Source organism: Burkholderia sp. Tr-20355, assembly GCF_017104685.1.
GTDB classification, from domain to species: domain Bacteria; phylum Pseudomonadota; class Gammaproteobacteria; order Burkholderiales; family Burkholderiaceae; genus Burkholderia; species Burkholderia seminalis.
On the sequence record NZ_JAAGPK010000037.1, the window covers coordinates 1 to 57,671 of the forward strand.

The 57,671-nt window shown below is 68.3% G+C and carries 48 protein-coding genes (1 of these 48 running past the window's edge); 22 read left to right on the forward strand and 26 right to left on the reverse strand.

The genetic code is table 11. The features are described from left to right. Positions 1–173: 173 nt before the first annotated feature. Both G3N62_RS12500 and G3N62_RS12505 read left to right on the forward strand, forming a co-directional pair. The gene (locus tag G3N62_RS12500) at positions 174–3,014 is read left to right on the forward strand and encodes an AAA family ATPase (RefSeq protein WP_124669558.1); all 2,841 of its coding nucleotides are present in this window, start codon (positions 174–176) and stop codon (positions 3,012–3,014) included. 122 nt (positions 3,015–3,136) lie between these two features. Next, the gene (locus G3N62_RS12505; RefSeq protein WP_034190493.1) at positions 3,137–5,416 is read left to right on the forward strand and encodes an FdhF/YdeP family oxidoreductase; all 2,280 of its coding nucleotides are present in this window, start codon (positions 3,137–3,139) and stop codon (positions 5,414–5,416) included. A 100-nt stretch (positions 5,417–5,516) separates the two neighbouring features. Here the strand turns inward: G3N62_RS12505 and G3N62_RS12510 are convergent, their stop codons facing one another. Continuing rightward, positions 5,517–6,938, reverse strand: coding sequence for a cytosine permease (locus tag G3N62_RS12510; protein ID WP_069705795.1), 1,422 nt, complete (start codon positions 6,936–6,938; stop codon positions 5,517–5,519). A gap of 403 nt (positions 6,939–7,341) precedes the next feature. Here G3N62_RS12510 and G3N62_RS12515 point away from each other — a divergent pair, with 403 nt between their 5' ends. Then, complete coding sequence (locus G3N62_RS12515) at positions 7,342–8,274, forward strand: LysR substrate-binding domain-containing protein (protein ID WP_034190495.1); 933 nt, start codon at positions 7,342–7,344, stop codon at positions 8,272–8,274. A 45-nt stretch (positions 8,275–8,319) separates the two neighbouring features. Here the strand turns inward: G3N62_RS12515 and argE are convergent, their stop codons facing one another. The 4 genes from argE to G3N62_RS12535 all read right to left on the reverse strand — a co-directional run bounded on the left by argE (position 8,320) and on the right by G3N62_RS12535 (position 12,006). After that, a complete protein-coding gene (gene argE, locus G3N62_RS12520; protein ID WP_124669559.1) occupies positions 8,320–9,483 on the reverse strand; it encodes an acetylornithine deacetylase in 1,164 nt (387 codons plus the stop codon). After that, entirely contained in the window at positions 9,476–10,153 is a 678-nt protein-coding gene (locus tag G3N62_RS12525; protein ID WP_124669560.1) for a DUF1028 domain-containing protein, read from the reverse strand. Before G3N62_RS12525 ends, argE begins: the two co-directional genes overlap by 8 nt. 8 nt (positions 10,154–10,161) lie before the next feature. Next, positions 10,162–10,599: a RidA family protein gene (locus G3N62_RS12530; protein ID WP_034190498.1), complete on the reverse strand. Its 438-nt coding sequence runs from the start codon at positions 10,597–10,599 to the stop codon at positions 10,162–10,164. An 84-nt stretch (positions 10,600–10,683) separates the two neighbouring features. Next, the gene (locus tag G3N62_RS12535) at positions 10,684–12,006 is read right to left on the reverse strand and encodes an NAD(P)/FAD-dependent oxidoreductase (RefSeq protein WP_124669561.1); all 1,323 of its coding nucleotides are present in this window, start codon (positions 12,004–12,006) and stop codon (positions 10,684–10,686) included. Between the two features lie 703 nt (positions 12,007–12,709). Between G3N62_RS12535 and G3N62_RS12545 the strand changes: the two genes are divergently transcribed. Together G3N62_RS12545 and trpS are read left to right on the forward strand one after the other, a co-directional pair. Further along, the gene (locus tag G3N62_RS12545) at positions 12,710–12,871 is read left to right on the forward strand and encodes a hypothetical protein (RefSeq protein WP_185733055.1); all 162 of its coding nucleotides are present in this window, start codon (positions 12,710–12,712) and stop codon (positions 12,869–12,871) included. A 214-nt stretch (positions 12,872–13,085) separates the two neighbouring features. Beyond that, positions 13,086–14,099 carry a tryptophan--tRNA ligase gene (trpS, locus tag G3N62_RS12550; protein WP_124669562.1) on the forward strand — a complete coding sequence of 338 codons (1,014 nt, stop codon included), beginning with the start codon at positions 13,086–13,088 and terminating at the stop codon, positions 14,097–14,099. A 9-nt stretch (positions 14,100–14,108) separates the two neighbouring features. Here trpS and G3N62_RS12555 read toward each other — a convergent pair whose 3' ends face one another. The 4 genes from G3N62_RS12555 to G3N62_RS12570 form a co-directional block, all read right to left on the reverse strand. Beyond that, complete coding sequence (locus G3N62_RS12555; protein WP_124608193.1) at positions 14,109–14,522, reverse strand: VOC family protein; 414 nt, start codon at positions 14,520–14,522, stop codon at positions 14,109–14,111. 93 nt (positions 14,523–14,615) lie between these two features. Next, positions 14,616–15,536 (reverse strand): bestrophin family ion channel, encoded by a 921-nt coding sequence (locus G3N62_RS12560; protein WP_124608192.1) that lies wholly within the window; start codon positions 15,534–15,536, stop codon positions 14,616–14,618. A 160-nt stretch (positions 15,537–15,696) separates the two neighbouring features. Then, positions 15,697–16,704 (reverse strand): cytochrome d ubiquinol oxidase subunit II, encoded by a 1,008-nt coding sequence (gene cydB, locus G3N62_RS12565; protein WP_059561279.1) that lies wholly within the window; start codon positions 16,702–16,704, stop codon positions 15,697–15,699. A gap of 3 nt (positions 16,705–16,707) precedes the next feature. Further along, positions 16,708–18,108, reverse strand: coding sequence for a cytochrome ubiquinol oxidase subunit I (locus G3N62_RS12570; RefSeq protein WP_034190503.1), 1,401 nt, complete (start codon positions 18,106–18,108; stop codon positions 16,708–16,710). Between the two features lie 406 nt (positions 18,109–18,514). Between G3N62_RS12570 and fdhD the strand changes: the two genes are divergently transcribed. The 5 genes from fdhD (at position 18,515) to moaD (ending at position 22,852) form a co-directional block, all read left to right on the forward strand. Further along, positions 18,515–19,387 carry a formate dehydrogenase accessory sulfurtransferase FdhD gene (gene fdhD, locus G3N62_RS12575; protein WP_124669563.1) on the forward strand — a complete coding sequence of 291 codons (873 nt, stop codon included), beginning with the start codon at positions 18,515–18,517 and terminating at the stop codon, positions 19,385–19,387. After that, a complete protein-coding gene (gene glp, locus G3N62_RS12580) occupies positions 19,384–20,598 on the forward strand; it encodes a gephyrin-like molybdotransferase Glp (RefSeq protein WP_124669564.1) in 1,215 nt (404 codons plus the stop codon). The genes fdhD and glp overlap by 4 nt, the downstream gene beginning before the upstream one ends. 199 nt (positions 20,599–20,797) lie before the next feature. Beyond that, the gene (moaA, locus tag G3N62_RS12585; protein ID WP_034190506.1) at positions 20,798–21,922 is read left to right on the forward strand and encodes a GTP 3',8-cyclase MoaA; all 1,125 of its coding nucleotides are present in this window, start codon (positions 20,798–20,800) and stop codon (positions 21,920–21,922) included. A gap of 47 nt (positions 21,923–21,969) precedes the next feature. Beyond that, the gene (locus G3N62_RS12590; RefSeq protein ID WP_034190507.1) at positions 21,970–22,542 is read left to right on the forward strand and encodes a molybdenum cofactor biosynthesis protein MoaE; all 573 of its coding nucleotides are present in this window, start codon (positions 21,970–21,972) and stop codon (positions 22,540–22,542) included. A 52-nt stretch (positions 22,543–22,594) separates the two neighbouring features. Further along, positions 22,595–22,852: a molybdopterin converting factor subunit 1 gene (moaD, locus tag G3N62_RS12595; RefSeq protein ID WP_124669565.1), complete on the forward strand. Its 258-nt coding sequence runs from the start codon at positions 22,595–22,597 to the stop codon at positions 22,850–22,852. Between the two features lie 134 nt (positions 22,853–22,986). Here moaD and G3N62_RS12600 read toward each other — a convergent pair whose 3' ends face one another. Then, positions 22,987–24,333, reverse strand: a complete 1,347-nt coding sequence (locus tag G3N62_RS12600) for an aminotransferase class III-fold pyridoxal phosphate-dependent enzyme (RefSeq protein WP_049035925.1) — start codon at positions 24,331–24,333, stop codon at positions 22,987–22,989. A gap of 125 nt (positions 24,334–24,458) precedes the next feature. On the opposite strand from G3N62_RS12600, the gene gcvA reads away from it, so the two are divergent. Beyond that, the gene (gene gcvA / locus G3N62_RS12605; protein ID WP_034190509.1) at positions 24,459–25,379 is read left to right on the forward strand and encodes a transcriptional regulator GcvA; all 921 of its coding nucleotides are present in this window, start codon (positions 24,459–24,461) and stop codon (positions 25,377–25,379) included. 58 nt (positions 25,380–25,437) lie between these two features. On the opposite strand, the gene G3N62_RS12610 is transcribed toward gcvA, so the two are convergent. Beyond that, positions 25,438–26,862: a PLP-dependent aminotransferase family protein gene (locus tag G3N62_RS12610; RefSeq protein ID WP_059561294.1), complete on the reverse strand. Its 1,425-nt coding sequence runs from the start codon at positions 26,860–26,862 to the stop codon at positions 25,438–25,440. Positions 26,863–27,441: 579 nt separating this feature from the next. On the opposite strand from G3N62_RS12610, the gene G3N62_RS12615 reads away from it, so the two are divergent. Beyond that, positions 27,442–29,616: a DUF4132 domain-containing protein gene (locus G3N62_RS12615; RefSeq protein ID WP_124671261.1), complete on the forward strand. Its 2,175-nt coding sequence runs from the start codon at positions 27,442–27,444 to the stop codon at positions 29,614–29,616. 25 nt (positions 29,617–29,641) lie between these two features. Here the strand turns inward: G3N62_RS12615 and G3N62_RS12620 are convergent, their stop codons facing one another. Further along, positions 29,642–31,054, reverse strand: a complete 1,413-nt coding sequence (locus tag G3N62_RS12620; protein ID WP_049032151.1) for a PLP-dependent aminotransferase family protein — start codon at positions 31,052–31,054, stop codon at positions 29,642–29,644. 231 nt (positions 31,055–31,285) lie between these two features. Between G3N62_RS12620 and G3N62_RS12625 the strand changes: the two genes are divergently transcribed. Then, a complete protein-coding gene (locus G3N62_RS12625; protein ID WP_124610154.1) occupies positions 31,286–32,515 on the forward strand; it encodes an FAD-dependent oxidoreductase in 1,230 nt (409 codons plus the stop codon). 41 nt (positions 32,516–32,556) lie between these two features. Beyond that, positions 32,557–33,708, forward strand: coding sequence for a branched-chain amino acid ABC transporter substrate-binding protein (locus G3N62_RS12630; protein WP_124671262.1), 1,152 nt, complete (start codon positions 32,557–32,559; stop codon positions 33,706–33,708). Between the two features lie 30 nt (positions 33,709–33,738). Here G3N62_RS12630 and G3N62_RS12635 read toward each other — a convergent pair whose 3' ends face one another. Together G3N62_RS12635 and G3N62_RS12640 are read right to left on the reverse strand one after the other, a co-directional pair. After that, on the reverse strand, positions 33,739–34,656 hold the full coding sequence (locus G3N62_RS12635) for a hypothetical protein (RefSeq protein ID WP_124671263.1): 918 nt from the start codon (positions 34,654–34,656) through the stop codon (positions 33,739–33,741). A 71-nt stretch (positions 34,657–34,727) separates the two neighbouring features. Then, entirely contained in the window at positions 34,728–35,051 is a 324-nt protein-coding gene (locus G3N62_RS12640; RefSeq protein WP_034189565.1) for a TfoX/Sxy family protein, read from the reverse strand. A gap of 284 nt (positions 35,052–35,335) precedes the next feature. On the opposite strand from G3N62_RS12640, the gene G3N62_RS12645 reads away from it, so the two are divergent. Further along, positions 35,336–37,366 carry an SMI1/KNR4 family protein gene (locus G3N62_RS12645; protein WP_124671264.1) on the forward strand — a complete coding sequence of 677 codons (2,031 nt, stop codon included), beginning with the start codon at positions 35,336–35,338 and terminating at the stop codon, positions 37,364–37,366. Positions 37,367–37,418: 52 nt separating this feature from the next. Here the strand turns inward: G3N62_RS12645 and G3N62_RS12650 are convergent, their stop codons facing one another. From G3N62_RS12650 to G3N62_RS12660, 3 genes are read right to left on the reverse strand one after another with little or no spacing between them, the layout of a single operon-like run. Continuing rightward, the gene (locus G3N62_RS12650; RefSeq protein WP_124671265.1) at positions 37,419–39,155 is read right to left on the reverse strand and encodes a site-specific integrase; all 1,737 of its coding nucleotides are present in this window, start codon (positions 39,153–39,155) and stop codon (positions 37,419–37,421) included. A 58-nt stretch (positions 39,156–39,213) separates the two neighbouring features. Next, positions 39,214–39,405, reverse strand: coding sequence for a DUF2964 family protein (locus G3N62_RS12655; RefSeq protein ID WP_034189563.1), 192 nt, complete (start codon positions 39,403–39,405; stop codon positions 39,214–39,216). Positions 39,406–39,420: 15 nt separating this feature from the next. Continuing rightward, on the reverse strand, positions 39,421–39,900 hold the full coding sequence (locus tag G3N62_RS12660) for a universal stress protein (protein WP_034189562.1): 480 nt from the start codon (positions 39,898–39,900) through the stop codon (positions 39,421–39,423). Positions 39,901–40,196: 296 nt separating this feature from the next. Between G3N62_RS12660 and G3N62_RS12665 the strand changes: the two genes are divergently transcribed. Both G3N62_RS12665 and G3N62_RS12670 read left to right on the forward strand, forming a co-directional pair. Further along, complete coding sequence (locus tag G3N62_RS12665; RefSeq protein ID WP_124671266.1) at positions 40,197–40,958, forward strand: fumarylacetoacetate hydrolase family protein; 762 nt, start codon at positions 40,197–40,199, stop codon at positions 40,956–40,958. 128 nt (positions 40,959–41,086) lie between these two features. Next, positions 41,087–42,502 carry a 3-deoxy-D-arabino-heptulosonate 7-phosphate synthase gene (locus G3N62_RS12670; protein WP_124671267.1) on the forward strand — a complete coding sequence of 472 codons (1,416 nt, stop codon included), beginning with the start codon at positions 41,087–41,089 and terminating at the stop codon, positions 42,500–42,502. A gap of 21 nt (positions 42,503–42,523) precedes the next feature. On the opposite strand, the gene G3N62_RS12675 is transcribed toward G3N62_RS12670, so the two are convergent. The 3 genes from G3N62_RS12675 to G3N62_RS12685 form a co-directional block, all read right to left on the reverse strand. Further along, positions 42,524–43,576 carry an AraC family transcriptional regulator gene (locus G3N62_RS12675; RefSeq protein ID WP_069705807.1) on the reverse strand — a complete coding sequence of 351 codons (1,053 nt, stop codon included), beginning with the start codon at positions 43,574–43,576 and terminating at the stop codon, positions 42,524–42,526. Positions 43,577–43,723: 147 nt separating this feature from the next. Next, positions 43,724–44,050, reverse strand: a complete 327-nt coding sequence (locus tag G3N62_RS12680; protein ID WP_049029016.1) for a hypothetical protein — start codon at positions 44,048–44,050, stop codon at positions 43,724–43,726. A gap of 32 nt (positions 44,051–44,082) precedes the next feature. After that, on the reverse strand, positions 44,083–45,603 hold the full coding sequence (locus tag G3N62_RS12685; protein WP_124671268.1) for a hypothetical protein: 1,521 nt from the start codon (positions 45,601–45,603) through the stop codon (positions 44,083–44,085). Positions 45,604–46,054: 451 nt separating this feature from the next. Here G3N62_RS12685 and G3N62_RS12690 point away from each other — a divergent pair, with 451 nt between their 5' ends. Both G3N62_RS12690 and G3N62_RS12695 read left to right on the forward strand, forming a co-directional pair. Further along, entirely contained in the window at positions 46,055–48,226 is a 2,172-nt protein-coding gene (locus tag G3N62_RS12690) for a hypothetical protein (RefSeq protein WP_124671269.1), read from the forward strand. A gap of 7 nt (positions 48,227–48,233) precedes the next feature. After that, positions 48,234–48,941, forward strand: coding sequence for a DUF3142 domain-containing protein (locus G3N62_RS12695; protein WP_049029037.1), 708 nt, complete (start codon positions 48,234–48,236; stop codon positions 48,939–48,941). An 84-nt stretch (positions 48,942–49,025) separates the two neighbouring features. Here G3N62_RS12695 and G3N62_RS12700 read toward each other — a convergent pair whose 3' ends face one another. Beyond that, entirely contained in the window at positions 49,026–49,676 is a 651-nt protein-coding gene (locus G3N62_RS12700) for a LysE family translocator (protein WP_124671270.1), read from the reverse strand. Positions 49,677–49,840: 164 nt separating this feature from the next. On the opposite strand from G3N62_RS12700, the gene G3N62_RS12705 reads away from it, so the two are divergent. Beyond that, positions 49,841–50,761, forward strand: coding sequence for a LysR substrate-binding domain-containing protein (locus tag G3N62_RS12705; protein ID WP_059561327.1), 921 nt, complete (start codon positions 49,841–49,843; stop codon positions 50,759–50,761). A 103-nt stretch (positions 50,762–50,864) separates the two neighbouring features. Here G3N62_RS12705 and G3N62_RS12710 read toward each other — a convergent pair whose 3' ends face one another. Both G3N62_RS12710 and G3N62_RS12715 read right to left on the reverse strand, forming a co-directional pair. Next, a complete protein-coding gene (locus tag G3N62_RS12710) occupies positions 50,865–51,701 on the reverse strand; it encodes an alpha/beta hydrolase (RefSeq protein WP_034189573.1) in 837 nt (278 codons plus the stop codon). A 153-nt stretch (positions 51,702–51,854) separates the two neighbouring features. Beyond that, a complete protein-coding gene (locus tag G3N62_RS12715; RefSeq protein ID WP_124671271.1) occupies positions 51,855–52,688 on the reverse strand; it encodes an oxidoreductase in 834 nt (277 codons plus the stop codon). A 94-nt stretch (positions 52,689–52,782) separates the two neighbouring features. On the opposite strand from G3N62_RS12715, the gene G3N62_RS12720 reads away from it, so the two are divergent. Beyond that, on the forward strand, positions 52,783–53,754 hold the full coding sequence (locus G3N62_RS12720; RefSeq protein WP_124671272.1) for an AraC family transcriptional regulator: 972 nt from the start codon (positions 52,783–52,785) through the stop codon (positions 53,752–53,754). 31 nt (positions 53,755–53,785) lie between these two features. Here the strand turns inward: G3N62_RS12720 and G3N62_RS12725 are convergent, their stop codons facing one another. Further along, positions 53,786–54,562, reverse strand: coding sequence for a CoA pyrophosphatase (locus G3N62_RS12725; protein WP_343727789.1), 777 nt, complete (start codon positions 54,560–54,562; stop codon positions 53,786–53,788). Positions 54,563–54,828: 266 nt separating this feature from the next. Between G3N62_RS12725 and G3N62_RS12730 the strand changes: the two genes are divergently transcribed. Continuing rightward, positions 54,829–55,689: a PhzF family phenazine biosynthesis protein gene (locus G3N62_RS12730; RefSeq protein ID WP_124671273.1), complete on the forward strand. Its 861-nt coding sequence runs from the start codon at positions 54,829–54,831 to the stop codon at positions 55,687–55,689. A gap of 27 nt (positions 55,690–55,716) precedes the next feature. On the opposite strand, the gene G3N62_RS12735 is transcribed toward G3N62_RS12730, so the two are convergent. Together G3N62_RS12735 and G3N62_RS12740 are read right to left on the reverse strand one after the other, a co-directional pair. After that, a complete protein-coding gene (locus tag G3N62_RS12735; protein ID WP_124671274.1) occupies positions 55,717–56,871 on the reverse strand; it encodes an aldose epimerase family protein in 1,155 nt (384 codons plus the stop codon). Positions 56,872–57,126: 255 nt separating this feature from the next. Then, on the reverse strand, positions 57,127–57,671 hold the 3' portion of the coding sequence (locus G3N62_RS12740; RefSeq protein WP_034189549.1) for an amino acid ABC transporter ATP-binding protein. It continues 205 nt past the right edge of the window; 545 of the gene's 750 nt are visible here — the last part of the coding sequence; the start codon falls outside the window, past its right edge — the gene reads right to left on this strand; its stop codon occupies positions 57,127–57,129.

The window sequence follows — 57,671 nt, forward strand, 5'->3', positions numbered from 1 at the left end:
TCCGTTTATCCGCGATCGATCGAATATCGACCGGGGCCCGCTGCGCACAGTGCAAGCAAGCCGCCCGCGATCGCGATGTTCTTGTAGAAATGAATCATGTTGTTGATCTGCTCGCCGCCCGTCATCGGGACTTCACCCTTCGACCCACCTTCACAGACAGGAGCCAGACCACCATGCCCGCACTTTGCGATATCTGTCACGCCCGGCCGGCCGTCGCGCGCGCAACCGTGATGCAGGACGGCGAGCGCAAGACGATTTCGATCTGCGATTACCACTTCCGTCAGCTGATGCGGCATCAGAGCATGCTGAACCCGTTCGATTCGCTGCTGGGCGGTGGCGGCCCGTCTTCGCTGTTCGGCGGGCTCGGCGACGAATCGCCGCTCGCCGCCGAGATTCCGCGCGAATCGGTCGACCCGACCGACGCGTTCAGCGAACAGACGCTCGAACTGCTGCAGCGCGCGGCCGAGAAGGCACACGAGCTGCGCCGCAGCGAACTCGACTCCGAACACCTGCTGTACGCACTCGCGGACACCGACGTGTGCGCCGCGCTGCTGAAGGAACTGAAGCTGTCGCCGCAGGACATCCGGTCGTATATCGACGAGCATGCGCACACCGGCACGGCCGACCCCGATGCGCCGCTCGACAAGCTGTCGATCTCGCCGCGCGTCAAGAAAGCCGTGCAGTACGCGTTCCAGGCGTCGCGCGATCTCGGCCACTCGTACATCGGCCCCGAGCACCTGTTGATCGGGCTCGCATCGGTGCCGGACAGCGTCGCCGGCACGCTGCTGAAGAAATACGGCGTGACGCCCGAGGCGCTGCGCCAGAAAGTCGTGAAGGTGGTCGGCAAGGGCGCCGAGGACGGCCGCGTCGACGCGCCGACCGGCACGCCGAACCTCGACAAGTTCGGCCGCGACCTCACCGCGATCGCGCGCCAGGGCAAGCTCGACCCGGTGCTCGGTCGCGCGCAGGAAATCGAGAGCACGATCGAGGTACTCGCGCGCCGCAAGAAGAACAACCCGGTGCTGATCGGCGAGCCGGGCGTCGGCAAGACGGCGATCGTCGAAGGGCTCGCGCAGCGGATCGTCAATGGCGACGTGCCCGAAGTGCTGCGCGACAAGCGGCTCGTCGAAGTCAACATCAACTCGATGGTGGCCGGCGCGAAGTACCGCGGCGAATTCGAGGAGCGCGCGAAGCAGCTGATCGACGAAGTGACTGCGAAGCAGGACGAACTGATCCTGTTCATCGACGAGCTGCACACGATCGTCGGCGCGGGCCAGGGCGGCGGCGAAGGCGGCCTCGACATCGCGAACGTGCTGAAGCCCGCGCTCGCGCGCGGCGAGCTGAGCCTGATCGGCGCGACGACGCTCAACGAGTACCAGAAGTACATCGAGAAGGACGCCGCGCTGGAGCGACGCTTCCAGCCCGTGTTCGTGCCGGAGCCGAGCGTCGAGCAGACGATCGTGATCCTGCGCGGGCTGCGCGACAGCCTCGAGGCGCACCACCAGGTGACGTTCGCCGACGACGCGTTCGTCGCGGCCGCCGAATTCGCCGACCGCTACATCACGTCGCGTTTCCTGCCCGACAAGGCGATCGACCTGATCGACCAGGCCGCCGCGCGCGTGCGGATCGGCGCGACGTCGCGCCCGGTCGACATCCAGGAAGGCGAGGCGCAGATCGCGCAACTGAAGCGCGAGCAGGACTACGCGACGTCGCGCAAGCGCTTCGACGAAGCGAAGCAGTTCGAGGAGCAGATCAACGCGAAGCAGAAATCCGTCGACGAGAAGATGGAGGCGTGGCAGCGCAAGACCGGCTCCGAGACGCTCGAAGTGACCGTCGAATCGGTGGCCGAGGTCGTGTCGCGGCTGACCGGCATCCCCGTGTCCGAGCTGACGCAGGAAGAGCGCCAGAAGCTGCTGAAGATGGAAGAACAGCTGCGCGAACGCGTGGTCGGCCAGAGCGATGCGGTCGTCGCCGTCAGCGACGCCGTGCGGCTGTCGCGCGCGGGGCTCGGCCAGACGCACCGGCCGATCGCGGCGTTCCTGTTCCTCGGGCCGACGGGCGTCGGCAAGACCGAACTCGCGAAAGCGCTGGCCGAGACCGTGTTCGGCGACGAGCAGGCGATCATCCGCATCGACATGTCCGAGTACATGGAGCGGCACGCGGTTGCCCGGCTGATCGGCGCGCCGCCCGGCTACGTCGGCTACGACGAAGGCGGCCAGCTCACCGAGCGCGTGCGGCGGCGCCCGTACAGCGTGATCCTGCTCGACGAGATCGAGAAGGCGCATCCCGACGTCTACAACGTGCTGCTGCAGGTGTTCGACGACGGCCGGCTGACCGACGGCAAGGGCCGCGTGGTCGATTTCAGCAACACGATCATCATCGCGACCAGCAATCTCGGCGCGGCGATCATCATGGACAACCTCACGCAGCCGGAAGCCGCGCGCAAGACCGACAAGGCGATCCGCGAGGAACTGATGCAGGTGCTGAAGGGCCATTTCCGGCCCGAGTTCCTGAACCGGATCGACGAGGTGATCGTCTTCCACGCGCTGTCGAAGGACAACATCCGCGCGATCGTGCAGATCCAGCTCGACCGCGTGGTGCGTACGGCCGCCGCGCAGGACATCACGCTCGTGATGGGTGGCTCGCTCGTCGACCACCTGACCGAAGTCGGCTACCAGCCGGAATTCGGCGCGCGCGAGCTGAAGCGCCAGATCCGCCAGACCATCGAGACGCGGCTCGCGAAGGAGATCCTCGCCGACCGGCTGAAATCGGGCGACACCTGCGAGGTCGACTACGACAAGGACAGCGACGAAGTGAAGTTCAACAAGCTCGCCGCGCCGGAAGCGAAGGACAAGAAGGACGCCGGGAAGGACGCGGACGGCAAGGCCAGGCCGAACGGCAAGGCCGCCCAGGCATCCGGTGACGCGAAGGCGGACGACACGCCCGCCGACGCGCCGCCGCCCGCGGCGAAGTCGGGCAAGAAGTCGTCCGGCGCGAAGAAGGACGCACATTAAAAAAACGCGTACCCGGCAGACCGGGCACGCATGACCGGCTCCGTCCGCGGGACGGAGCCGCCCCACGCCGCGACACGGCGCAACCGAGCCACCCGTAGCGGGCCCGGCTCTTGGAGATTCACATGACAAATCGACGCGAAGTGCCAGGCATCAGGAAATACGATGGGCCCGCCGGCGGTTGGGGCGCGCTTCGCGCGACAGCCGATGCGGTGCGTACGCAGATGGAAACCATCGAGGCGCCGATCGTGCTGATGCGGACCAACCAGCCCGACGGCTTCGACTGCCCCGGGTGTGCGTGGCCCGACAAGGAACACAAGTCGACGTTCCAGTTCTGCGAGAACGGCGCGAAGGCCGTCACGTGGGAAGCGACGACCAAGCGCGTGACGCCCGAGTTCTTCGCGGCGAACACCGTATCGTCGCTGCTGCGCATGTCGGACTACGAACTGGAGGACATGGGGCGGCTCACGCATCCGCTCGTCTACGACCGCGCGAGCGACACGTTCCGCGCGATCGAATGGGACGACGCGTTCGCGCGCATCGGCGAAGTGCTGCGCGCGCTGCCGCCCGAGCAGGTCGAGTTCTACACGTCGGGCCGCGCGTCGAACGAAGCCGCGTACCTGTACCAGCTGTTCGCGCGCGAGCTCGGCACCAACAACTTCCCCGACTGCTCGAACATGTGCCACGAGCCGACCAGCGTCGGCCTGCCGCAGTCGATCGGCATCGGCAAGGGCACGGTGTCGCTGGAGGATTTCGACCACTGCGAGCTGATCATCTCGATCGGCCACAACCCCGGCACGAACCACCCGCGGATGATGGGCACGCTGCACGAGTGCGCGCGCCGCAACGTGCCGATCATCGTGTTCAACCCGCTGCGCGAACGCGCGCTCGAACGCTTCGCCGATCCGCAGGACATGATCGAGATGGCGTCGTTCGGCTCGACGCGTATCGCGTCGACGTACTACCAGGTCGACGCGGGCGGCGACGCGGCCGCGCTGAAGGGCATCATGAAGGCGCTGCTGAAGCTCGAAGCCGAGCAAGGCAACGTGCTCGACCGCGATTTCATCGCGCAGCACACCAACGGCTTCGACGCGTTCTCGGCCGACCTCGAGGCCACGTCGTGGGACGACATCGAACGCGCGAGCGGCCTCAGCCAGGCACAGCTCGAACAGGTCGCGCTCGCGTACGCGAAGTCGAACGCGACGATCGTCACGTACGGCATGGGCGTCACGCAGCACAACAAGGGCACCGCGACCGTCCGCCTGATCGCCGACCTGCTGCTGATGCGCGGCAACATCGGCAAGCCCGGCGCCGGCGTGTGCCCGCTGCGCGGCCATTCGAACGTGCAGGGCAACCGCACGGTCGGCATCACCGAGAAGCCGTCGGCCGAGTTCCTGAAGAAGATCGAGGACGTGTGCGGCTTCACGCCGCCCGCGCATCACGGGCACGACGCCGTGCAGGCGATGCAGGCGATGATCGACGGCACCGCGAAGGCGCTGCTGTGCCTCGGCGGCAATTTCGCGGTCGCGCTGCCCGATCCCGAGCTGTCGTTCCCGGCGATGGCGAAGCTCGACCTGAGCGTGCATCTCGGGACGAAACTGAACCGTTCGCACCTGCTGGTCGGCAAGGAAACCTTCATCCTGCCGGTGCTCGGCCGCACCGAGCTCGACATGCAGGCGACCGGCCGCCAGTCGATCACCGTCGAGGATTCGATGTCGATGGTCCACGCGTCGGCCGGCAAGCTCAAGCCGGCATCCGACCAGTTGCGCTCGGAGCCCGCGATCGTCGCGGGAATCGCGCATGCGACGCTGCCGAACAGCAAGGTCGCATGGCTCGACCTGATCGCCGACTACGACCGCATCCGCGACCTGATCGACCGCACGGTGCCCGGCTTCGAGGCGTTCAACGAGCGCATCCGCACGCCGGGCGGCTTCCGCCTGCCGCTGCCGCCCACCGAGCGCGTGTGGCCGACGCCGACCGGCAAGGCGATGTTCTCGGTCTACAAGGGAGTGAAGGAGGACGCGGACGTGCTCGGCGCCGAGCAGGTGCTGCGGCTGATCACGCTGCGCAGCCACGACCAGTACAACACGACGATCTACGGGCTCGACGACCGCTATCGCGGCGTGTTCGGGCGACGCGACGTGCTGTTCATGAACGTGGCCGACCTCGCGAAGTACGGGCTCGAGCACGGCGACCTCGTCGACATCGAGACGATCACCGCGTCGGGCCGCACGCTGCGCCTCGAGAAGATCACCGCGATCGAGTACGACATCGCGCCGGGCTCGGTCGGCGCGTACTATCCGGAAGCGAACGTGCTCGTGCCGCTCGACTACATCGACAAGGAAAGCGGCACGCCGTCGTACAAGTCGGTGCCGGTGCGCGTCGTGCGCTCGGCCGTCGTTTGACGGACCGGCAGGCGGGCGGTGCATCGTTCATCGCGCGCCTGCCCGATCCCTGCCACCGGCCGCCGCGCGCCGCAACCCGGGCGGCGGCCCTCCCCGCCTTTCAGCGCGCTGCCGTCGGCGGCAGGTGCGCCGCACCCTGCCGGCGCCGATACGCGCTGTCGCGCGTCGCGAGCCAGTAGTACAGCGGCGAGGTCAGCAGCAGCCCCACGAGCCACGACAGGTCCGCACCGCCCAGGTGTGCGGGAATCGGGCCCGCGTACATCGGCGTGTTCATGAACGGAATCTGCACGAGGATGCCGATCGCGTACGCGAGCAGCGCCTGCGGATTGAAACGGCCGTAGATCCCGCCGTCCACCCTGAAGATCGACTGGATGTCGTACTTGCCCTTGTGGATCACGTAGAAGTCGATCAGGTTGATCGCCGTCCACGGCACCAGCACGACCAGCAGCGCGAGCACGAGATCGACGAGGTTGCCGACGAAGTTCGTCGACGCGCCGATCGCCGCGTAGCAGCATGCGACGAAGATCACGACCGACACCACCGCGCGCGCCTTCGCGGTCGGAATCCACTTGTACGCGAACGTCTGCACCGACGTGATCACCGCGAGCACCGCGCCGTACAGGTTCAGCGCGTTGTGGCTGATCACGCTCAGCAGGAACAGCACGAGCATCAGCGGGCCGAGCGGGCCCGTCGCCTGCTTGACGGCGTCCATCGTGTCCGCGCCGGCCGGCACCGCGAGCACCGCGACCGCGCCGAAGATGAACGCGAGCGTCGAGCCGATCGTGCAGCCGAGATAGGTCGCCCAGAACGTCGACGCGACGCCGACGTTCTCCGGCAGATAACGCGAATAGTCCGACACGTACGGCGCGAACGCGATCTGCCACAACGCCGACAGCGACACCGTCGCGAGCCAGCCCGCGAAGTCGAAGCCGCCGCGCGTCAGGAAATCGTCGGTCGTCACGTGCGAGAGGATCATCCAGAAGCCGACGAAGATGCCGATGCCGAGCACCCACGTGCCGATGCGGTTCAGGATGTGGATGAACCGGTAGCCGACGATCCCGATCAGCCCGGAGCCCACCGCGCCGATCACGATGCCGACGGGCACCGGCACCGACGCCGCGATGCCGTGTACCGACTTGCCGGCCAGCACGATGTTCGACGCGAAGAAGCCGACGTACATCACGGCCGCGATCACCGTGACGAGCAGCGCGCCCCACGAGCCGAACTGCGCGCGGCTCTGGATCATCTGCGGGATGCCCATCTGCGGCCCCTGCGCCGAGTGCAGCGCCATCAGCACGCCGCCGACGGCCTGGCCGACGACGATCGCGACGATGCCCCACATCAGGTTCAGGTGGAACATCTGCACGCCGAGCGCACCCGTCACGATCGGCAGCGGCGCGATGTTGCCGCCGAACCAGAGCGTGAACAGGTCGCGCACCTTGCCGTGGCGCTCTGCGGGCGGCACATAGCCGATCGTGTGCTTCTCTATCATCGGGGACGCATTGCGTTCCGCGTTCGTCATGGTCAAGTCTCCTGTCCTGCGCGCCGATGCGCGCGTGCCGTTTCCGCCGGCGCGCGTCGGGGTGCGCGCCTGCAATCGGGTCCGGATACGCGAGCGAGGACGCGCCGCGTGCATGCGCGGCGGCGTCGAACGAAGCGGACGAGGCACGCTGGCGGGGACGGATGACATGTCCCGCCGGCGTGGGCGCGGCCGCTTCGCGAGCGTCGTGATCCAGGTTGGAGACGATGGTGCGCCACGACCGTCGCGGCCGGAAAATACTAAAAATATTTCCGCGACATACGAAAAAGCTCTGCAGCGGAAATTCCGGCGCCGAACGACTTCGGGTAAGGTGCCAGGGTCTGTTTCCCCATGGAACGCGCATGCGCCCGCGGCGGCACGCCGGGGCCGGGCATCAGAGGTGCTTGTGGCTCACTACACTTTGCGGCAACTGAAATACTTCATCACGACGGTCGAATCCGGCAGCGTCGCCGAAGCCTCGCGTCAGCTCTTCATCGCGCAGCCGTCGATTTCCAGCGCGATCAAGGGGCTGGAGGAGAGCTTCGGCGTGAAGCTGTTCATCCGCCATCACGCGCAAGGCGTGTCGCTGACGCCGTCCGGCACGCGCTTCTACCGAAAAGCGCAGGAGCTGCTGCGCATCGCGCACGAATTCGAACAGAACGCACTCGCCGACAACGACGTGATTACCGGGCAGATCGACATCGGCTGCTTCGAGACGGTCGCGCCGCTCTACCTGCCGCAATTGATCGCGGGCTTTCGCGAGCGCTACCCGGGCGTGAACATCCGGCTGCGCGACGGCGACCAGCAGGAACTCGTGCAGGGCCTGACGTCCGGCACGTTCGATCTCGCCCTCATGTACGACCACGATCTCGACGGCACGATCGAGACCGAACCGTTGATGCCGCCGCAACAGCCGTACGTGCTGCTGCCGGAGAACCATCGGTTCGCCGGCCAGGCGCACGTGTCGCTGCGCGACCTGTGCGTCGAGCCGATGATCCTGCTCGACGTGCAGCCCAGCCGCACGTATTTCGTCAGCCTGTTCCATGAACTCGGCCTCACGCCGAACATCGTGTTCGGCTCGCCGTCGATCGAGATGGTGCGCGGCATGGTCGGCCAGGGATTCGGCTTCTCGCTGCTCGTCACGCGCCCGCATTCCGAATACACGTACGACGGCCAGCGCGTCGTGACGATCGGCCTCAGCGAAACGGTGAGCCCGTCGGGGCTCGTGAGCGCACGGCTGAAGCGGGGACAGCTCACGAAGCAGGCGCAGTCGTTCGTCGATTTCTGCCGTGAACGGCTCGCGCGAATCGTCGCGGAATCGGCGCGACAAGGAACGTGAAGCGCACGCGCCGCGGGACGCGGCGCATGCATCCAGGCTGCAGGCTCAGGCCGCCGAGGAAAGATGCGCGGCCAGGCGATCCAGCATCGCGTCGCAGCCGTGCAGTTGCTCGAGCGTGACGAACTCGTCGGGCTTGTGCCCCTGGTCCATGCTGCCGGGCCCGCACACCACGGTCGGAATGCCGGCCTGCCCGAACAGTCCGCCCTCGGTGCCGAACGCGACCGTGCCGAATGCGTCGGAACCGCTCAACATCGCGAGCAGGCGCGCAGCTTCACTGTCCGGCGCGGTGGCCAGCCCAGGATACGCGCCCAGCGGCTGCAATCGAATGTCGGTATCGGGCTGCACCGCACGCATCTTCGGCAACAGCTCGGATTCCGCGTAGTCCTGCAGCGTCCTCGGCACGTCGTGCGCGTCGAAATCCGGCAGCGCACGCACCTCGAAATCGAACTCGCATTCGGCCGGCACGATGTTCAATGCGCGGCCGCCCTTGATCAGTCCCGTCTGCACGGTCGAGAACGGCGGATCGAAACGGCCGTCGTGCCGCTCGGGTCGCGCGAGCGCCGCGCCGATCTCGCCGAGCCGGCCGATCAGCTTCGCCGCATAGTCGATCGCGTTGACGCCCGACGGGGCGTACGCCGAGTGACACGCGGCGCCCTTCACGTGACAACGCATCGCGAGCTTGCCCTTGTGACCGAGCACCGGCTTCAGTTCGGTCGGCTCGCCGATCAGGCACAGCCGCGGCCGATGCTCGCGCGCGGCCAGCACGTCGAGCATCGGCCGCACGCCGAGGCAACCGACTTCCTCGTCATAGGAGAACGCGAAATGCACCGGCATGCTCAAAGGCCGCGACACGAACGCCGGAACGGCCGCGAGTGCCGACGCGATGAAGCCCTTCATGTCGGCCGTGCCGCGGCCATACAGGCGGCCGTCGCGCTCGGTCAGCCGGAACGGCTCGACCGTCCACGCCTGCCCGTCGACCGGCACCACGTCGGTGTGACCCGACAGCGCGATGCCGCCGCGATCGCGCGGGCCGATCGTCGCGTACAGGCTCGCCTTCGTGCGCTCGGCGTTGTAGAACAGCTCGCTCGCCACGCCGAAACCCGCGAGATGGTCACGGATGAAGGCGATCATCTCGAGGTTCGAATCGCGGCTGACCGTGGCGAAGCCGATCAGCCGTTCGAGCAGCGCACGGCTCGACGTGTCACTCATCGCCCGGCACTCCGTAGCTCGGCGCGGCGGTCGGGTTCAGCGCGCGCGTCTGGTAGTCCTGCATCTGCGGCCGATACGCGCGCCACAGCGCATCGAGTTGCCCGATCGGATCGGTATCGGCCCAGTCGACGCGCAGGTCGACGATCGGCCAGGTCACGTCGCCGGCCACCTTCAACGCGGCCGAATGTACCGGACCGGCTTCGCCGCCGGCCGCCATCGCGGCATGCATCGCGGCCAGCAGGCGATCGGCGAGCGGGCCGTGCGCCTGTTCGAACGCCCGCGCCATCGCGTCGATCACGGCCGGCGCGGCCAGCAGGTTGCCGGCCGCCACGCACTGCTCGCCCTGCACCGCGTGATGGGTGCCGAGCGCTTCCTTGCCGGTGAAACACGCCGTCTGCCCCTGCCCGTCGATCACCGTGACCTGCCGGTACTGGCTCCAGCCGTTCGCGCTGAGCGCGCGGTCGAGCGCCGCGGCCGGCGCAAGCTGGTCGTGCTCGATCAGATCGAGAATCTGCGGCCCGAGCGCCGGCAGCGTGATGTTCTGCGTCGCGACGGCGCCCACGCCCGCGCGCACCCACGGGCAGCGCGCGCCCACCGCGATGCTCGACGAACTGATCGTGATCCCGAGCTGGCCTGTCTCCGGGCAGCGCCCGACGATGGAGAAAGTCATGTCGTCTCCTATGCGCGGTTCGGCTGCCAGTTGTCGGGGACCACCGCGATCACGTCGATCTCCATCAGCCATTGCGGCTGGCCGAGCGCCGAGACGACGAGCCCCGTCGAGATCGGATAGACGCCCTTCAGCCACTTGCCGACTTCCTGGTACACCGGTTCGCGATAACGCGGATCGATCAGGTAGGTCGTCGTCTTCACGATATGCGTGAGGTCGCTGCCGGCTTCCTCCAGCAGCTGCTTGACGTTCTTCATCGCCTGCTCGGCCTGCGCGCGCGGATCGCCGAGACCGATCAGGTTACCGTCGAAATCGGTGCCGACCTGGCCGCGCACGTAGACGGTGTTGCCGGCGCGCACGGCCTGGCACAGGTCGTTGTCGAGCGTCTGGTTCGGGTAGGTATCCTTGGTGTTGAACATGCGGATACGCGTATGGGTAGGCTGGCTCATCGAGGTCCTTCGAGTGTCGGTGGGTACGCCCGCCGCGCCGGAAGCGGCCGCGGCGCAGCGGATGCGTGTCGGTCCGTCAGGTGGTCAGTTCGTCGCTTCGGCGAGCGGGCGCGCGTCGGCCGGTGCCTGCTGGGCTGCCACGCGACGCTGCGACGCGTCGTGGTACGCGAGGTACTTGCGTTGCGTGACGATGTGATCGGCGATGTGTTTCGCGTCGTGCCACACGCCCCAGATGAAGCTGGAGCCGCGCCGCGACAGCCACGGCAACCCGAGGAAATAGATGCCGGGCTCCTTCGACACGCCGCGCTGGTGCTGCGGCTTGCCGTTCGGCGCGAACGCGTCGACGTTGAGCCAACCGTAGTCGACTGCGTAGCCAGTCGCCCAGACGATCGACGTGACGCCCGCGCCGGCGAGATCGAGCGCGAGGATCGGATGCGCGACGCAGTCGGGGTTCGGCAGGATGCGCCGCGCTTCCGGCTCTTCCGGCAGGTCGAGGCCGTTGCGTGCCGCGTAGGCATCGGCCGCGTCGAGCAGCGACAGGTAGTTCTCGTCGCCGCGGGCGAGATTGACCGCGAGATCGCGTTCGAACACGGCCACGCCGCCGTCGAACGACTTCGTCAGCCCGACGAGCGTCACGCCCTGGTTCGCGAGCGCGCGGAAATCGACCGTGTGGCCACCGCGCGCCCCGCTCACCGCGATCGTCACGTGTTCGCGGCCGGGCGTCGCGATTTCCTTGTCCCATTCGCCGAGCACGCCGAGCCACCAGCAGAAGTCGCGGCCGCGATATGCGCGCGGCGGGCGATCGTGCGGCCCGACCGACAGATACACCTGCCGACCCGCGCGCTGCAGCTCGTCGGCGATCTGCACGCCCGACGAGCCGGCGCCGACCACCAGCACCGCGCCGTCCGGAAGCTGGCCCGGATTGCGATAGTCGGCGGAATGGATCTGCACGAGGCGCGCATCGTCCGGCGCGATCGGCGGAACGACCGGGCGCTGGAACGGCCCCGTCGCGACGACCACGCGGTTCGCCTCGATCGTGCCGTCGGACGTCTCGACGACGAAGCCCGGCTTGCCGGTGTTGCGCACGACGTTCGTCACGTCGACGCCCGTGCGGATCGGCGCGTTGAACTTGCGCGCATACGCTTCGAAGTAATCGGCGACCTGGTCTTTCGATGCGAACGCATCGGGATCGAGGCCGTCGAATTCGAGCCCCGGGAAACGGTCGTGCCACGCGGGGCCGTTCGCGACCAGTGAATCCCAGCGCCCGGTGCGCCAGCGCTCGGCGATGCGGTCGCGCTCCAGCACGAGATGGGGCACGCCCAGCTTGCCCAGATGCTCGCTCATGGCCACGCCGGCCTGCCCGGCGCCGACGACGAGCGTATCGATTGAGGTTGTTTCGACTGCCACGGCTGTCTCCTTCAGCTTCTGACGTGCGGCTCGCTGCGACGTTCGTGCTGTCGGGCGAGTGGGAATGGAGACATTCTGCGGACAGGCCGCCTGGCGCGAAATGATGTTTTTTGTTGGTGTTGACGAGAAAAAAGCTGGGGCGGGAGCGATGGAGGTACCGACGATGACCACGCTTGCAGCAGAGCCCATACGTCGTTCAGGTTGCGCGGGCAGAATCTCCGCATGTCGGGAAACGCAGCCTTCGGGTCCTGCGCCAGCCGATCGACGACCTTCGCCCCACCCTTGTCGTTCCTGGTGTTCGAAAGCGTCGCCACCGATCCGCCAGTACAGCGTCACCCACTCACGATTCACGCTTGCGACGGCGTATCCACGGGCAAGCTCGACCCGCTGCTCGAGCTCCGTGAGCCCGCGGCGATAGTCTGCCTCGCCGGACCGACGGAGAGCCGATCGAGCCGCCCGACAATTCTTGACTGTGTCCGCATCGTCGAACTGGTAGCATGCGCGTCACATCGGCATGGAAGCGGATACGCGACACTCAATCGTTCCCTTTTATGTCCCACGACCGGCTAACCTCGCCAACGCACCCTCGGCGACTTGGTGTCTCAGACGGCACCCAGCCCCGTAGAACCCCGCAACACCCCGGCGTCGCCCCGCGCGACCCGTTGCAGTAACCGTTGGAGTGGCGCACCCCGCGCCTGCAAGCATGAAAAATTCGAACCCGCCCACCCGCCCTGCCCCGCGGCGCGACAAAGACCGCACGCCGCTCGTCCGCGCCGGCGCGTGGCTGCTGATGGTCGGCCTGCTGTACCTGCTGTGGCCGTCCGCCGAAACCGCGTACCTCGCGATGGAGTCGATGATCCACTGACGCGCACGCCCGGCCGCGCACTACGCTATACTTGCGCGATGGAAACCCAACCCGCCTCGCCGATCGTGCATTGCTGGTGGCGCGCCTGACCCAGGCGGCCCGTTTCCTTTTGCATGTCCCAAACGTGATGCCGCCAGCCATGGCGGCATTTGCGTTTCTGCACCGCACCGACATCATGGCTGGCGCCTTCGACAACCCGGAGCCAACGACGACCATGACGCAACCCACCCGCCCGACCATCCTCACCGGCGACCGCACGACCGGCCCGCTGCATCTCGGCCACTACATCGGCTCGCTACGCGCGCGCGTGCAGATGCAGCACGAAGCGACGCAATTCCTGCTGCTCGCCGATACGCAGGCGCTGACCGACAACATGGGCCGCCGCCAGCGCGTCACCGAGAACGTGATCGAGGTCGCGCTCGACTACCTCGCCGTCGGTATCGACCCGGCGGTCTCGACGATCGTCGTGCAGTCGCAGGTGCCCGAACTCGCCGAGCTGTCGCAATACCTGCTCAACCTCGTCACGGTCGCGCGCCTCGAACGCAATCCGACCATCAAGGAAGAGATCCGCCTGCGCGGGTTCGAGCGCGACATCCCCGCCGGTTTCCTGACCTACCCGGTGAGCCAGGCAGCCGACATCACCGCGTTCAAGGCGACGCACGTGCCGGTCGGCGACGATCAGTTGCCGATGATCGAACAGACCAACGAACTCGTGCGCCGCTTCAACGCGACCGTCGAGCAGCCGGTGCTGGTCGAATGCGAGGCCGTGCTGTCGTCGGTCACGCGGCTGCCGGGCATCGACGGCAAGGCTAAGATGAGCAAGTCGCTCGGCAATGCGATCACGCTCGGCTCGACGCCGGACGAGATCGCGCAGGCCGTGAAGGACATGTACACCGATCCGAACCACCTGCGCGTGAGCGATCCCGGCCAGGTCGAGGGCAACGTCGTGTTCACGTTCCTCGATGCGTTCGAGCCGGACGTCGCGAAGGTCGACGAACTGAAGGCCCACTATCGCCGCGGCGGCCTCGGCGACAGCGTCGTCAAGCGCGTGCTGAACGAGCGGCTGCAGGCGTTGATCGAGCCGATCCGCGCGCGCCGCCGCGAGTTCGAGGCCGACAAGGCCGAGGTGATGGCGACGCTGAAGCGCGGCACGCTGCACGCACGGGAAGTGGCGGGTGCAACGATCGCGGAGGTGAAACGCGCGATGGGGCTCACGTATTTCGATTGAGCAGCGCCGTCACGGCCGCTCGCGCGCCGGCACCGCCGCATGACACACGGCCTCGACCCGGTTGCCGGCCGGATCGACCAGAAAGGCCGCGTAGTAGTCGCCGTGGTAGTGCGGCCGCAATCCGGGGTCGCCGTCGGACTGGCCGCCCGTGGCAAGGCCAGCCTCGAAGAACGCATGCACCTGCTCGCGGGACGCGGCCTTGAAACACCAGTGCCGCTTGCTCGTCCCGATTTCGGCGGGATCCAGATACACCGCCAGAAAAGTCGATGCAGGGTCGTTCGCGCTGCAACGTTCGCCATAGCCGAGCGCATTGGGCCGGTCATAGACCTTGGTCGCGCCCAGCGCAGTCATGACGCCATCGTAGAAGGGGCGTGCCAGGTCGATGTCCGGAACGCCGATCGACACGTGATCAAGCAGTTGCATGGTGTAGGCTCCATTGAACGAGCACGAGTCTACACAACCCCTCCCGGTCGGACCGATCAACCTTACCGACGACTACACTACCGACCACGCTCCCTACGTGATCTGATACGTCGACGCCGGCACGAACTCCTCCGGCATCGGCCGATCCCCGAGTTCCAGCACCGACCGCTCGATCGTGCGCGTGATCGCGTCGAGCGCGAGCGCATTCGGCGCAAGGCCGAACGGTTCGGCCACTTCGTTCGCGATCGCTTCGAGCGCGATCAGCGTGTAGGCAATGAACACGCAGATCAGCGGCGTGAAGAACTCCGTCGAATCGACGAGCCCGAACGGCAGCAGCACGCAATACGCATAGACGGTGCGATGCAGCAGCACGCTGTATGAAAACGGGATCGGCGTCGACAGGATGCGCTCGCAACCGCCCACCGACTTGCCGAGCTCGTCGAGTTGCGTCTCGAACATCCAGCAGGTCGTGCCGCTGCCGGCCGCGGGGCCCAGCGCACGAACGATGCCGCCGCGCAGTTCGTCGAGGATCGCGACCGGCTTGTAGCATTTGCCGCCGAGCGCGGCCGTGCGCTCCGCCCCGAGAATGCGCAGCAGGTCCGCGGTCGGGTCGGTATGACGCAATTGATGCTTCAGCGCATACGCAAGCGCGATCAGCAGGTCGGCAAGCCGGTTGCGCTCCGCGTCGCTCACGCCGTCGGGCAGGTAGCGATGCAGTTGCGACGTCACGGCGCGCGCGGCGATCAGCAGGTTGCCCCACAGATGCCGCGCCTCCTTGAAACGCTCGAAGCTCGCGTTGTTGCGAAACCCGAGGAAGATCGCGAGCGCGAGCCCGAACAGCGTAAACGGCGCGGTGTTGAGCGGAATCTTCTCGCCGAAGATGCGCCCGTTCGTGAAGACCGCCAGCGTGCTGACGATCGCCATGAACACGAGCTGCGGAATGATCGATTGGAGCACGGAGCCGTTCCATACGAACAGCATCCTGAGCCAGTTCTGTCGTGGTCGGACGATCATGATGTTTTCTCGACTGCCAAAGGAATACGCAACCCGTTGCGCCCGCACCCGATGCGCAGCGGCCCGCGCATGGCGGGCCGCTTTCCGTCGGATGCCGTGCCGGGCGCCGCGCTGCGCGTGATGATACGCGCACGCCGCGCCCCGTCACCTCGCATGCCGCTCAGTGATAACCGATGTCGCCCTCGCGCACCTTGCCGCGGAACACGCGGTATTGCATCGCGTTGTACACGAGGATGATCGGCAGCACGATCACGGTGCCGACGAGCGCGAACAGCTGGCTCGAATGGCTCGACGACGCGTCCCAGATCGTCAGCGACGGCGGCACGATGTTCGGCCAGATGCTGATCACGAGCCCCGTGTAGCCGAGGAACACGAGCGCGAGCGTCAGCAGGAACGGCGTCGCCTCGTGCGCGCGCTTCACCGTGTGGAAGATGCCCCACACGCATGCGACGACGAGAACCGGCACCGGCAGGAACCAGACGAGGTTGCCGCTGCCGAACCAGCGGTGCGCGACGGCCGGCAGCCCGATCACGGTCCACAGGCTCACCACGCCCATCACGGCGAGCAGCACGCCCGCGAGCGGCTTCATCAGCAGCCGCATCTTGCGCTGCAGCTCGCCGTCGACCTTCAGGATCAGCCAGCCGCAGCCGAGCGTCGCATACGTGACGAGCACGCCGATCCCGCACAGCAGGCTGAACGGCGACAGCCAGTCGAACGGCCCGCCCGCGAACTGGTTGTTCTCGATCTTGATGCCCTGCAGCAGCGAACCGAGCACGATCCCCTGGCAGAACGCGGCGAGCGCCGAGCCGCCGATGAACGCGAGATCCCACATGTGCTGCGTGCGGGTGGCCTTCGCGCGCAGTTCGAACGCCGCGCCCCGGAAGATCAGGCCGACCAGCATCAGCACCAGCGGCAGGTAGTTCGCCGGCAGCAGCGTCGAATACACGACCGGGAACGCGCCATAGAGGCCCGCGCCGCCGAGCACGAGGAACGTCTCGTTGCCGTCCCACACCGGCGCGACGGTGTCGAGCATCACCTGGCGCTCGGCCTTCGCGTCAAAGAACGGAAACAGCAGGCCGATCCCGAGATCGAAACCGTCCAGCATCACGTAGATGAATACGCCGAGGCCGATGATCGCGGCCCACACGACAGGAAGATCGATGTGCATGGCTTACTCCGCTTCGGTGACGTTCAGCGGCGTGGACAGCGCGCTCTTGCGCAGCCCCGGATGCCGGTGCAGCTCGATGTACCCGGCCTGGGCCGCCGGCCCGCGCCTCATCAGTTTCATCATGTAGTAGATACCTGTTCCGAATACCAGGAAATACACGACCACGAAGACCAGCAGCGACACGCCGACCTGCTGAGCGTTGAGCGGGGAGACCGAGTCGATGGTGCGTAGTACGCCATAGACGGTCCACGGCTGCCGCCCGACCTCGGTCGTGATCCAGCCGGCCAGCAGCGCGACGATGCCCGACGGCCCCATCGCCACCACGAACCACTGGAACCAGCGCGTCTCATAGAGGCGCCCGCCCTTTCTCAACAGCAGCCCGAGCAGCGCGGTGAGCAGCATCAGCATCCCGAGGCCGGCCATGATCCGGAACGTCCAGAAGATGATCGGCGAATACGGGCGGTCCTGCGGCGGGAATTCCTTCAGCCCGCGAATCTCGCCATCCCAGCTGTGCGTGAGGATCAGGCTGCCGAGGTGCGGCACCTGGATCGCATAGCGCGTGGTTTCGGCCTGCATGTCGGGCAGCCCGACGAGGTTCAGCGCGGTGCCGCCCTTCTCGGTTTCCCACAGCCCCTCGATCGCGGCGATCTTCGCCGGCTGGTATTCGCGCGTGTTCAGCCCGTGCGCGTCGCCGACGACGATCTGGATCGGCGCGAGCACCAGCAGCATCCACAGCGCCATCGAGAAGCTGCGCTTCACCGGCTCGTCGCGACGGCCCTTCAGCAGGTGCCACGCGCCGCACGCGGCGACGATGAAACCCGCGACGATGAACGCCGCGATCGTCATGTGCACGAGACGGTACGGGAACGACGGGTTGAAGACGATCTTGAACCAGTCGACCGGCACGACCAGGCCGTTTTCGATCTTGTAGCCCTGCGGCGTCTGCATGAAGCTGTTCGACGCGAGGATCCAGAACGTCGAGATCAGCGTGCCGACCGCGACCATCAGCGTCGCGAAGAAGTGCGCACGCGGGCTGACGCGCTGCCAGCCGAACAGCATCACGCCGAGGAAGCCGGCCTCGAGGAAGAATGCAGTCAGCACTTCATACGTGAGCAGCGGCCCCGTGATGTTGCCCGCGACGCGCGAAAAGCCGGCCCAGTTGGTGCCGAACTCGTACGCCATCACGACGCCGGAGACCACGCCCATCCCGAAGCCGATCGCGAAGATCTTCGACCAGAACTGGAACATGGATTTGTAGGCGGCGTCGCCGGTGACGAGATAACGCCATTCCAGCACCGCCAGGAAGCTCGCCATGCCGATGCTGATCGCGGGAAACACGATGTGGAACGACACCGTGAATGCGAATTGCAATCGGGCGAGATGGAATGCATCGAAGATTTCCATGACCGTAATTTGCTCGTGGTTGTGAGGACGTACGCCCGAAGCAGGAAATCGCGCGACGGCTTGGCGACTACACATGCGAACGTCAACGGACCCTCGCACGGCATCGAAGCGTGAGTGACGATATCGCGTTTGCCACGATACTCGCAATCACTCGAACGTGCGCTGAAACTGTGCTGCTTCCGTCGCCGAAGATGTGTGCACGGAAAACACATTTCGTGCCTGCGGGATGGTCAGCTGTACTGCTTTCCGCGTAGCGGCGCTGTGTCTCCGGCGCGCTGTTCACTCCACTTAACATGTTATGCAACGCCTGCCCGACGCGGTAGTGCGCCGCCCCCGGCGCCCGCCCGGCAGCACCGATTCCGTCGTCCGGCGTACACGCCGGCCGATCCGACTGGAGAAACCCCGCATGGCGTCCCGCCCCCCCATCGACGATCCGACCGGCAGCACCGCGTGTCAGGTGACGCGCCATCGTGCCGGCGAAACGCGCGACACCGTCGATCGCGTCGTCGACGAAACGCCGGTTGCACTCGTGTTCAACGGCATCTCGCACACGGTCATGATGGCGACGCCGATCGACCTCGATGCGTTCGGCCTCGGCTTCGCGCTGAGCGAAGGCATCGTCGAGCGTGCGTCGGACGTCTTCGACATCGAAAGCGAATGCCGCCCCGGCAGCGCCGAGGTGCGGCTCACCGTGTCGCAGCAGGCGTTCATGGCGCTGAAGGCGCACCGGCGCGCGCTGGCCGGCCGCACCGGTTGCGGCGTCTGCGGGATCGAAAGCATCGCGCAGCTCGACCTGCACCCGCCGCGCATCGCGGCCGCCGGCGCGGCTGCCGGCATCGGCGCCGAAGCGATTGCACGCGCCGCGCGCACGCTGCCGGCCCACCAGACGCTGATGCGCGAGACGGGCGGCATCCACGCGGCCGCGTGGTGCGACCGCGACGGCGCCGTGCGCGCCGTGTTCGAGGACGTCGGCCGCCACAACGCGCTCGACAAGCTGATCGGGCATCTCGCGCGGCGCCGCGTCGACCTTGGCGCGGGCTTCGTGTTCCTGTCGAGCCGCGCGAGCTACGAGCTGGTACGCAAGGCCGCGCGGGTCGGCATCCCGATGATCGCGACGATCTCGGCGCCGACGTCGCTGGCGATCGACGTCGCTCGCGAAGCCGGCGTGCGCCTGCTCGGCTTCTGCCGCAACGACGGCTTCGTCGAATACGTGTCGCCCGACGCCGTTCACCCCGATCAACCGGCGCTTGCGCCCGCGCACCCGGCCCACTCGTCATGAAACACCTGTTCGATTTCGATACCGCGCAGCAGCAATTCGCCGGCGCATTTGCGCCGCTTGCGGCGAGCGCCTCGCTGCCGGTCGCCGAAGCGGCCGGCCATGTGCTGGCCGTGCCGCTGACCGCCGTGCTCGACCAGCCGCCGGCCGACCAGAGCGCGATGGACGGTTATGCCGTGCGTCACGCGGACGTCTCGCCTGGCGAGCTGCTGCGCGTCGCGCAACGCTGCTATGCGGGCGACACGCCGATGCCGCTGGCCGCCCGCACGGCTGCGCGCGTCTTCACCGGCAGCCTGATCCCGCCCGGCGCCGACACCGTCGTGATGCAGGAGCACGCGCACGAACGGGACGGCTGGGTCGCGTTCGATGCCCCGCCGCGCAGCGGATCGCACATCCGCCGCCGGGGCGAGGAAGTGCGTACCGGCGACCTGCTCGTGCCGGCCGGCGTGCGGCTGGGCGCGATGCACGTCGGCGTGGCGGCCGCACAAGGTTTCGCGCGCATCGATGTGCGCCCGGCGCTGCGCGTCGGCATCCTGACGACCGGCGACGAACTCGTCGCATGCGGCCAGCCGCGCGCGCCGCAGCAGATCTACAACAGCAATGCGCCGATGCTCGCCGCACTCGTGTCGGGCACCGGTGCCCGCGTCGCGATGAACGTGCATGCGGCCGATACGGCGGCGGCCGTCGATCGTGCGTTGCGCGACCTGCATGCGGGTTGCGACCTGGTGATCTGCGTCGGCGGCGCATCGGTCGGCGACAAGGATCTGCTGCGCCCCGCACTGACCGCGCTCGACGCATCGTTCATCGTCACCGGTGTGCGGATGAAGCCCGGCAAGCCGGTCGCGCTCGCGCGGCTCGACACGCGGCCCGTGGTGCTGCTGCCCGGCAATCCGGGGGCTGCCATGACCGCGTTCGCGCTGTTCGTCGCGCCGCTGATCCGCTGCCTGCAGGGGCGCGACGCGCGCCTGCCGGCCGTGCCGGCGCTGCCGATCGACACGGACTTCGAGCCGGATGCGCAGCGCGAACGCTTCGTACGGGTGCGCTGCACGGTCGGTGCCGCTGGCGCGCCCGTGCTCGATACGCTGCGCCAGCAAGGCGCCGGCACGCTGCAGTCGCTCGTGCAGGCGAGCGGGCTCGCACGGCTGCCGGCCGGGCGGGCCATCGCGCGCGGCGACGCGGTACCGTATTACGAATTCGCGCCGTGGCTCGCATGAGCGCGACGCCCATCACGCGCCCGATGCGACCCATGCGCCGCGCCCGCCGCACGGCGAACTGTATTCCTGCGATTCGGGCGCGATTGTGCCTCTGCCGGCCCAACCCGGCGGACTATGCTCACGCTGAGGCTCGTCACGACCTGTGCGCCGACACGTCGGTACACGCACGGCCGACCGGCGACGCCCCTCCGCTTACTTCATGCAGGCCGACGAACCGATCGTGAACGCCATCGTTTCAGCCGCGCCGGCCGCCGCCGCATCATCCGGCGGCGCAGCGCCCGGCGCCTTTCCCCGCCCGTCCGACACGCTCGGACGCCCGCTGCGCGACCTGCGCCTGTCCGTGATCGACCAATGCAACTTCCGCTGCGGCTACTGCATGCCGCGCGAAAGCTTCGGTTCGGACTATGCGTTCATGCCGTCGTCCGAGCGCCTGTCGTTCGCGCAACTGGAAAAGATCGCACGTGCGTTCACGTCGCTCGGCGTCGAGAAGATCCGCATCACGGGCGGCGAGCCGCTGCTGCGCCGCAACCTCGAGGCACTGATCGAACGGCTCGCCGCGCTGACGACCGTCGACGGCAATCCCGTCGAAATCGCGCTGACGACCAACGGCTCGCTGCTCGCCGCGAAGGCACGCGCGCTGCGCGACGCCGGATTGTCGCGCGTGACCGTGAGCCTCGACGCGCTCGACGACGCCGTATTCCGCCGGATGAGCGACGCCGACGTGCCCGTGTCGCGCGTGCTGGCCGGCATCGAAGCCGCACATGCTGCCGGGCTCGCGCCGGTCAAGGTCAACGCGGTGATCGAGCGCGGCGTGAACGACGACCAGATCCTGCCGCTCGTGCGCCACTTCCGGCAGTCGGGCGTGGCCGTGCGCTTCATCGAATACATGGACGTCGGCGGCGCGAGCTTCTGGTCCGGCGACAAGGTCGTGCCGGCCGCGCGCATGCGCGAACTGATCGAACAACACTATCCGCTCGTGCTCGTCGGCGAACCGGGGCACGACGCGACCGCGATCCGTTGCGCGCACATCGACGGTGCGGGCGAAGTCGGCTTCATCGCGAGCGTGTCGCATCCGTTCTGCGGCACCTGCTCGCGCGCCCGCGTGTCCGCCGACGGGCAGCTCTATACGTGCCTGTTCGCGACGCAGGGCACCGACCTGCGGCCGTGGCTCGACGATGCGGCATCGACCGCCGACCTCGCGGCCGCCGTGCGCGATCGCTGGACGCGGCGCGACGACCGCTATTCCGAGCGCCGGGCCGCGCGGCCGGCCCGCGCGCCGGGCAAGACCTATCCGACCGTGCGCATGTCGCTCGTCGGCGGCTGACGGGCCGCCGCGCGATACAGGATGCGCCGCCCACTGGAGAACCTGTCATGACGACCTTCACCGAATCCCGCGCCGGGCTGCCGGACGATCCGCTGCCAGCCGGCAGCGCCCCGCCGCCCGCCGACGCGACCGACCCGCCTCCCGAACCGGCGCCCGCCATTGCCGCCGGCTTCGAAGTACGCGTGCAGCATGCGCCGATCGACGCGGGCGCGGAGCTTGCACCGATCGTTCGCAATCCGAATGTCGGGGCGGTCGTGAATTTTCTCGGGGTCGTACGCAAGGAAGGCGACGTCGACGACGTCGTCGCGCTGGAAGTCGAGCACTACCCGACGATGACCGAGCAGGCACTGTGGAGCATCGTCGAGGAGGCCACGGCACGCTGGCGGCTCGAAGCGGTCAGGATCGTGCACCGCGTCGGCCGCATTCCGCTCGGCCAGCCGGTCGTGCTGGTCGTCGTGGCCGCCGCGCATCGCGCATCCGCGTTCGACGCGTGCGAATTCCTGATGGATTTCCTGAAAACCCACGCACCGTTCTGGAAGAAGGAGATCCGGCACGACGGCGAATCCGGCTGGGTCGAGGCGAAGGCCCACGACGACCACGCGATGCGGCGCTGGGGCTGACCGCGTCCGCTTCGCGCTTTCCGATTCCGCCGCTCCTGCTCGAGACATCGCAATGAAACTGAAGATCAAATATTTCGCAAGCATTCGCGAACAACTGGCGCTCGACGAGGAAACCGTCGAGATCGATGCGCGCGAACTCACCGTCGACGCGCTGCGCGGCGCGCTGGCCGCGCGCGACGCGCGCAGCGCGGACGCACTGCGGATGGACCGCCCCGTGCGGGCCGCCGTGAACCTCGAAATGGTGACCGGGGAATTCGTCGTGCGGGAGGATAGCGAGGTCGCGTTCTTTCCGCCGGTGACGGGTGGGTGAGCTCACCACGCACGCCGCCCGTTTCGACGGCGATCCTCGACCGTCCTGGCCCGGAACGCGTTGTACACCGACGGGGCGGTCGATCGTGACGGTCGCCACGCCGCGCGCCTCGCGATACAGGATGTCCTCGTCGCTCATCGGGCAGCCTCCAGCACTGTCAGCGCCGCGTCGAGCGCGTCCAGCCCCTCGTTCAGCTCCGTGCGCGAGATGACCAGCGGCGGCGTCACGATCACCACGTTGTAGCGCCCGTACGCGTGGACGCCGCGCTTCAGCAGCTCGCCATAGAACGCCCGCATCGGCGCCGATCCCGCCGGGTGGTGCCACTCGACGAGCGGCTCGCGCGTGTCCCGGTCGCGCACCAGCTCGATGCCGAACTGGGCGCCCATGCCCCGCACGTCCCCGATCGACGGATGACGGTCTGCGAGATCGCCGAGACCGTCGCGCAACCAGCCTTCGATCTCGCGCGCCCGGTCGAACAAACCCTCTTCCAGATAGACCTTCAGCGCGGCGAGCCCGCCGGCGACCGCCAGCACGTGGCCCGCGTGCGTGTGGCCCACGTCGAAGAGTTCGGTATCGAAGTGGCGGGCCACGCCTTCGCGCACCAGGACACCGCCGAGGGGTGTATACGAAGAGCTGGCCCCCTTGGCGAACGAAATCAGGTCCGGCAATACGCCGACACGCTCGGCGCAGAACAATGCCCCCGTGCGCCCGAAGCCCGTCATGATCTCGTCGAAGATCAGCAGGATGCCGTGCCGGTCGCACAGGTTGCGAACGCCTTCGAGGTAGCCCGGTGGGTAGACGACCACACCGCTGGACCCGGTCATCGGCTCCATCAGGATCGCGGCGACGTTTTGCGCGCCTTCGTGCGACAGGACGCGCGCAAGGTGATCGAGGGCACGGCGCGTCTCCTCGACCGGATCCGACGTGTAAAAGGGGCTGCGGTACGGATACGGTGCAAAGAACTTCACCATGCCCGGGAGCGCCGGGAAAGGATCGCGCCAGCGGTCCACGCCCGTCATCGCGCTCGCGCCGATGGTGCTGCCGTGATACGACCGATGGGCAGTCAGCACCTTGGGCCTGCCTGTCACCAGCCGGGCGATCTTCACCGCGTCATCGTTCGCCTCGGCTCCGCCGCACGTGAAATGCACACGCAGTCCTTCCGGCCACGGCGAAACACTGTTCAGGAGTCCAGCGTATTCGGCACGCACGTCGTTGAAGTAGCTGGATGCGACCCAGCACATGCGCTCGGCCTGTGCCTGGATCGCCTGGACGACCTTCGGATGGCCATGGCCCAACGACACCGCGACATAACCGCTGGTGAGGTCCAGATAGCGCTTGCCGTTCGCATCGTGGAAGTAGCATCCCTGCGCATGCGTGATGACCGGCGGGTTGAGTCCGCCCTGGACCGCCCAGGGAACGAGCACCTTTCGAAACGACGGCGCGAGCGCGCGATCCGACTCGCCGTGAATGCGTAGATCCATGTTGACTCCGGAAATGTCATGGCTCACTATTTCTGAGCCTCGTGATGTGAGGCTGATAGATTAAGCACGCATTTCACGCACCACAAATCAAACGTTTCGACACTGAGCCTCAATTCAACTGAGTCATGGCACGACAACTTCCGCCCCTGCTCTCCGTGCGTGCATTCGAGGCGGCGGCGCGCCATGGCGGCTTCGCCCGGGCGGGTGAAGAGCTATGCGTCACGTCCGGTGCGGTAGGGCATCAGGTACGGCTGCTGGAGGAATGGCTGGGAACGCCGCTGTTCATGCGCGGCGCCCGGTCCGTCCAGTTGACGGACATCGGACGGCGGTACTTCCTGGAAATCGAGCGCTTGATGGACGAGCTCGAGCGTGCGTCGCTCGGCATCCGCCAGGCCGCGGACGCCCCGGAGGTGACGGTCACCGCGATGCCATCGTTCGTGACCCGCTGGCTGATGCCGCGCCTGGGTGAGTTCAGGCGGCTGCATCCCGACATCGAGGTGCGCTTGCTGGCCTCGGTACCCGCCGTCGACTTCAGCCGCGAGCGGGTGGACGTGGCGATCCGGCTGGGCTCGGGCCCCTATCCGGGGCTCGTCGCGGAAAAACTGATGTCGGAGACGTTCCTGGCGGTCGGTCAACCTCTGGTGTGCCGGGCGTTGCACACCGTGGACGATATCTTGCGGGCAACCTTGCTGCATGACGAATACGAGGCCCGCATTCCGGAGCAGGTGGACTGGGTGCGCTGGTGCCGCATGCAGAACGTACACGCGAGCGCGACCCGTTTGCGACAGGGCCCGAGCTTCTCGCACACCTATCTCACGCTCGATGCCGCGATCGCGGGCCAAGGCGTGGCGGTGGCGTCGGACGTCCTCGCCGCCGATGCGGTCAGGCAGGGGCTGTTGGCCATGGCACCGGGCAAGCCGGTACAGGGACCCTACAGCTACCACCTGCTGACGACACGCGCGGCAACCGCACGGCCGCCAGTCGACGCCTTCTGCAGTTGGCTGCGATCGGCCGCACGGTCGTTTTCGGAAGCCGGCTGGGCTTGAACGACGCGAATCGCCGCGCGGCGGATACCGACGCCCGCGTTCCACCTCGCCCGCCCGTTCACCGCATGCACGCGGCGGCCAGCTTCCCGACCGCGATCACCGCCTGCTCGATCTCCGGCGACCACGGGCTGCTGTAGTTCAAGCGGATGAAGTTCCGGTAGTTGTCGGTGATCGAGAACATGTAGCCGGGGCCGATCGTGATCCCCTGCTCCAGCGCGAGCTGGTACAGCCGCATCGCGTCGACCTGCGCGGGCAGCTCGACCCACAGCACGTACCCGCCCGCCGGGCTCGAGATGCGCGTGCCCTCCGGGAAGAACCGCGACACCATCGCCCGCATCAGGTTCGCCTGCTGCGCATACGCCTTGCGCAAGCGCCGCAGGTGATGCTCGTAGCCGTCGCGTTCGAGAAACTCCGCGATCGCCAGCTGCGGCAGCGACGGCGTCGCGAGCGTGTTCAGGAACTTCAGCTTCTCGACCTGATCGCGATAGCGGCCCGGCAACGCCCAGCCGATCCGGTACGCGGCCGTCAGGCTCTTCGAGAACGACGAGCAATGCAGCACGATCCCGGTCCGGTCGTAGGACTTCAGCGAACTCGGATGCGTATCGCCGAAATACAGCTCGTTGTACACGCCGTTCTCGATGATCGGCATGCCGGTTTTCGTTGCAAACTCAACCAGCTCGCGCTTGCGCTCGTCGGGCATCTGGAACCCGAGCGGGTTCTGGAAGTTCGGCATCACCATGCACGCCGCGATCGGCTGCGACTTCGCGATCGCGGCCAGCGCCGCGATGTCGATCCCGTACTCCGGATGCGTCGCGACCTCGATCGCCTTCATCCCCATCCGCTCGATCGCGTGCAGCATCGCGTAGAACGTCGGCGATTCCACCGCGATCGTGTCGCCCGGCTTCGCCACCGCCTGCAGGCACAGGTTGATCGCCTCCGTCGCGCCCACCGTCACGATGATCTCGTTCGGGTCCACCGACATCCCGTTTTCCAGGTAGCGGCGCGCGATCTGCCGAATCAGGCGCGGGTGGCCGGGCGGCAGCCCGTCCGTCACGCCCCACAGCGACTTGTCGCGGCCGGCCGCATACGCGTAGCGGTTCAGCTTCTCGAACGGAAACAGGCTCGGGTCCGGATACGGCGAGCCCAGCGGCACCGCGTCGTCCGTGCCGATCGAACGCAGCGTCGACAGCACGAGCCGGCTCACGTCGACCGACGACGAGATCGCGATCGGCTTCGACGGCCGCAGCTCGCGCACCGGCGCGTGGCCGTCGTCGCGGCGCAGGTTCACGAAATAGCCCGACTGCGGCCGGCTTTCCAGCAGCCCGCGGCTTTCCAGCAGCAGATACGCGTGCAGCACGGTCGTGATGCTGATCCGGTGCTGCTGGCTCGCCTGCCGCACCGACGGAATCCGGTCGCCGTGCCGGTACACGCCCTGGCGGATCAGGCGCTCGATGTCGTCCGCGAGTTTTTCGTAGAGTTTCATCGTGCGTCTCCCGCCGGCATGCGCAGCCGCGCCGCCCTGCCGTGTGCGTCCGGCACGCACGTGTTTCGCCCGCCGACCGGGCCGTCGTGATTCCTGATCCTTCCCTCCGGTTTTGCCTTTTCCATCGCGGCTCTCTCTTGAAGATGCGCCGGCAGGGTTCCGGTACGACTGGATCCGCGGCACTGTGCACTTGATGGTGGAATCTTAAGAGCAGAACAGTTGACGGCGAGTACACACATCGACCACGCGAACAAGAGTACAGTTCGGCGCGAGTCGCGCATGGCGGGAGAACTGTACGTCTTATGAAATGGCCTGGCGGCCGGAAACCGCGCGCGGCGCGGCCGGATCGGCCTGGAACGACCGCGACACGGGCATTCGTCCGACCGTCTCGCCGGGGTGCAATACTGTGCGGCCGCACGGTTTTTCATGGCCGGAGTCAGCCCCGCCGCGCATGCGATCGAACGGGCCGCCGCCCCCCCGGCGCCTTGATCCGCAACGCCCGACCAGTACAGATGATGAAATGGTGTCAGAACGTAACGACTGCCCGCGCATCGCGCGCCGCCGGCCCGGAAAACGCCGATGACTGATCGCGACCTCGCCGCGCGGCTCGTCGCGCGGCTGACCGGCAGCGCCGACCATCCGCGCTTCACCGGCGCGCCGATCGACCTGTCGACGCTCGATGCGCACACGCTCGGTACGGTCTGGCCGGCGCTGCGTCGCGCCGAGCACGACATCATGCTGCGCGACCACGCGTACGACGACCCACGCGCCGAATTCGCGCGCTGGCTGCGCGGGCAGATCGACGCGCTCGGCCTCGTGCCGCTCGTCGACGCCGATGCCGCGCTCGAACTGTTCCGCGACATTCCGCCCGGCGGATGGAGACGTGCGCTGGAAGACCTGCCCTGTCTCGACGCGCTGCCGTCGCCCGCGCTGCAGGCCGAACTGGCGCGCATCGCGGGCGAACCGGAAGACGGCGAACCGCGGGCGAAATCCGCGTATGGCGCGTATGCGCTCGACTGGTTCGCCGGCCGCCGCGACTTCTCGGCGCGGCGCGATGCGTACGCGCAGGCGCTGGCGGATTCGCCGTTTCGCGTGCGCGAACTCGACGTGTTGCCCGAACTCGGGCCGGCCGCGCTGCTCGCGCTGGCCGCGACGAACGACGGCTATTTCGCGCCGAAACGGCTGTGGCTCGACTTCGGCGACCCGGCCGTCACGCTCGCGGAAGACGCCGCGTACGTCGCGTTCGCGCGCGACGCGCTGACCGAGGCCGCGCGACTGGTCGCCGCGCTGCACGCCGGCGCCGCGCCGTACGAGGCCGATCGCGCGTTCACGACCGACGACGCGCAGGTCGTCGCGCGCGCCGCGCGCGTGGCCGCCTATCGCGACGAAGCATGGCTGCGCCCGCTGATCGGGCCGCTGCTGACCGGCGTATGCGTCGCGCCGACGACCGCGAAAACAGTGCCGTCGCAGTCGCTCGCGATTGCGCTCGGCCATGCGGTCGAGACGATCCCGACGCCGGAGAGCGTGCGCGCGCTGCGCGACGCGCTCGCCACGGTGCGTCACGCGGGCGTGCAGAAAAAGCTCGCGCGCAACCTGAAACCCGCCGAACGTGCGCTCGGCGAGCGGCCGCGTACCGCGCTGCGCATGACGCTCGACGCGAAACCGGACAAGAAGCAGCTCGCGATGCTTGCCACCTGCATGGAAGCCGGCTTCTGGCAGCCGATGTCGCTGGGTCATGCCGAATGGCGCGAGCGTCTCGTCGATACGCCGGCCGGCGCCGCGTTCTCCGCGCGGATGATCTGGCAAGCGTGCGGCCGCGATGGCTCGACGCAATCGTTCATCCCCGACATCGCGAAAGGCAAGGTCGTGCCGCGCGACGCGGCCGGGCACGCATGCGAGATCGCCGACGACTGCACGATCCGGCTATGGCATCCGCTGCTGGCCGACGCGCACGAGCGGCTCGCGTGGCAGCGCGCGATCGTCGACCGCACGCTCCGGCAGCCGGTGCGGCAGGCGTTCCGCGAGTACTACGTGCCGGCCGACGGCGACGCGTCGGCGAGCGATTCCGCGATGTTCGAAGGTCACGTGCTGTCGAGCCGGCCGCTGCTCGGCGTCGCGCGCCGCGAAGGCTGGTCGATCCGCGCGTACGACGACGGGCTCGCCCGTGAATTCGGGGACGTGCGCGCGACCTTCCTCGTCGATGCGCGGCTCTATCCCGGCACGGAGGGCCACGGCACGTCGCGCCGGCTTTACTTCGAGCGCCGGCACGACCGGCGCTGGGTGCCGGTGCCGATCGGCGAGATCGACGCTGTCGTGTTCTCCGAAGTGGCGCGGGCGGTCGACCTGCTGGTGAGCGTGGCCGCGTTCGCGCTCGACGACCCCGCGACACGCGCGGCCGCCGCTTCGCTCGCGGCGGACCCGGCCCGCCAGCGCGACCTCGAAACCGAACGCCGGCAGCGCCTGAACCGGTTGTCGGCGCTGCCGCTCGGCGTGATGGCGCGGCATCGCAAACACGTGCTGTCGCTCGTGTTCGCCGAACCGGTTGCGCAAGGGAAGATCACGATCGACGATCGCCACGTGCACGTCGGCGCGTGGTCGGTGCATTGCGCGACCGGCCGCGTGACGCGCGACGGCGAGCCTGTCGACGCCCCGCTCGAGCCGCCGCCGTCGCCGCTGCGCGCGGTGCCGTGGCTACCCTACGACGAGTCGCTGCTGCAGCGGATCGTCGACGTCGTCGCGCATCTGCTCGAGTAGGCCTTGCGAACGTGCGTGCCCGCCGTCAGATCGACCCGAACAGCGCGCGCGGCCGGTCCTTCAGCGTGCCCGCCAGGATCCGCAGCCCGTTGACGAGTTCGTCGCGCGTGGCCGGACACGCGAGGTTGATGCGCACGCCGTGCTCGATTTCCGCGCGGTCGACCGCGAACGTCGACGACGGCATCACGATCACGCCGCGCGCCTTCGCATTCGCGGCGAAGTCGTCGGCACGCCACGGCGGCGGCAGCCGCAGCCACACGAACATGCACGCCGGATCGGCCTTCAACTGCCCGGCCGGCAGCAGTTCGCGGGCGAGATCGACACGTGCGCGGATCTCCGCGAGTTGCGCGGCCATGATCCGCTCGGCGGTGCCGTCCTCGATCCACACCGTGGCGATCAGCATCGACGTCGGCGCGGGCATCCATGCGGTCGTGCGCACGGCTTCCGCGCACAGCGCGACGCTGTCGCGCGGGCAGCTCAGGTAGCCGAGGCGCAGCCCCGGCGCGAGGATCTTCGACGTCGCGCCGAGATGGAACGTCAGCTCGGGACATAGCCCCGCGATCGCCGGCAGCCGGTCGCGCACGAGCGGGCCGTACACGTCGTCCTCGATGATCGTCACGTGATGGCGGCGCGCGATGTCGACGAGCGCCATCCGGCGCGCGAGGCTCATCGTCGTCACGGTCGGGTTCTGCAGGTTCGGCACGACGAAGATCGCCTTGACCGGCATGCGCTGGCAGATCCGCTCGATCTCGTCGGGCAGCAGGCCGTCGTCGTCGGCCGGCGCGCTGACGATCTCGAACTGGAATACCGGCGCGAGCGCTTTGAGGCCGTAGTACGTGAGGCGATCGGCGACGATCACGCCGTCGGTGCCGATCAGGCTGTTCAGCACCGCATACAGCCCGTGCTGCGCGCCGCTCGTGACGACCACCTGGTCGCGCGACGGCGTGAAGCCGGGCGCGGCAAGCCACTGCGCACCGGCCGCCCGCGCCCAGTCCGGGCCCTGCGGCGGCTGGTATTCCTGCAGCGCGGCGAACCGCGGGTCGCTCGGCAGCGTGCCGAACGTCTGCGCGAGGCTTGCGAGAAACTCGCCGGTCGCCGGGCGGTTCACGGTCAGGTCGATCACGCCGTTGCCGGCCGCGAGCGCCGCGCGGGCCGGCGCGATGCTCGGCATCGCGCCGCCGGTGACGAGCGAGCCGCGCCGCTTGCTGCCGATCACGAGGCCGCGCAGCTGCAGTTCCTTGTACGCACGCGACACGGTCGACACGTTGATGCCGAGCTCCGTCGCGAGCTGGCGCTGCGGCGGCAGGCGACTGCCCGGCGGATACGTGCCGCTGCGGATTTCCTCCTCGATCGAGCTCGATACCTCGACATAAGTCGGCCGTTTCGCCTGCGCCGGCAGGCCGCCGTCACGCTCGCCGGAAAGTTTGTCTGATGCCATTTGTCGCCCGTGACCACACAAAAAGCGTTTGTCTGCCGTTTTGACTTGCCCAGCGATTGTATATGACATCCCCGCCCCGTCAAACGCTTAAGGAAAAGTCTGCGGAATCAGCGGGTTGAAATCGGGTAAACACCAACACCACACAATCTCTTTTTGATTGCACACAAAAAATTACTGTGTGATTCTTGATCGCAACTTTGTGTGAACCTTGTGGACCGGAGGGGAAGCGTCATGGCGAACGTCGCCATCGTGGGTGCGGGCTTCATCGGGCTCGGCGCGGCGGCATGGCTGCAGCGCGACGGGCATCGCGTGACGCTGTTCGATCCGGCCGGCGTCGGCGAGGGTGCATCGTTCGGCAATGCCGCGACGTTCGCGCCGTACGGCTGCGTGCCGGTGAACGGGCCGTCCGTGTTCCGCGAGCTGCCGCACTTCCTGTTCGCCGCCGACAGCCCGCTGCGTATCCGCTGGCCGTACCTGCTGCACGGCGCACCGTGGCTCGCGCGGTTCCTGCTCGCATCGACGCCCGCGCGCCACGCACGCAGCGCGAGCGCGCTGGCCGCCCTGTTGTCGCGCGCCGCCGACGGTTATGCGCCGCTGCTCGCCTCGCCGCGGCTCGCGGCGTTCGTGCGGCCGCGCGAATGCCTGTACCTGTATGCGCGGCAGGCGTCGTTCGATGCCGCGCAACCGTCGCTCGCGTTGCGACGCCGGCTCGGCGTGCCGTTCGAGACGCTCGACGCGGGCGCGATCCGCGCGCTCGAACCCGCGCTCGCGCCGATCTTCGCGCGCGGCGTGCTGTTCGTCGGCAGCTGGCATTTCTCCGATCCGCACGGCTTTCTCGGCGCGTTGTTCGCGCACCTTTCCGCCGGCGGCGCGACGCTCGATCGCGCGCGCGTCGAGCGCATCACGCCTGCCGGCGATACCGTGAACGTGCAGGCGGGCGGGACGGTCCGCGCGTTCGATCACGTCGTCGTCGCCGCGGGCGCCCGCTCGCGCGAATTCGCGGCCGCGTGCGGCGACGCGGTGCCGCTCGACACCGAGCGCGGTTATCACGTGCAGTTCGGCGCGCCCGGAGAGCGCGTCACGCGGCCGGTCGGCTGGGCCGAACGCGGCTTCTACATGACGCCGCTCGACGAAGGGCTGCGCGCGGCCGGCACCGTCGAGCTCGGCGGCTTCGACGCGCCGATGAACCCGTCGCTCGTCGCGCTGCTCACGCGGTCCGCGCGCGAAGCCGTGCCGTCGCTCGGCGCGCCGACGCGCAACTGGCTCGGCTTCCGGCCGACGCTGCCCGACGGCGTGCCCGTCATCGGCCACGCACGCGGCAGTGCGCGCGTGATCCATGCATTCGGTCATCAGCATCTCGGCGTGACGCTCGCCGGCATCACCGGACAGCTCGTCGCCGACCTCGTCGCCCGGCGCGCCCCGCCGCTGGACCTCGCGCCGTACCGGGCCGCGCGATTCTGACGCGCGCCACGCCCCCTTCCACCCACGCAAGGAGAAGCATCATGAATCGTCGTCACTGGCTGGTATGGCTGGCCGTCTGCTCGATCGGCACGGTCGCGGGGTCGGCGCTCGCAGCCGACCCGGAAACCGTCAAGATCGGCTTCGCCGGCCCGCTGACGGGGCCGGTCGCGCGCGTCGGCAAGGATCTGCAATACGGGGCGCAGCTCGCCCTCGACGAGGAGAACGCGAAGCATCCGACCGTCGGCGGCAAGCCGGTGCGCTTCGTGCTCGACGTGCAGGACGACCAGGCCGATCCGCGCATCGCGATCCAGGTCGCACAGAAGCTCGTCGACGACGGCGTGGTCGGCGTGATCGGCCACTACAATTCCGGCTGCAGCATTCCCGCGTCGGCCGTCTACAAGCAGGCGAACGTCGCGATGATCACTCCCGGCTCGACCAATCCGCAGCTGACGATGCAGGGCTTCAAGAACGTGTTCCGCACGATGGGGCACGACGGCGTCGGCGGCGTGGTGGCCGGCCGCTTCGCGGTCGAGCAGTTGAAGGCGAAGCGGATCGGCATCATCGACGATCGCACCGCGTTCGGCCAGGGCCTCGCCGACGCATTCGAGAAAGGCGTGAAGGACGCGCACGGCAGCATCGTCGGCCGCGAATACACGAACGACAAGGCCGTCGATTTCCGCGGCATCCTGACGACGATGAAGAGCAACAACGTCGACCTGCTGTTCTTCGGCGGGCTCGACGAACAGGGGGCAATGCTCGTCAAGCAGATGCGCTCGCTCGGCATCCGTGCGCAGCTGTTCGGCGCCGGCGCATTGAAAAGCAACGCATTCCTGAAGATCGCCGGCAACGCGGGCGAAGGCACGCAGGATCTGGAGCCCGGCCCCGCGCTCGACAAGCTGCCGTCGGCCGTCGCGTTCGCGCAGCGCTACAAGGCGCGCTTCAACCAGGACGTCGAGCTGTATGCGCCGTTCGCCTACGATGCGGCGCTCGCGATGATCGCGGCGGTCCGCAAGGCCGATTCGCTCGATCGCGGCAGGATCGTCGCGAGCCTGCCGGGTGTGGCGGTGACCGGCGTGACCGGCAAGATCTCGTTCGACGAGCGCGGCGACCTGATCAAGCCGCCATACACGCTGTTCCGCGTCGAACAGGGGCAGTGGCACAGCATTCGCACGGTCGGCGGCACGTCGAACTGATCGACGCCGGGCAGCCGGCGGCGGGCGGCGTCACCGCGCCGCCTGCTGCCGCTGCACCTCCTGCGCTTTCATCTGCAGATACGCGCTCCGCTCGACTTCGTGCAGTTGCTGCGGATACTGCTCGGTGGCATCGAACCAGCGCGCGAGGCGCTGGTCGAGCGGCTTGTCGAGCGTCGCGAGATACGTGTCGATCGCGAGGTAATAGCGCATCGTGTTGCGCTCCAGCAGCCCGCGCACGCCGCCGACGTATTGCGGCTGCGCGGCCGATGCACCGACGTTCGTGAACCCGACCTTGTCGCTGCCGACCGTCGCGAGGTAGGTCTTCATCGCCATCCGGCCGACCGTGCCGAAACCATACGAATACGTGAGGTGAAGGAACGTGCGCGACGCGCCGATCGGCACGGCCTCCAGCGCGATCCGGTAATCCTTCGTGCCCATCGGGCCGCTGTCGGCGGCCAGATCGACCTGGAAGTAGTCGGGCGTCGCAGCCGCCACGCGATAGCGGAACTGCACGCGATAGGTGTCCGACAGCTTCTGCTGGATCTTGCGGCCGAGGTTCACGTCGAGCACCGGCCCGTTGCCGCCGCTCGACGCATGACAGTATTTCGTGTTCAGGTGCAGGATCAGCACCGCGCACCAGTTCGCGGGGCCCTGCGCGGGATCGTCGAGCTGGCCGCTCACGACCGCGAACGGATAGTCGACCACCGCGTAGATGTCGCCCTTCAGCGACGACGACGCCTCCGCCGACTCGAGGTACAACGGCCGGTGAAACGCGTTGTCCTTCAGTTGCGCGCCGAGGCTGCGATAACGATCGAGCAACGCGGCCGCGCCGTTCGCGCCATCGGCGCCGAACGACAGCGCGCTCCAGCCGACGCACAGCGCCGCGACGCACGCGTGCCAGACGCGGCGGGCACGCCACGTGCCGCGCGAATGTCCGGATGTCTCCATTCTTGTACTCCCTGCCGCGCGATGGGCGCGCGCCTGTGTCACAGAATACGCCTGCATGCCGCGCGCTGCCGCTATCGGTTCCGCTTCACCGGCATCGGCAACTGCGCGGCGGTGATCCGGATCAGCGCGGCCAGCCACTCGCGGTCGTCCCAGCGATCGCCGGGGATGACGAGGTGCGGCTTCGCGGCCGGATACGGCGGCGCCTCTTCGCAGGCGCCGAGATACGCGCGTCCTTCCGGTGTCGGCTTGACGAACAGCCGGTCGTCGCAGACGAGCGCGACCATCCTGCCGTCGCAATAGATGCCGTATTCCCCGAACATCTTGCGCGCCGATACCGTACCGGCCGCCGCGCTCTGCTCGACGATGAAATCGACCGTGCCCTGGCTCGATGCCATGCGCTGCTCCTTGCAAAAAAAATTATGACCGCAGCGTACACCGACCGTTCCGTTGCCTCGGCGGATACGCCGTGGCGCGTCATCCATTCGTCGACGGAAAGCGTGTTCGGTCATGGACCGACGTTCCCGGTCGGCCGTCTCCTGACACACCTGACAGTTACATCGCGGCGCGATGAATCGTCCAATGGCGCTTCACGAAAATCCGGCCTCGATCGTATGTCGGGCGCGACGCGCCGGCGATCAGGCCGCACAATGAAGCATCACGAATCACGACGAGGATGTCGATGAGCGTACCCGCCAACCTTCCCGCATGGCTCGGGCAAGCCTACGAACGATGCCGGTCTCTCGTCCCCGGCGCGATGCGGCGCGAGACGGTTCCGGTCGACGACGCCGCATGGCGCGTCACGGCTGAAGACGTCATCGCCCCCGACGACGTTCCGTCCGTTCCGCTCGCCGCCTGCGACGGCTACGCGCTGCGCGCGGCCGATACCGCAGCGGCCTCCCGCCGCGAACCCGTCGAGCTCGATTGCGAACTCCGGCTGGCCCCGCTGGCGTCGCGAACGGCCAGCCCGGCCGCCCGCGCACTCGACGCACGGCAAGCGGCCGGCATTCCGGCCTACGTCGCGATGCCGGCGCACGCCGACGCGGTTGCGCCGAAAGCCGAGCATCGATGGATCGACGGGAACGCGGGCGCACGCCTGCGCTTCCATGCGCCGCTCGCGGCCGGACAGCACGTGATCGCCGTCGGCAGCGAATTCCGGAAAGGACAGGTGCTGCTCGCGAAAGGGATGCGGATCACGCCCGCACGGCTGGCGGGGCTGATAGCCGCGGGCGTGCGCGACGTCGTCGTCACGAAGCGGCCGCGGATCGGCGTCGTGATCGCGGGGTACGACGTGGTGCCGCCGGGCCATGCACGCGAGCCCTGGCAGCGATTCGACTCGCTGGGTCCGTATCTCCGCGCGGTACTGCGGCAATGGGGATACGCGGTGCCGGCCGCGGAAACCCTGCCGTTGCCCTCGTCGTTTCCGTGCTCGCCCGATACGGAACGCGACGAAAGCGCGTTCAAGCAACAGCTGGGCGCGCTTTCCGGGCGCTATGACCTGATTGTCGGCGCCGGATTGCCGGCGGGCGCGCCGTTCGAGATGCGCGGCCTGAATGCGCAGACGGTCTACGCGAACGATCGCGAGACGATCCGGATCAGGCAGACACCCGGCGAGCGGTTCAATGTCGGGCGAAGCGACGACCGTTCGCCGCCGACGAAGTGGACCGTGCAATCCACCCGGCCGGACGGCGTCGTCTACCGAACGGAAACATGCGTCGGTTACGACCAGGCCGTGCTGGTCAATCTGCCCGGCCATGCGAGCGGCGTCGCCGTGCTGATGCACACGATCGTTCCGCACGTGCTCGACCTGCTGGAACATGTTGCGGCGCCGGGCCCTTGCTGGGAAACCGCGCCGACCGCGCACGACATCGAACCCGATGCCGAATGCAACGGGATGCGATGGGGCTGCCTGTCCGCCACCGAACGCGGCGAATCGCGAGTCCGCCTGCTGCCGTTCCAGGGCGACGGGCCGATTCGCGGTGTCGCCGAGGCCGATGCGCTCGTCGCGATCCCGGCGGGCGTCGAGGTACTGCCGGCCGGGACGCCCGTTCTGTTTCTGCGGCTGGATGGCACGGGCGCGCGCGCCTCGCACGCCGGCGTGACGCCGGACGAAACCGCGAACGTTCCGGCGCAACCGCGGCAGACCTCACCTTCTCCCGACGTACCGGTTGCCGGCCCCGCGACGCCTGATGTTCGCGAAGCGTGGCAACGCATCGAACGCGCGATCGCCGCTCATCCCGCCAGCTTGCCGGGCGGCCTGAACGGGCCGGCCGACGATCATGTGCTGGCCGAATTGCCTGCCGCACTGGGCGCGACGCTGCCCGATGACGTGATCGACAGCCTCCGGCTGCACGACGGGCAAGCCGATCCGGACGCCGTCTTCACCGAAAGCGATGCGCTGCTCGGCGCGCAGGAGATCGTCGCGCAATGGACGATCTGGCGGACACTCGTTTCCGGCGGCGATTTCGCCGGCATGACGTCGGAACCCGATGCCGGCGTCCGCGACGACTGGTACAACCTCAAGTGGATTCCGTTCACGCACGACGGCAGCGGCAATCATCTCTGCATCGACCTCGATCCCGCGCAAGGCGGCGTGAGCGGCCAGGTGATCCGCGTGTGGCACGACGACGAACTGCGTGAGCGCGTCGCATCGAGTTACGCGGAATGGCTCGCACGCGTGGCGGCGGAACGCGACGGCCCGGCCGCCGACTGACCGGCTCGCGCAAACGGGTGCAAACGGGCGCGAGCGCCGCCGCGCCATCCGCTTACTTGTCGGCCGCAAACGCGCTCGACATCTGCCGCGCGCGTTTCACGTCGTCGCCGTGCAGATAAATCGATGTCGTCGAGATCGACGCATGCCGCAGGTTGTCGCGCACGGTCGTCAGCTCGGCCCCGCGCGCAAGCGCGTGCGTCGCATGCGTATGCCGCATCCAGTGCGGGCTCGCCTGCCGCAGCTTCTGCGCGAGCGCCGGGTAATCGGCTTCGACGGCATCCGCCGTCTGCGCAAAGAAGCGCTGCATCACCTTCCACAGCCGCACGCTCGTGATCGCGGCCGCCTCGTCTTCCGCGAGACTCGCGATCAGCGGCGTATCGGGCCGCCAGCGCACCGGTGTGACCGGCAGCCGGCGCGCGACCAGATAGCGGTCGAGCGCCGTGCGCGCGAGCGGCGGCAGCGCGACGCGGGCGGCCTTGCTCCCCTTGCCGATCACCTTCAGCCACGCGTCGCCGTGCGCATCCGTCTCGATACCGCCGAGCGTCGCGCCGACCAGCTCGCTCGCGCGCAGCCCGGTCGCATAGCCGAAATCGAGAATGAAGCGCAGCCGTTGCGCGGCGGCCGGCGTCCAGCCCGACTGCGGCGCGCCGTCAGCCGCGCGCGTCCGGAACTCGAGGCCGTCGGCGATCGTGCGGACCAGCAGCCACTCGCCTTCGGTGAACGCATGCGACGTGTCGAGTGCGTTCGCGCCGCGCGTATCGCGCACCTTCACGCCCGCGAACGGGTTCGCGAGCAGGTAGCGCTGCTCGATCAGCCAGCGGAACAGCGCCCCGAGCACCGACAGCGTGTACGCCGCCGACCGCGCGGACAGCGCGCCCGAGAACGGCCGCCAGTCGGGCGCGCCGCGCGGCCGCACGGGCCCGACCCAGCGTTCGTGCGGTGTCGGGCGCCGGATGAACGCGCGATAGGCGACCGCATCCTCGGTCGTCAGCGACGACAGCGCGCGCCCGCGCTCGACGATGGCCCAGAGGATCAGCCGCTCGGCTTCCTTGCGGTATGCACGCCGCGTCGCGGCCGATTCGTGCAGCGACAGCCACGCGTGCACGGCCGCGTAATCGTTGTCCGCGTCGAGCGTGCTGGTCGCGCGCGGCGCGCGGAACGTGCCGGCCGAGCCGTCGACCTCGTGCGGCAGCTTCAACTGCTCCCACGGCACGATGCTGCCGCGCGGCGTCGCGGCGATCAGCGCGCGCGCCCGCTCCGTCAGGTCGGGATGCTCGGCGAAAAATGCCTCGATGCGCCGCGCGCCGGCCACGCCGAGGCCCGCGATCGCGGTCCACCACTGGCGCCGGCGCGGAATGCGTACCGTCAGGTCGGCCAGCGTCGCGATGCCGTGCGCCCGCAGCGCGACGACCGCGCGCGCGGGCAGCCAAAGGCCGACGTCGTCGCTGATCTGCGGCAACGGCGCGCGCGCGTGACGCAGCAGGCCGATTGCTTCGGTCGCGGCCTTCGCCTCCCGCACACGCTCACCGTCGGGATGGCCGAGCCGTTCCGCGAGATCGGGGCGGCCGGCCTGCCGCGCGACGCGCACGAGGCGGCGGCGAATGGCGCCGATCACGCCGCGCGCCGACCGTCCTGCGCCGAGGCGATCGGGCAGGTAGCGTTCGACGGCCTGGCGCACGGTCATGCCCGCGTACCACGCGCGCAGCGCGGCCAGTTCGTCGGCGTCGGGAAAGCCCGCGGGCGCAGGCGCGGCATCGGGGGAAGGCGGTGAAATGAGGCGCGGTTTCATGGGCGCCAGTTTGACAGAAGCGTGCGCGGCCGGGTACACGCGGCCGCGCGTCCCGGCGTCACTCCTCGCCTTTCGGCCCGGGATTGAGCATCACGACGAAACCGGCCACGCCGACGATCAACGCGATCGCGCCGCCGCGCAGCGCCGTCGGGGTATCGAACAGCAACCCCGTCACGACGGCCATCATCCCGGCGAGCGACACGAACACGGCGATCGCCGCGACGACGATGCGGTACTGGCGACGTATCATCGCGTGTCGTCCGCGTTACGCTGCCGCGGCAGCCGCCGGCTCGTCGGCATCGTCGCCGCGAATCAGCAGCACCGGACACTTCGCGCCGCGCACGAAGTGCTCGGCGACGCTACCGAGCAGCACGCGGCGGATACCGCGCCGCCCGTGCGTGCCGACCACCGCGAGATCGATGCCGCGTTCCTTCACGTAGCGCTGCAGGCGTTCCGCGATATCCTCGCCGATGCTTTCGGTCTCGACGAGTTCGGCCTCGCCCTTCGCGCCGGCCAGCGCGATGACCTGTTCGGCTTCGCGCAGCACCTTGCGCCCGTCGTCGCGGATTTCCTCGATGAGCGCGTGCGGATCGAAACGTCCCGCATACGTGAACAATACCGACTTGTCGACCACGTACACGGCGCTGACGTGCGCGCCGGCCGCAAGCGCCACCTTCACGGCCTCGGCCAGCGCCCGTTTCGACGAAGCGCTGCCGTCGACGGCCACCATGATCTTTTCGTACATACGAACCTCGCTGGGGTGAACGCCGCGCGCCCCCTCGCACGCGGCCATGTCACCATCATCGGCCGACGCGGGGGCCGGATATTGACGATCGTCAACCCCGGCCGGAACCGTGCATGCGGCAAACCGACGCGACGCAGAACCGGCCCCTTGCGTCGTCGGCAGCGCGGCGAACCGGGCGGACGACCGGCCCGCCGAGGGGCTTTCGAGCGGCCATCGCGCCGAAGGCGCTATCATCGGATGTGCGACTTTCGTCCGGCCCTTTTTTGCCGGCCCCACTTTCAACTCGCTCAACCGACATGACAACGACTACCGAACGCGTGGACGGCGCCGCCCAGCATCTCGTCGCCGCCCGCCATGCCGGCTCGCCCGGCCCGCTGCTGCCCGATGCGCTGCGCCCCGAGGACGTCGACACCGCGCTCGCGATCCAGCAGCGCGTGGCCGACCTGCTCGGCGAACCCGTCGGCGGATGGAAATGCGCGCTGCCGCCGCCCGACCGCGTGATCCTCGCGCCGATCTTCGCGTCGACGATCCGCGAAGCCGATGCGCCGTACCGCGTCGTCGGCGGTCCGATCGTGCGGATCGAACCGGAAATCGCATTCGTGCTCGACCGCGACCTGCCCCCGCGCGCGCGGCCCTATGAAGAAAGCGACGTGCGCGCGGCGATCCGCGAAGTGCGCATCGTGCTCGAGGTGCTCGGCTGCCGCTACGCGGAGCCCGCGCGCGCGTCGAAGTTCGAGTTGCTGGCCGACGGGCAATTCAACCAGGGGCTGTGCGTCGGCCCGGTCGTGCCCGACGGGCTGAACGTGCCGCTCGAGACGCTGGCGCTGTCGTTCGAAGGCGCGCTGAACCGCACGATCGACGGCCGCCATCCGGACGGCGATCCGCTCAAGCCGCTGGTGTGGCTCGTCAATTTCCTCGCGGCGCGCGGCGAGGTGGTGCGCGCCGGGCAGATCGTGACGACCGGTTCGTATGCGGGTGCGATCGACGTGCCGCTCGGCGATGCGCTGACGGTTCGCTTCGGCGAGCTCGGCAGCCTGTCGGTGACGTTGACGGCGTGATCGATCCGGCGCGTGGCGGCAGGCGCACGGCGCCGTGCACCTGCCGCCCGCCGTGATACCGTTGCACAACGTCGCGCGTTCCGGCCCGAAGGCCGCCCCCGCGAACCGCCTTTACGCCCGAACCCGCCATGTCGCTGACACCGCTGCCCGCCCTGCTCGACGAAACCCTGCGCATCGTCGCTCGTCGCTACCGGCTGCCGCCGCTCGACAGCGCAGCGTCGTTGACCGACGCCACGCCTCCGGCCACCGCCCTCGCGATCGTGATCGAGGAGGCGCGCCGGATGCGGGCGGACGGCGAGGCGCCCGGCACGGCATTGCGGCAGCGCTTCATCGATGCACTCGCGCGGATGATCCGCGACGCGATGGACCCTCGATCCGGCGATCCGTCGTTTCAGGCATCGGTACTGCGGCACGATGCGCCGAACGTGCGCGAATATGCGTCGCTGTCCGCGCACGCCGAGCAGGACCGGCGCGCGCTGTACTCGGCCGTCAATGCGATCGCGCACCCGGCCAAACTCGAGCGCAGCGCCCAGACGTGGCAACGCGACGCGCTCGCGCGACTGCATGCGGCCGCCACCACCGCGTCGTGGGCCGACCTTCATGCGACGCTGCGGCAACTGCTCGCGCTGCCCGCGATGGCGACCGACACCGCTTTCGAGCAGGACATCGTCAAGCTGAAGGACAGCCCCGCGCTCGAACGCCTGTTGCATCTCGACAGGCTGGCTTCCGACGACGACGTCCGCCGCTACCGCGCGCTGTGGGTCCGCCAGGGGCCGCTCGAAGGCAGCACGATCGCGGTCGCGCAGGGCGTTGCCTCCCAGCAGCGCGGCGCGGCCGTCGAGGCGCTCGCGGCACAGGCGCTCGACGCATTGGCCGGCAGGCTCGAAGCGGTGGACGGGCAGCGGTCCTACCGGGTGGTCACGTCGATGCGCGTGCCGTCATCGATCCCCGGCCGCCACGACCGTGCCAAGACCGAGTGGGACGCGATCCTGCTCGAACGCGCACGAAGCGACGACGCGGCATCCGCATGGAACGTCCGCTTCCTCGTCGAAGCAAAAGCGTCCGCCGATGCCGCGACGACCGATCTGCCGCGGCTGCTGCGCGGCCTGAACCTGCTGGCGCAGGCCGATCCGGACACGGTCTACGCGTTCGAGACGCACCAGGGCACGGTGCGCGTGCATGGCGCGTCGCTGCGCGCGCTGACCACCGACGCCGCCGCGCTGCAACGGGAAGTGCTCTATTGCTGCGACGCCGCCGCGGACGCGACACCGCGCCTGCTGGGCGCCGGGAGCCGGATGCAGTTGCTGTCGGCGCAGGCGAGCCTCGAATACGCGAGCGCGCTCGCGCAGCAGCGCCCGGATGCCGATCCGGACGGCCTCGGCGTCATCTGGCACGCGCTGCTGACCGTGCCGCAATGGCACGCCGTGCTGCATCAGTATCCGTCGTTGCGGCAGGTGCGCGAACTGATGGTGGCGATCGACGACCTGCGGGCCGCGATCGGCGACGCCGACGACGGGGAGGTCGCCAGCAGCGTGTGCGCATGACCGACGAGCGGCCCGGTCCGCTCAGTGGGTGAGCACGCCGAACGGCAACGTCCACCCCGCCAGCCGGCCGCCGTCGGCCCATCGCGCGTCGGTTGCGCCGCAAGGCAGCAGCACCGGCGCGGCCGCGTACTCGAGCGTTTCCTTCGGCGTATGGCCGAACTCCGCCTTGAACAGCCGGTGGAAATACTTCTCGTCGGGGAAGCCGTGCGCCCAGGCGATCTCGGCAATGCGCCGGTGCCGGCGCTGCGGATCGCCCAGCACGTGGTAGGCATGACGCAGCCGCCTGCGCGTGATCCGCCGCATCACGCCGCCCTCCTCCTTGAACAACTGATAGAGCCGCGCCCGCGACACGCCGATGTCGCGGCAGATCCGCTCGGGCGTGAGGTCCGGCTCCAGCAGGTGCACGTCGATGTAGCGGCGCACCCGGTCGACCAGCGCATGGTCGATCGGGCCGCGCGCATCGCTCAACGCCTGCGCGGTGGGCGCCACGGCCGCGGCCAGCAGCAGCAACATCGACTGGACGACGCTCGGCACTTCGTGCGTGCGCAGGTTCGGCAGGTTCCGGAACAGCGACAGCATCTGGTCCGCGACCAGGCGGCCCACGCCGCTCGTCAGCGTCTGGCCGTGCGCTTGCGCCGCATGGCCCGGCAACAGGTATCGGGGCACGACGAGGCTGATCACGTCGCCGGCGTCGACCCGGCAGTCGTTGATCTGCGCGACATCGTAGACGAACAGGTCGCCGGCGCGCTTGACCAGCTCGGGGCCGCCCGTATGACTCGCGAGCCGCCCGCCGAGCAGCAGCGTGAAGCGGATCGAATCCTGCCCGTCGAGGCGGATGCGCCGCGGCGTCCTGCGAACCGTATAGGTCGGCGCGCGCGAGCGCCATTGCCGGCCCGACAGGATCAGCGGGCCGATTGCCGCGCCGCTCGCCTCCGCGTCGAACGGGCCAAGCCCGCCGTCGTCATCGAGCCGGTAATCGCACAGCATGTCCTTGACCCAGACGTGGAACCGGTCCGGCTCGGGATAGTCGATCGTGCGAAACTTGAAAACAGGGACGAATGCCGCTTGATCCATGACAGTTTTTTATCGAACCGGTGGAAAAGGAGGAATCGGTTCGTCGATTATCGGACCAAATTGCGCCGGCGCAAGGCCGACGCGGCCATTCGTCCATTCAAGCGGTCGGCCGGCGCCCGCTGACGGGCGCCGTCGTCACCGCGGCCATCAGCGTTGCGGATGGCATTCCCAGTTGTTGTACGTCGGCCGATCGAGCGGCGTGAGCCCCGGAATCATGAACACCGTGCAGCCGAAACGCCGCCCCTTGCCGGTCGTCGCGTCGTAACTCACCTTCTGGCCGCCCAGCCCGTCCTTTTTCGCGTACTGCACGTTGGCGATGGTGATCTCGTCCGACGACGCGAGCCCGAGCGTCTTCGCGGTCGACGTCTGGACGTCGACCATGTTCATCTGCGTCGTGCCGCATGCGGACAGCACAAGGGCGGCGACCGTGACGCCCAAGGCGGTCCGGACGGTGAAATGCAAGGTTCTTTTCATGTTTTCTCCTTCAAATTCGTGGCGCGAACCCGTTACGAGCCCGGTGTGTAAAAACTTGCCTGTACCTGGCTGCCGACGCTCGGGACATACGACAGCCACGCCAGCGCCATCGCCCCCGTCGCGTTGACGGCCAGCGCCGGCCACGATGCGCTCTGTGCCGCCACCGTCGACGCGCTCCACGCGCCCTTCCGGTAGCTGGCCGCGATGACGGCCGATGCCCCCGGCAAGCCGGTGTCCTGCCAGGCGGCCGTCACGTTGCCGGCCGCATCGATCACGAGCGGCGGGTACTGGCCTGCCGCGCCGTTCAGGTGTTCCGTCAGCCGCTGCAGCGGCCCCCAGTTCCCGCTCGCATCGGACACGCTCACCTGCAGCGCCGCGCCGCCTTCCGCCCACATCGCGGCGGCCACGCCGTTGTCGTTGACGGTCAGCATCGGCGTCGCGATGAACCCCGTCGGCTCGACGATCGCCGGCGAAACGGGCTGCGCGGGCTGCCACCCGGTTCCGGACACATAGCGTTGCGACATCGTGGCGGTGTAGATCTTCCCGTTCGTCACGTCGATCTGCCCCCAGAGCAGCGTGATGTTGCCCTTCGCGTCCATGCCGGCCACCGGCGAGATGATCGTCGTGAACAGGCTCGTGTTCGACACGGCCTGGTTCACGTTGGTCCAGCCGTTGGTCGCGTCGTACGTGGCCGTCCACAGCGCCGAGTGCGTATGGTTGGTCTGCCGCCACGCGAGCACGGCACGGCCGGACGCCAGCACCGAGATCATCGGCCGCACGTTGTCGGTGTCGCCGGTCACCGCACCCGGCCCGGTCTGCACCGGCATCTGGATCACCGCCGCCGGCGACCACTGGCCGGCCGGGGTGTAGCGCGACCACGCGATACGCGTATCGAGCAGGCTGATCGACTGCGTCCACGCGACGAGCGCGTTGCCCTGGCTGTCGATCCCGGCCGAATAGGTCGAACCCGCCACGTCCGGCACCAGTTCGAATGCCGCGCCCCATCCGCCGGCCGGGCTGTACGGGCGCGCGCACAGCGCGTACGTGTTGGGGCCCGGTTTCCATTCGGTCCAGAATGCGACGGCCTGCCCGCTCGCGTTGCCGACCAGCTGCGGCGGGCTCGAACTCGTCGTGTTCATCGAATGCGAGCCGTCGCCCGTGTCGAGCCGCGTCGCGCTGCCCCAGCCCGAGCCCGCGACATAGCGCGCGCCCCACATCTCGTTGCCGTTCGCGCCGGCGGGCCCATTGGTCATCCAGGTCGCAAGCGCGTTGCCGCTCGCGTCGATCGTCACGCTGGGCTCGCCCTCCGGCCCCTTGCCGTCGACCGCCGCGGCCTGCGACCAGCCGGCCTGCGGTTGCGCGGTCCCGCCGCCCGTCGGGCCGCCGCTTGCACCGCCGCCACTCGAACCGCCGCCGGGCGAGGTCGAACCGGAAGGCGAACCGGGCGTGTTCGGTGTCGACAGCGACGCGCCGCCGTTCGGCGCGACGTCGTCGCCGCCGCATGCAGTCAGCGCGAGCGCGGCTGCCATGACCATCCATGTAATGGGTTTCATCGGAATCCTCTTGTTTTCATTTGCCGGCGCACGCGCGTCTGCGATGCGGAGAAACACGCATCGCACCGCCCGAAAGATTGATAAGCAATACTATTGAAAAGGCATGGAAACCGGCATGCGTTCGCGCCCCTGTCATGATCGAAGCCGTCGTTAGGATCGATGCGAGCGCCGCTTTCGGCAGACGGCCCCCCCCGTCGGGCAGCGAGGACGACGACAGGTCGTCTACCGTCGGATGTCCGTCACTGCCGGCTGCATCTTAATTCAGGCAGTCCCGATTCAAGGTGGCGTTGCGTCCACACTGGGTGGACTTCCGTTCCACCCGGCGGCGATCGACGCGATCGGCCCGCGCGTGCCGGCAACCGTTGCCGGCCGTGAGGTACGATACGCGCCGGGGCGACGCGCCCCGCCTGAGAGACCCGGCCATCGCGGCCCCCTACCCAGCACAAGAAAAATGCCAAGCAACCCATTGCTGCACCGAAACCTGTTCGCCGCGCTGGCGGCCAGCCTGCTCTGGATTCCGGCCGCCCACGCCAGCGGGGACGACGGCTGCTATGCGCCGACCACGCTCCGGCAATCCGGCTACTCGTGCGCCAACCTGCCGATGCTGAGCCCCGCCAACGACACGCGCGTCAACGCGATGCTGATGATGGTCGACAGCGCCAGGGTCGCGCAGGTGTTTCCGGACCCGAAGACCATCCCGGCGAAAGACCGGATCAACCAGATCATCGTGCCGTTCCCGATGGACTTCTCCGGATGGATCTATATCGGCCAGAAGGAACCGGAGAAAACCGGTGGCACGCCGGACGCCGATGCCTCGTCGAACCGGTATGCCGACGGCGAAGGCAGCATCTGCCGCAGCATGAACGCAGGCGCCGATGCGTTCAACGACGCACTGACCGGCGCCGGCGGCCTCCCCGCCGACGAAGCCGTGCGGCTGCGCACGGCACGCGCCGACATCGCGCAGAAGACCTGTGCCGCCGGCGGCGCGAGCGCCGTCTGGACGAAGCCGCCGGTCAAGTCGCCGCTCGGCCAGCAGTTCGCCGCGTACCTCGACGGCACGAACGCGTTCTACCGCGCCGACTTTCTCACCGCGACCCGGTCTTTCGCGCAGGCGTCGCACAGTGCGAACCCGTGGCTGAAGGAAACCGGCCTCTACATGGCCGGGCGGGCGCAGCTGAACGCCGCGCAGGCCAACGTGTTCGACAACGACAGCCCGACGCCGACGCGGGCGCGCGTGACGAAGGTGTCGCTCGACGCCGCGAATACGGTGTTTCGCACCTACCTGAAGGTGTATCCGCAGGGGCGCTACGCGGTGTCCGCGACGGGGCTGTTGCGACGGGTCGCGTGGCTCGGCGGGAACGTGACGCAGCAGGCCGATCTTTACGGCCACGCGCTCGCGCGCTGGTCGCCGGCGACGTCGAACGTGCCGCTGATGCAGCTGGCGAACGAACTCGACAGCAAGCTGCTGTTCGGACCGGATTTCGACGCACGCCAGATCCAGTCGCCGACCGTGCTCGCGACCGTCGACCTGATGCGCATGCGCGTGTCGGACAGCGGCGATTCGAGCAGCAGCAAGCCGATCACGCTGGACGAGTTGCAGGCGCAGAAGCCGCGCTTCGCGAACGCGCCCGTGCTGTACGACTATCTGCTCGCGACCTGGTACGTGCAGATCGGGCACAAGCCGGAAGCCGCGCTCGAACTGCTGCCGCAGACGCCCGCCTCGCCGCTCGACTACTTCGGCCTGAGCCAGCAGGCGCTGCGCGCGTTCGCGCTGGAAGACAGCGGCCAGAGCGACAAGGCACGCCAGCTGTGGCGCGACCTGATCCCGCTCGCGAAATTCCGCTTCCAGCGCGAAGCGCTCGAACTCGCGCTCGCGATCAACCTGGAGCAGGCCGGGCTCGTCAACGACGTGTTCGCCGACGATTCGCTCGTGCAGAACGTTGCGATTCGCGCGGTCCTGCTGAGGCGCGCGGCCAATGCGGACCTGCTGCGCGCACAGGCGCAAAACCCGGCGGCCGGCGCCGCGCTGCGCGACGCCGCGCTGTACACGCTGCTGTACAAGGAGCTCACGCGCTCGCGCTACGCGGAGTTCATCGCCGATACCGCGCTGGTGTCGGGCACGCCGGCCGACCCACTGAAGCCGTTCGTCGCGGCCGGCCCGCGGAAAGACGACGGCTACACGTGCCCGTCCGCGCGCGACATCGCGACGGTACTCCAGCAGAATCCCGCCGACGCGAAAGGGTTGAACTGTCTCGCCGATTTCGTGCGACTCAATCCGCTCGAGGCCAACCTCGAGGGCGATGCGTCGCCGTGGGCGCGTTACGCGCCGCCGTCGAGCACCCCGCGCACGGCGCCGCCGACCCTCGGCAACGCACCGTCGCAGTTCGCCGGCAAGCCGTACGAGCGGATGTCGAGCTATGTGACGGTGATGGCCGATGCACAGGCGAACCCGAACGACCGCGCCTACGCGTTCTACCGCGCGATCAAGTGCTATGCGCCGTCGGGCAGCAACGAATGCGGCGGCAAGGAAGTGCCGAAGAATACGCGCAAGCGCTGGTTCGATACGCTGAAGACCGCCTATCCGGGCAGCCCGTGGGCGCAGAAGCTCCGCTACTACTGGTGAGCGCCGCATGACGCGCATCGCGTGCGTCGCGCTGCTGCTGGCCGCGCGCGTCGCGCTGGCCGGCACCGTCGACGCCGCCCGGTACGACGCGTTCTGGCTGTGGGCGGGCGTGAAGCCGCAGGCGGTCGTGCGCGACGCGCGCACCGTCTACGTGCTGCAAGGGCAGATCGAGGCGGCGCCGCGCGACGAATCGCAAGTCCGCGTGATCGCGCAGGGCGTCGCGCTGCCGCCGGCGCCCCGCGCACGCGTGTGGCTTGTCTATCGTGCGCACACGCTGCGCTGGACGCCGCGCGTGACGCAGATCATGCTCGCGCAGCTCGAGCGCTGGCGCGCGTCGGGCCGCACGATCACCGGCATCCAGATCGACTTCGACGCGCGCACGCGCCATCTGCAGGATTACCTCGAATTCCTGCGGACGCTGCGCGCGAGCCTGCCCGCCGATTGCCGGCTGAGCATCACGGGGCTGCTCGACTGGAGCAGCCGCATCGATACCGACCAGGTCAACCAGCTCAGGGGCATCGTCGACGAAGTGGTCGTGCAGACCTACCAGGGGCGCAGCACGATTCGCGACTATGCGGACTACCTGCCGCGCGTCGCGCGGCTGCAGCTGCCGTTTCGCATCGGCGTGATCCAGGGCGGCGAGTGGGACGCGCCGCCGTACCTCGCGTCGAATCCGTGGTTTCGCGGCTACGTCGTGTTCCTGCGCAACGGCTAGCGGCCGGAACCGGGCCAACCCGCGTGCCGCCGCTCCTCACGCGTGATTGCGAACGCGGCGCCGGTCACGTAGATCGCCGACGTCCTACGCGGCACGCGCGATCGTGCCGGCGAGCCCCGCGAGCGCGATCACGAGCAGCGCGAACGCCGATGCCGCGGTGATCCAGCGCTGCTTCCGGTGAAGCAGCGGATGATTGATCGCGGCCATGTAGCCGGTCAGGATCGTGAAATCGACCGCGATCCACAGCGCGGCCAGGATCGCCAGGCTCACGCGCGAATCCGGCGTGATCGCGACGAACTGCGGAAAGAACGCGACGAAGAACAGCAGGTCCTTCGGATTCGCGATGCCGACGAGAAAGCCGCGCACGACGCCGGGCAAGCCGCGCGGCCGCGGTACCCGTTGGGCTCGCGCCTCATCGTCGCCGCCGCGCATGCGGCCGGTGCGCCATTCGCCGAGCAAGCTGCGGATCGCCAGCACCGCAATGAACACGCAACCGATCACGTGCAGCCCGTCGAGCAGGCGATCGCTGACGAGCACGACGCCGAACACCATCAGCATCGCGCCCGCGATCATCACGAGGCTCGCGGCATTCGCGCCCACCGCGGTCAGCATGCCCTGGCGGAAACCGCGTCGCGCCACGGTGCCCGTCACGAGCATGACGACCGGGCCGGGCGTCGCGATGAGCAGCACGATCGCGGCAAGATAGGCGAACAGTAGCGGGTAATGGAGTGACATGACAAAAAGTTGTTCTACCGTTTGACGTGCGAGCCGGTCACGGTGGCATCATGGAAGCCGGGCATGCCGAATTTCGCCTTTCCTGGAGTATCACGCGTCCGGGACACTGACGAAAAACGGAAAATCCTGCCACATGACATGAGTTTTATTCATATTCGAAACCCATGAAGGCCAAACCGCTTCCCCCTGTCTACGCACTGCGCGCATTCGAAAGCGCCGCGCGCACCGGCTCGTTTACGCTGGCCGCCGAGGAACTGAGCCTGACGCAGAGCGCGGTCAGCAAGCACGTGAAGACGCTCGAGGCCTACTTCGGCCGGAAGCTGTTCGTCCGGCGCGGACCGAAGATGACCGTGACGGCGGAAGCGCACATCCTCGCGTCGGGCTTGCGGCGCGGCTTCCGGCAGGTCGAGGAAGCGTGCATGCTGTTCCAGACGCAGCGCGACGTGCTGCGGCTCAAGGCGCCGTCGACGCTCACGATGCGCTGGCTGCTCGACGCACTCGCCGCGTTTCGCGCCACGCGGCCGGCCTTCGAAGTGCAGATCGCGAGCGTGTGGATGGATGTCGATACCGTCGATTTCTTCAGCGAATCCTACGATTGCGCGATCCTGCTCGGCGCCGGCAGGTTCGGCGAAAGCACGCATTGCGTGAAGCTGTTCGACGAGTGGCTGATTCCGGTGTGCTCGCGCGCGACCGCGACGGTCGCACGAGCGAACCCGTCCGCGTGCGAGCTGATCCACCCGTCGCCCGACCGGCGCGACTGGCGCCGCTGGCTCCAGGGCAGCGGCCACGCTCTGGACGTCGACATCACGCGCGGGCAGGTGTTCGACATGCTCGAACAGGGGATGGCGGCGGCGATCGCCGGCCACGGGATTTCGATCGGCGACCTCGCGCTGTGCGCGAAGGCGATCGACGAGAAACAGCTCGTGCTGCCGTTCAAGACGGCCGTCGGCACCGGCGACGCGTACTACCTCGTCTGGCCGGAAGACTCCGGCAAGGCCGCGCAGGTGCGCGAACTGCATGCGTTTCTGGCCGCCCGGATGCCGCGCCTCGCGCATCCGGGCGTCCGCTTCAACGGGGTGGGCTGAAACGCGCGGCCGGCCATCGCGCCACCCCGTTCAACGGGGGCGACGGATCGCCAGCCGCGCATCGCGACGCCGCCCGCCGCAGGCAGGCGTGCGCCGGACGTCGTTATGCCTGCACGAACGCCAGCAGGTCGGCGTTCAGGACGTCCGCATTGACCGTCAGCATTCCGTGCGAATAACCCGGGTAGGTTTTCAGCGTGCCGTTCTTCAGCAGCTTGACCGACTTCAGCGCGGCATCCGCGATCGGCACGATCTGGTCGTCTTCACCGTGCAGCACGAGCGTCGGGACGGAAATCGACTTCAGGTCGTCGGTCTGGTCCGTTTCCGAGAACGCCTTGATGCCGTCGTAGTGCGCCTTCGCGCTGCCTTCCATGCCCTGGCGCCACCAGTTGCGGATCACGCCCTGATGCACGGTTGCGCCTTCCCGGTTGAACCCGTAGAACGGGCCGCTCGGCACGTCGAGGAAGAACTGCGCGCGATTGTCGGCGAGCGCTTTCCGGAAACCGTCGAACACCTCGATCGGCAGGCCTTCGGGGTTCGATGCGGTTTTCAGCATCAGCGGCGGCACCGCGCTCACCAGCACGGCCTTCGCGACCCGGCCGGCCGGCTCGCCGTGCTTCGCGACATAGCGCGCGACTTCGCCGCCGCCGGTCGAATGACCGATATGCACCGCATTGCGCAGGTCGAGCGCCTCGACGACCGCGAATGCATCCGCGGCGTAATGATCCATGTCGTGGCCGTCCGAGACCTGCGCCGAGCGGCCATGGCCGCGCCGGTCGTGCGCGATCACGCGATAGCCCTTCTGCACGAAGAAGAGCAGCTGCGCATCCCAGTCATCGCTGGACAACGGCCAGCCATGGTGGAACACGATGGGCTGCGCATCCTTCGGGCCCCAGTCCTTGTAAAAGATCTCGACGTGATCCTTCGTGGTGACGTATGGCATCGCGATGACTCCTGTGAGGTGAATGAACGTGGCGCACTGGCCGACGACCATTATCGGGGATTATTGTGAAACCCGATTCGACGGTGACATGCCCGGGCCAATCATCCACCCGCAGGAAGCGAACACGCCGTTTTGCCCCGCGCACCGCGCGCGTCAGCCGTCCGTCGAGACCGTCACGGCCTCCCACGCGCGGATTTCGTCGTCCAGCGCCGCCAGCTTGTTGCGCACCAGCCGCAGCGCATCGCTGCCGAGCAACAAATGCGCGGGCGGGTGGTCGGCGCCGATGACGGCGAGCATCGCCCGCGCGGCCTTCGCGGGATCGCCCAACTGCTTGCCGCTCTTTTCCTCGCGCGCCTGGCGGATCGGGTCGAACAGCGCGTCGTAGTCGGCGATCGAGCGCGGCGTGCGCGCCATCGAGCGGCCGGCCCAGTCGGTGCGGAACGATCCCGGCGCCACGGCCGTCACCGCGATGCCGAACGGCTCGAGCTCCTTGCCGAGCGATTCGGAAATGCCTTCCAGCGCAAATTTGCTGCCGCAGTAGTAGGCGATGCCCGGCATCGTGATGTGGCCGCCCATCGACGTGATGTTCAGGATGCGGCCGCGCCGGCGTTCGCGCATGAACGGCACGACCGCCTTCATCATCGCGACGGCGCCGAACACGTTGACGTCGAACTGCCGGCGCATCTCCGCGAGCGGCGCTTCTTCCATGATCCCTTCGTGCCCATAGCCCGCGTTGTTCACCAGCACGTCGATGGGCCCGACGTTCGCCTCGATGTCCGCGACGACGCCGTCGATGCGATCGAAGTCGGTCACGTCGAGCACGCGTGCGACCGCCGCGTGCGCGGACAGCGCCTCGAATTCCCGTGCCGCCTGCGCGCTGCGCACGGTGCCGACCACCGTGTGACCGGCCGCCAGCGCCTCCTGCGCCAGCGCGCGACCGAATCCGCTGCTGACGCCCGTGATGAGCATGATGTTGCCGGATGCCATGTGTGCTTCTCCCGAATGTCGATTGAAGCATGCATACTAGTCTGACGATCGATGTCGATTAAGCCAGATTCCGCTGATTTTCTTGCACAAAACTATGAGCGATGCCCCAACCTCCGCCCGATATCCGTCGCCGTCTCCGCGCGACCGGAAACGCCTGGTGACGCTGCTGCGCACGCTGGCGCCCGACGAAGGCTACAACCTGACGGCGCTGCCGAGCGTGCGCATCCTGCGCTCGAACCGCGCGCTGTCGCGCACGCCGGTGCTGTACGACCCCGGCATCGTGATCGTGTGCCAGGGCTCCAAGTGCGGCTACTTCGGCGGCGAGCGCTATCTGTACGACGAACACCATTACCTGGCCGTGTCGGTGCCCGTCCCGTTCAGCATGGAAACCGACGCCACGCCCGAGCGCCCGCTGCTCGCGCTGTACCTGCACCTCGATTTCACGCTGGCCGCCGAGCTGGCCGCGCAGATCGACCGCGAAGGCAGCGCGGAACCCGTGCACGCACCGAGAAGCATGATGTCGACGCCGATGGACGAAGCGATGCACGCGTCGGTGCTGCGTTTCGTCGAGGCGATGCACCGGCCGCTCGACGCCGCGATACTCGGCCCGGCGCTGCTGCGCGAACTGTATTTCCGCGTGCTCACCGGCGCCCAGGGCAGCGCGATGCGCAGCGCGCTGGCGATGCGCGGGCAGTTCGGCCGGATCGGGCGGTCGTTACGCGTGATCCATGCCGACTACGCGCGGCCGCTGGACGTGTCGCGACTGGCCGACGCGGCCGGCATGAGCGTGCCGAGCTTTCACAGTCACTTCAAGGCGATCACGCAGGTGTCGCCGATGCAATACCTGAAGTCGACGCGCCTGCATCAGGCGCGCCTGTTGATGGTGCGTCAGGACCTGACGGCGGAGGCCGCCGGTTATGCGGTCGGTTATACGAGCCCGTCGCAGTTCAGCCGGGAATTCAAGCGTCTGTTCGGCCTGACGCCGGCGCAGGAGACGCGGCGCATGCGCGACAGCTTCGCGATTCCGGATGCATTCGACGATGCGGTGTTCGTGTCGTCGCATTGATCGACACCGGAACCCGGCGCGACGCAGGCGCTCATCGATCGGCGTCGAGCACCAGGCCGGCCAGCGACTTCAGGATGAACGCGGTCACGCCCCAGATGTCCTGCGGCTGATCGGCCCAGTACCAGCCGCCCGCGCGTTCGCCGTCGACGTATTGCCGCGGCAGCGCCGGATTCAGCAGCGCGGAAAACGGAAACTCGAAGATTGCCTCGACTTCGGCCGGCGCGGCCTCCCAGGCGGCGGCTTCCGGCACGATGCCGACCACCGGAAAAATCGCGTGACGACGCTTTCGGGTGCGATGGATCGGCATGCATCCGACCACCTGCACCGCGCCGGGATCGAGGGCGATTTCCTCGAACGCCTCGCGCAGCGCCGTCGCGCCGATACCGGCATCGGACGCCGCCGGACGCCCGCCCGGAAAGCTCACGTGCGACGCGTATTCGCTGAGTCCCGACGACCGCTTGGTGAGCAGGATCGTCGGCTCGCGCCGCGCGACGATCGGGACCAGCACGGCGGACAATTTCCACTGGCCGTCGTCGCCCGCCAGATATCGCGCTGCCGTGGGCCAGTCCGTGTCGGCGGGAATCCCGAAGCCCTTTACGCCACGCACGATCTTTTCCAGCACGGCCTGCGGTGAAGCGGCCCACGCTTTCTCCGCATTCCGGGCGCTTCCGTCGGATGCCATGTCTTCCTCCCGCATGGTTGAACCTGCAAGCGCTGGGCGACGCTGGACCCGACAGGTGCCGCAAAGGCAAGGCGTCGTTGTCGTAAAAACGATGAACCCGGATCCGGATGCGATCGAAAAAGGCACGCGCCTCGCGCGCGACTGCCTGCTTCCGCGCAAGAAATTCTCGCCATCGTGGCAGGGGGTGGAATACCCGTGCCGGTTCGTCGTCGACGCATCGGAGACACCCGATGATGCATGAAAAACGGATCGCGGGTGCGCCGCGCCGCGCCGCGCAGCTTGCGGGCACAATGGCGTACCGCACGGCCATTCCGTGCGTCGATCACGCCGGCACCCACGGCCGGTTCATCCGGTTTCGAAGCCGGATAAGCGCCCCCTCACGCGAGATTCACATGACGCCGTATGCCTTTCGCCTGTTGAATGTCTTCGCCGAATCGACGTTCGGCGGCAACCCGCTTTGCGTGTTCGACGACGCACGCGGCATGGACGACGCGACCATGCAGGCGCTGGCCGTGCAGTTCAATCTGTCGGAGACGACCTTCGTGCTGCCGTCGGCGCGCGCGCATGCGCATGTCCGCATCTTCACGCCGGGCTACGAGATGGCTTTCGCGGGCCACCCGACGCTCGGCACCGCGCACGTCGTGCGCGACCTGCGCAAGACCGGCGACACGCTCACACTCGAATTCAAGGCGGGCATCGTCGACGTCCACGCGCGCGACGACGTCTGGACCTTCACCGCGCCGCATGCGGGCATGCCGAACACGGCGCCGTGCGAGCTGTCCGATGCGCAGACGGCAGCGCTGCTGGGGCTCGCCGAGGACGACCTGCTCGCGCCGCCGAAGTGGATCGACACCGGCACCGATCAACTGCTGGTCGCGCTCAGGGATCCCGCCGCCGTGCGGCGCGCGCAGCCCGACAGCGCCTGCCTGGACATCTGGCCTCGCAGCAGTCTCGGGCGCAGGACCGCATACGTGTTCGCGTTCGACGCCGAGCGCCCGGGGACGGTCGTGTCGCGCTACTTCTTCGTGAAACAGGGCGGCGGCGTGTCGGAAGATCCGGGCACCGGGTCGGCCTGTGCGAATCTCGGCGGCTGGTTGCTTGCCGCCGGACACGATCTGCCCGCCGCGTTTCTGGTCGAACAGGGCGACGCCGTCGGCCGGCCTTCCCGGCTGCGGCTGTCGATCGGCGCAACGGGCGACATAGGCGTCGGCGGACGCGTGATCGAAATCGGCCGCGGCGTCGTCAACCTATGACGCACGCGCGCCGGGCGTCGCCTTCGTTCATCGTGCCCCTACCCGCCACACCGTCACTTCGTGCAGCGTCTCGCCCGGCTTGAGTACCGTCGTCGGGAACGCCGGATGGTTCGGCGAGTCGGGAAAATGCTCGGCTTCCAGCGCGAACGCATCGGTTTGCCGGTAAAGCGTTCCGCCCTTGCCCGCGACGCTGCCGTTCAACCCGTTGGACGTGTAGAACTGCAGCCCCGGCTGGGTCGTGTACAACTCGAGGAAACGCCCCGACGCCGGGTCGTAAGCGCGCGCGGCAAACGCCGGTGCCGGCTGGCCGCCCTGGTCGAGCACCCAGTTCTGGTCGTAGCCGTGCGCGATCATGAGCTGCGGATCCGCGTCGCGCAGACGCGCGCCGATCGGCGTCAACTGGCGCAGGTCCATCGGCGTGCCCGCGACGCTCGCCAGTTGCCCGGTCGGAATCGACGTGGCGTCGGTCGGCGTGAAGCGCGATGCGGCGATCTCGATCAGGTGCCGCTCGACGCTGCCGCCGGCCTGCCCCGCCAGGTTGAAGTAGCTGTGGTTGGTCAGGTTGACGACCGTGTCCTTGTCGGTCGTTGCGCGATAGTCGATGCGAATGACGTTGTCGGGCGTCAATGTGTAGGTCACGTCCGTCGTCAACGTACCGGGGAAACCGTTCTCGCCGTCGGGGCTCACGTAGCGCAGCGTGACGCTCGAACCGTCCGCGTCGCTCCGCGTACCGGTGACCGTCCATACCTTCGCGTCGAAACTGTCGGGGCCGCCGTGCAGCGTGTTCGGCCCGTCGTTGACCGGCAGCTTCCACGTGCCGCCGCCGAGCGCGAAACGCCCGCCGGCAATCCGGTTCGCATAACGGCCGATCAGCGCGCCGAAATGGATGTTGCCGTTGTGGGCCTCGTAATCGCGCAGCGAATCGAAGCCGAGCACGATGTCGGCGACGTGACCCGACCGGTCCGGCACGTCGAGCGCGGTCACGATGCCGCCGTACGTGATGATCTTCAACGTCACGCCGCGCGGGTTCGCGAGCGTGTACTGGGCCACCGTCTGCCCGGCGGCGGTCTTTCCGTAATCGGCGCGGTGGATCGATACGTCGGGCGCCGCCGAGGCGATACCGGCATGGAACCCGATCGTTGCGACCGCACAGATCGCGATCAGCGGGTGTGGTCGTTTCATGGAAGCCTCCGAAGCGTTGCGACGGGCGGCTGCGCGCAAGCTGCGTGCCCGCACGCCGCCGGGCGACAGGCGGAACCGGTCTCGTCTCGGGGATCCGAACACGGCGCCGCGCCATCGCACGCGCATGATCGCACGGAAGCGCATCGATACGGCGGCACGTCCGGCTCGCACGCACTGGATACGGCGCGGCGCACGGCAGGCTGAAACGTCGGTGTCGAGCCGGCGCCGATGTCGGCACCGCTCAGGAGTAGCCGGTCAGCGCGCCACCGCTTCCGTATTCCGGACGCTGCCCAGAAACCGCGTCAGCTCCACCGTCTGCGGCCGCTCGAAGATCTCTTCGGCCGTCCCGGTTTCCCACACCCGGCCCTGGTGCATGAACACGATCCGGTCGCTCACCGCGCGCGCGAAGTTCATCTCGTGCGTGACCATGATCAGCGTCATGTCCTCGCGCGCGAGTTGCTCGACGACGCCCAGCACCTCGCCGACGAGCTCGGGATCGAGCGCGGACGTGATCTCGTCGCACAGCAGCACGCTCGGTTTCATCGCGAGCGCCCGCGCGATCGCCACGCGCTGCTGCTGGCCACCCGACAGCTGTTCCGGAAACGCGTCGAACTTGTCGCCAAGGCCGACGCGCTCGAGCATCAATTCCGCGATCGCGCGCGCCTGCTGGCGATGCGCCTTCTTCACGACCGATTGCGCGAGCATCACGTTCTGTCCGGCGCTCAGGTGCGGAAACAGGTTGTACTGCTGGAACACCATCCCGACCTTGAGCCGCAGCGCGCGCAGGTCGGCGTGCCGCG

Bases quoted from the DNA above. Each gene is read 5' to 3' on its own strand.
- G3N62_RS12640 (WP_034189565.1), bottom strand. From the start codon at position 35,051: ATGGCATCGAGCCAGGGCACGGTCGATTTCATCGTCGAGCAGAGCGCG.
- G3N62_RS12620 (WP_049032151.1), bottom strand. From the start codon at position 31,054: ATGGCATCAGACAAACTTTCCGGCGAGCGTGACGGCGGCCTGCCGGCG.
- G3N62_RS12710 (WP_034189573.1), bottom strand. From the start codon at position 51,701: ATGCCATACGTCACCACGAAGGATCACGTCGAGATCTTTTACAAGGAC.
- G3N62_RS12655 (WP_034189563.1), bottom strand. From the start codon at position 39,405: ATGATACGTCGCCAGTACCGCATCGTCGTCGCGGCGATCGCCGTGTTC.
- G3N62_RS12590 (WP_034190507.1), top strand. From the start codon at position 21,970: ATGACGACCTTCACCGAATCCCGCGCCGGGCTGCCGGACGATCCGCTG.
- G3N62_RS12680 (WP_049029016.1), bottom strand. From the start codon at position 44,050: ATGAAAAGAACCTTGCATTTCACCGTCCGGACCGCCTTGGGCGTCACG.
- G3N62_RS12705 (WP_059561327.1), top strand. From the start codon at position 49,841: ATGAAGGCCAAACCGCTTCCCCCTGTCTACGCACTGCGCGCATTCGAA.
- G3N62_RS12510 (WP_069705795.1), bottom strand. From the start codon at position 6,938: ATGACGAACGCGGAACGCAATGCGTCCCCGATGATAGAGAAGCACACG.
- G3N62_RS12645 (WP_124671264.1), top strand. From the start codon at position 35,336: ATGAGCGTACCCGCCAACCTTCCCGCATGGCTCGGGCAAGCCTACGAA.
- G3N62_RS12630 (WP_124671262.1), top strand. From the start codon at position 32,557: ATGAATCGTCGTCACTGGCTGGTATGGCTGGCCGTCTGCTCGATCGGC.
- G3N62_RS12670 (WP_124671267.1), top strand. From the start codon at position 41,087: ATGTCGCTGACACCGCTGCCCGCCCTGCTCGACGAAACCCTGCGCATC.
- G3N62_RS12635 (WP_124671263.1), bottom strand. From the start codon at position 34,656: ATGGAGACATCCGGACATTCGCGCGGCACGTGGCGTGCCCGCCGCGTC.
- G3N62_RS12735 (WP_124671274.1), bottom strand. From the start codon at position 56,871: ATGAAACGACCACACCCGCTGATCGCGATCTGTGCGGTCGCAACGATC.
- G3N62_RS12715 (WP_124671271.1), bottom strand. From the start codon at position 52,688: ATGGCATCCGGCAACATCATGCTCATCACGGGCGTCAGCAGCGGATTC.
- trpS (WP_124669562.1), top strand. From the start codon at position 13,086: ATGACGCAACCCACCCGCCCGACCATCCTCACCGGCGACCGCACGACC.
- G3N62_RS12720 (WP_124671272.1), top strand. From the start codon at position 52,783: ATGAGCGATGCCCCAACCTCCGCCCGATATCCGTCGCCGTCTCCGCGC.
- G3N62_RS12665 (WP_124671266.1), top strand. From the start codon at position 40,197: ATGACAACGACTACCGAACGCGTGGACGGCGCCGCCCAGCATCTCGTC.
- argE (WP_124669559.1), bottom strand. From the start codon at position 9,483: ATGAGTGACACGTCGAGCCGTGCGCTGCTCGAACGGCTGATCGGCTTC.
- G3N62_RS12525 (WP_124669560.1), bottom strand. From the start codon at position 10,153: ATGACTTTCTCCATCGTCGGGCGCTGCCCGGAGACAGGCCAGCTCGGG.
- glp (WP_124669564.1), top strand. From the start codon at position 19,384: ATGAAACACCTGTTCGATTTCGATACCGCGCAGCAGCAATTCGCCGGC.
- G3N62_RS12610 (WP_059561294.1), bottom strand. From the start codon at position 26,862: ATGAAACTCTACGAAAAACTCGCGGACGACATCGAGCGCCTGATCCGC.
- gcvA (WP_034190509.1), top strand. From the start codon at position 24,459: ATGGCACGACAACTTCCGCCCCTGCTCTCCGTGCGTGCATTCGAGGCG.
- moaD (WP_124669565.1), top strand. From the start codon at position 22,595: ATGAAACTGAAGATCAAATATTTCGCAAGCATTCGCGAACAACTGGCG.
- G3N62_RS12545 (WP_185733055.1), top strand. From the start codon at position 12,710: ATGAAAAATTCGAACCCGCCCACCCGCCCTGCCCCGCGGCGCGACAAA.
- G3N62_RS12730 (WP_124671273.1), top strand. From the start codon at position 54,829: ATGACGCCGTATGCCTTTCGCCTGTTGAATGTCTTCGCCGAATCGACG.
- fdhD (WP_124669563.1), top strand. From the start codon at position 18,515: ATGGCGTCCCGCCCCCCCATCGACGATCCGACCGGCAGCACCGCGTGT.
- G3N62_RS12500 (WP_124669558.1), top strand. From the start codon at position 174: ATGCCCGCACTTTGCGATATCTGTCACGCCCGGCCGGCCGTCGCGCGC.
- G3N62_RS12560 (WP_124608192.1), bottom strand. From the start codon at position 15,536: ATGATCGTCCGACCACGACAGAACTGGCTCAGGATGCTGTTCGTATGG.
- G3N62_RS12505 (WP_034190493.1), top strand. From the start codon at position 3,137: ATGACAAATCGACGCGAAGTGCCAGGCATCAGGAAATACGATGGGCCC.
- cydB (WP_059561279.1), bottom strand. From the start codon at position 16,704: ATGCACATCGATCTTCCTGTCGTGTGGGCCGCGATCATCGGCCTCGGC.
- G3N62_RS12685 (WP_124671268.1), bottom strand. From the start codon at position 45,603: ATGAAACCCATTACATGGATGGTCATGGCAGCCGCGCTCGCGCTGACT.
- G3N62_RS12700 (WP_124671270.1), bottom strand. From the start codon at position 49,676: ATGTCACTCCATTACCCGCTACTGTTCGCCTATCTTGCCGCGATCGTG.
- moaA (WP_034190506.1), top strand. From the start codon at position 20,798: ATGCAGGCCGACGAACCGATCGTGAACGCCATCGTTTCAGCCGCGCCG.
- G3N62_RS12695 (WP_049029037.1), top strand. From the start codon at position 48,234: ATGACGCGCATCGCGTGCGTCGCGCTGCTGCTGGCCGCGCGCGTCGCG.
- G3N62_RS12650 (WP_124671265.1), bottom strand. From the start codon at position 39,155: ATGAAACCGCGCCTCATTTCACCGCCTTCCCCCGATGCCGCGCCTGCG.
- G3N62_RS12690 (WP_124671269.1), top strand. From the start codon at position 46,055: ATGCCAAGCAACCCATTGCTGCACCGAAACCTGTTCGCCGCGCTGGCG.
- G3N62_RS12615 (WP_124671261.1), top strand. From the start codon at position 27,442: ATGACTGATCGCGACCTCGCCGCGCGGCTCGTCGCGCGGCTGACCGGC.
- G3N62_RS12530 (WP_034190498.1), bottom strand. From the start codon at position 10,599: ATGAGCCAGCCTACCCATACGCGTATCCGCATGTTCAACACCAAGGAT.
- G3N62_RS12600 (WP_049035925.1), bottom strand. From the start codon at position 24,333: ATGGATCTACGCATTCACGGCGAGTCGGATCGCGCGCTCGCGCCGTCG.
- G3N62_RS12570 (WP_034190503.1), bottom strand. From the start codon at position 18,108: ATGGAAATCTTCGATGCATTCCATCTCGCCCGATTGCAATTCGCATTC.
- G3N62_RS12660 (WP_034189562.1), bottom strand. From the start codon at position 39,900: ATGTACGAAAAGATCATGGTGGCCGTCGACGGCAGCGCTTCGTCGAAA.
- G3N62_RS12675 (WP_069705807.1), bottom strand. From the start codon at position 43,576: ATGGATCAAGCGGCATTCGTCCCTGTTTTCAAGTTTCGCACGATCGAC.
- G3N62_RS12555 (WP_124608193.1), bottom strand. From the start codon at position 14,522: ATGCAACTGCTTGATCACGTGTCGATCGGCGTTCCGGACATCGACCTG.
- G3N62_RS12625 (WP_124610154.1), top strand. From the start codon at position 31,286: ATGGCGAACGTCGCCATCGTGGGTGCGGGCTTCATCGGGCTCGGCGCG.